Annotated in this window: 44 protein-coding genes, 1 tRNA gene and 2 pseudogenes; 32 read left to right on the top strand and 15 right to left on the bottom strand. The window is 71.6% G+C overall.

Annotated features, from left to right (window positions below; genetic code table 11):
* Positions 1–41: 41 nt before the first annotated feature.
* A complete protein-coding gene (locus tag P3T37_RS32265) occupies positions 42–704 on the top strand; it encodes a DUF1963 domain-containing protein (protein ID WP_280727464.1) in 663 nt (220 codons plus the stop codon).
* A gap of 251 nt (positions 705–955) precedes the next feature.
* On the opposite strand, the gene P3T37_RS32260 is transcribed toward P3T37_RS32265, so the two are convergent.
* Positions 956–2,095 carry a tetratricopeptide repeat protein gene (locus tag P3T37_RS32260; protein ID WP_280727463.1) on the bottom strand — a complete coding sequence of 380 codons (1,140 nt, stop codon included), beginning with the start codon at positions 2,093–2,095 and terminating at the stop codon, positions 956–958.
* 96 nt (positions 2,096–2,191) lie between these two features.
* Here P3T37_RS32260 and nth point away from each other — a divergent pair, with 96 nt between their 5' ends.
* From nth to P3T37_RS32240, 4 genes are all read left to right on the top strand, one after another.
* Positions 2,192–3,034 (top strand): endonuclease III, encoded by an 843-nt coding sequence (nth, locus tag P3T37_RS32255; RefSeq protein ID WP_280727462.1) that lies wholly within the window; start codon positions 2,192–2,194, stop codon positions 3,032–3,034.
* Between the two features lie 41 nt (positions 3,035–3,075).
* Positions 3,076–3,804: a CoA pyrophosphatase gene (locus tag P3T37_RS32250; protein WP_280727461.1), complete on the top strand. Its 729-nt coding sequence runs from the start codon at positions 3,076–3,078 to the stop codon at positions 3,802–3,804.
* 93 nt (positions 3,805–3,897) lie between these two features.
* On the top strand, positions 3,898–5,082 hold the full coding sequence (locus P3T37_RS32245) for a MarP family serine protease (protein ID WP_280727460.1): 1,185 nt from the start codon (positions 3,898–3,900) through the stop codon (positions 5,080–5,082).
* Between the two features lie 161 nt (positions 5,083–5,243).
* Positions 5,244–5,945 (top strand): metal-dependent hydrolase, encoded by a 702-nt coding sequence (locus tag P3T37_RS32240; RefSeq protein WP_280727459.1) that lies wholly within the window; start codon positions 5,244–5,246, stop codon positions 5,943–5,945.
* 45 nt (positions 5,946–5,990) lie between these two features.
* Here the strand turns inward: P3T37_RS32240 and P3T37_RS32235 are convergent, their stop codons facing one another.
* The 4 genes from P3T37_RS32235 to nhaA form a co-directional block, all read right to left on the bottom strand.
* Positions 5,991–6,185: a hypothetical protein gene (locus tag P3T37_RS32235; protein WP_280727458.1), complete on the bottom strand. Its 195-nt coding sequence runs from the start codon at positions 6,183–6,185 to the stop codon at positions 5,991–5,993.
* A gap of 145 nt (positions 6,186–6,330) precedes the next feature.
* Positions 6,331–7,215: an alpha/beta hydrolase gene (locus tag P3T37_RS32230; protein ID WP_280727488.1), complete on the bottom strand. Its 885-nt coding sequence runs from the start codon at positions 7,213–7,215 to the stop codon at positions 6,331–6,333.
* Positions 7,216–7,484: 269 nt separating this feature from the next.
* Positions 7,485–7,955 carry a phage holin family protein gene (locus P3T37_RS32225; RefSeq protein ID WP_280727457.1) on the bottom strand — a complete coding sequence of 157 codons (471 nt, stop codon included), beginning with the start codon at positions 7,953–7,955 and terminating at the stop codon, positions 7,485–7,487.
* A gap of 96 nt (positions 7,956–8,051) precedes the next feature.
* A complete protein-coding gene (gene nhaA, locus P3T37_RS32220; RefSeq protein ID WP_280727456.1) occupies positions 8,052–9,377 on the bottom strand; it encodes a Na+/H+ antiporter NhaA in 1,326 nt (441 codons plus the stop codon).
* A 246-nt stretch (positions 9,378–9,623) separates the two neighbouring features.
* Between nhaA and P3T37_RS32215 the strand changes: the two genes are divergently transcribed.
* Positions 9,624–11,033, top strand: coding sequence for a serine hydrolase domain-containing protein (locus P3T37_RS32215; protein ID WP_280727455.1), 1,410 nt, complete (start codon positions 9,624–9,626; stop codon positions 11,031–11,033).
* 63 nt (positions 11,034–11,096) lie between these two features.
* On the opposite strand, the gene acs is transcribed toward P3T37_RS32215, so the two are convergent.
* Entirely contained in the window at positions 11,097–13,052 is a 1,956-nt protein-coding gene (acs, locus tag P3T37_RS32210) for an acetate--CoA ligase (RefSeq protein ID WP_280727487.1), read from the bottom strand.
* Between the two features lie 506 nt (positions 13,053–13,558).
* On the opposite strand from acs, the gene P3T37_RS32205 reads away from it, so the two are divergent.
* Both P3T37_RS32205 and P3T37_RS32200 read left to right on the top strand, forming a co-directional pair.
* Positions 13,559–14,008, top strand: coding sequence for a hypothetical protein (locus P3T37_RS32205; protein ID WP_348533303.1), 450 nt, complete (start codon positions 13,559–13,561; stop codon positions 14,006–14,008).
* Positions 14,009–14,266: 258 nt separating this feature from the next.
* A complete protein-coding gene (locus P3T37_RS32200; protein WP_280727453.1) occupies positions 14,267–15,205 on the top strand; it encodes a chitinase in 939 nt (312 codons plus the stop codon).
* A gap of 71 nt (positions 15,206–15,276) precedes the next feature.
* Here P3T37_RS32200 and P3T37_RS32195 read toward each other — a convergent pair whose 3' ends face one another.
* Positions 15,277–17,616, bottom strand: coding sequence for a bifunctional SulP family inorganic anion transporter/carbonic anhydrase (locus P3T37_RS32195; protein ID WP_280727452.1), 2,340 nt, complete (start codon positions 17,614–17,616; stop codon positions 15,277–15,279).
* Between the two features lie 353 nt (positions 17,617–17,969).
* Entirely contained in the window at positions 17,970–18,977 is a 1,008-nt protein-coding gene (locus P3T37_RS32190; RefSeq protein ID WP_280727451.1) for an ATP-binding protein, read from the bottom strand.
* A gap of 196 nt (positions 18,978–19,173) precedes the next feature.
* Here P3T37_RS32190 and P3T37_RS32185 point away from each other — a divergent pair, with 196 nt between their 5' ends.
* Positions 19,174–20,085 (top strand): oxidoreductase, encoded by a 912-nt coding sequence (locus P3T37_RS32185; protein ID WP_280727450.1) that lies wholly within the window; start codon positions 19,174–19,176, stop codon positions 20,083–20,085.
* Positions 20,086–20,479: 394 nt separating this feature from the next.
* Here P3T37_RS32185 and P3T37_RS32180 read toward each other — a convergent pair whose 3' ends face one another.
* The gene (locus tag P3T37_RS32180) at positions 20,480–21,307 is read right to left on the bottom strand and encodes an HAD family hydrolase (RefSeq protein ID WP_280727486.1); all 828 of its coding nucleotides are present in this window, start codon (positions 21,305–21,307) and stop codon (positions 20,480–20,482) included.
* An 867-nt stretch (positions 21,308–22,174) separates the two neighbouring features.
* Here P3T37_RS32180 and ssd point away from each other — a divergent pair.
* From ssd to P3T37_RS32145, 7 genes and pseudogenes are all read left to right on the top strand, one after another.
* Positions 22,175–23,293 (top strand): septum site-determining protein Ssd, encoded by a 1,119-nt coding sequence (gene ssd, locus P3T37_RS32175; RefSeq protein ID WP_280727449.1) that lies wholly within the window; start codon positions 22,175–22,177, stop codon positions 23,291–23,293.
* Positions 23,290–24,627, top strand: coding sequence for a TadA family conjugal transfer-associated ATPase (locus tag P3T37_RS32170; protein ID WP_280727448.1), 1,338 nt, complete (start codon positions 23,290–23,292; stop codon positions 24,625–24,627). The genes ssd and P3T37_RS32170 overlap by 4 nt, the downstream gene beginning before the upstream one ends.
* A 365-nt stretch (positions 24,628–24,992) precedes the next feature.
* The gene (locus P3T37_RS32165; protein WP_280727447.1) at positions 24,993–25,763 is read left to right on the top strand and encodes a type II secretion system F family protein; all 771 of its coding nucleotides are present in this window, start codon (positions 24,993–24,995) and stop codon (positions 25,761–25,763) included.
* The gene (locus P3T37_RS32160) at positions 25,760–26,626 is read left to right on the top strand and encodes a type II secretion system F family protein (RefSeq protein WP_280727446.1); all 867 of its coding nucleotides are present in this window, start codon (positions 25,760–25,762) and stop codon (positions 26,624–26,626) included. The genes P3T37_RS32165 and P3T37_RS32160 overlap by 4 nt, the downstream gene beginning before the upstream one ends.
* A 268-nt stretch (positions 26,627–26,894) precedes the next feature.
* Entirely contained in the window at positions 26,895–27,029 is a 135-nt protein-coding gene (locus P3T37_RS32155; protein WP_280727445.1) for a DUF4244 domain-containing protein, read from the top strand.
* Between the two features lie 25 nt (positions 27,030–27,054).
* Positions 27,055–27,393, top strand: a complete 339-nt coding sequence (locus tag P3T37_RS32150) for a TadE family type IV pilus minor pilin (protein WP_280727444.1) — start codon at positions 27,055–27,057, stop codon at positions 27,391–27,393.
* A pseudogene (locus tag P3T37_RS32145) lies at positions 27,390–27,788 on the top strand (Rv3654c family TadE-like protein); the annotation flags it as partial. The gene P3T37_RS32150 and the pseudogene P3T37_RS32145, both read left to right, overlap by 4 nt.
* 90 nt (positions 27,789–27,878) lie before the next feature.
* Here P3T37_RS32145 and P3T37_RS32140 read toward each other — a convergent pair.
* On the bottom strand, positions 27,879–30,260 hold the full coding sequence (locus tag P3T37_RS32140; RefSeq protein ID WP_280727443.1) for a DEAD/DEAH box helicase: 2,382 nt from the start codon (positions 30,258–30,260) through the stop codon (positions 27,879–27,881).
* Positions 30,261–30,500: 240 nt separating this feature from the next.
* Between P3T37_RS32140 and bldG the strand changes: the two genes are divergently transcribed.
* The 6 genes from bldG (at position 30,501) to P3T37_RS32110 (ending at position 37,268) form a co-directional block, all read left to right on the top strand.
* The gene (gene bldG / locus P3T37_RS32135; protein WP_280727442.1) at positions 30,501–30,842 is read left to right on the top strand and encodes an anti-sigma factor antagonist BldG; all 342 of its coding nucleotides are present in this window, start codon (positions 30,501–30,503) and stop codon (positions 30,840–30,842) included.
* 325 nt (positions 30,843–31,167) lie between these two features.
* Positions 31,168–31,578 carry an ATP-binding protein gene (locus P3T37_RS32130; RefSeq protein ID WP_280727441.1) on the top strand — a complete coding sequence of 137 codons (411 nt, stop codon included), beginning with the start codon at positions 31,168–31,170 and terminating at the stop codon, positions 31,576–31,578.
* 354 nt (positions 31,579–31,932) lie between these two features.
* A complete protein-coding gene (locus tag P3T37_RS32125; protein ID WP_280727485.1) occupies positions 31,933–34,314 on the top strand; it encodes a sodium-translocating pyrophosphatase in 2,382 nt (793 codons plus the stop codon).
* Between the two features lie 95 nt (positions 34,315–34,409).
* A complete protein-coding gene (locus tag P3T37_RS32120) occupies positions 34,410–34,799 on the top strand; it encodes a cyclophilin-like fold protein (protein ID WP_280727440.1) in 390 nt (129 codons plus the stop codon).
* 96 nt (positions 34,800–34,895) lie between these two features.
* A complete protein-coding gene (locus P3T37_RS32115) occupies positions 34,896–35,660 on the top strand; it encodes a hypothetical protein (RefSeq protein ID WP_280727439.1) in 765 nt (254 codons plus the stop codon).
* Positions 35,661–35,732: 72 nt separating this feature from the next.
* Positions 35,733–37,268, top strand: coding sequence for a methyltransferase (locus P3T37_RS32110; RefSeq protein WP_280727438.1), 1,536 nt, complete (start codon positions 35,733–35,735; stop codon positions 37,266–37,268).
* 33 nt (positions 37,269–37,301) lie between these two features.
* On the opposite strand, the gene P3T37_RS32105 is transcribed toward P3T37_RS32110, so the two are convergent.
* Positions 37,302–37,901, bottom strand: a complete 600-nt coding sequence (locus P3T37_RS32105) for a hypothetical protein (protein WP_280727437.1) — start codon at positions 37,899–37,901, stop codon at positions 37,302–37,304.
* Between the two features lie 231 nt (positions 37,902–38,132).
* On the opposite strand from P3T37_RS32105, the gene P3T37_RS32100 reads away from it, so the two are divergent.
* From P3T37_RS32100 to P3T37_RS32075, 6 genes are all read left to right on the top strand, one after another.
* Positions 38,133–38,606 (top strand): DUF3592 domain-containing protein, encoded by a 474-nt coding sequence (locus P3T37_RS32100; RefSeq protein ID WP_280727436.1) that lies wholly within the window; start codon positions 38,133–38,135, stop codon positions 38,604–38,606.
* Positions 38,607–38,954: 348 nt separating this feature from the next.
* Positions 38,955–41,828: a type I DNA topoisomerase gene (gene topA, locus P3T37_RS32095; RefSeq protein WP_280727435.1), complete on the top strand. Its 2,874-nt coding sequence runs from the start codon at positions 38,955–38,957 to the stop codon at positions 41,826–41,828.
* 202 nt (positions 41,829–42,030) lie between these two features.
* A complete protein-coding gene (gene tmk, locus P3T37_RS32090) occupies positions 42,031–45,348 on the top strand; it encodes a dTMP kinase (protein WP_280727434.1) in 3,318 nt (1,105 codons plus the stop codon).
* Positions 45,349–45,434: 86 nt separating this feature from the next.
* A complete protein-coding gene (locus tag P3T37_RS32085; RefSeq protein WP_280727484.1) occupies positions 45,435–46,661 on the top strand; it encodes a DNA polymerase III subunit delta' in 1,227 nt (408 codons plus the stop codon).
* Between the two features lie 176 nt (positions 46,662–46,837).
* Positions 46,838–48,010: a hypothetical protein gene (locus P3T37_RS32080; protein ID WP_280727433.1), complete on the top strand. Its 1,173-nt coding sequence runs from the start codon at positions 46,838–46,840 to the stop codon at positions 48,008–48,010.
* 110 nt (positions 48,011–48,120) lie between these two features.
* A complete protein-coding gene (locus P3T37_RS32075) occupies positions 48,121–49,761 on the top strand; it encodes an alpha/beta hydrolase (RefSeq protein WP_280727432.1) in 1,641 nt (546 codons plus the stop codon).
* Here P3T37_RS32075 and P3T37_RS32070 read toward each other — a convergent pair.
* Complete coding sequence (locus P3T37_RS32070) at positions 49,703–50,335, bottom strand: TetR/AcrR family transcriptional regulator (RefSeq protein ID WP_280727431.1); 633 nt, start codon at positions 50,333–50,335, stop codon at positions 49,703–49,705. The two genes, P3T37_RS32075 and P3T37_RS32070, sit on opposite strands and share 59 nt — an antisense overlap.
* A 49-nt stretch (positions 50,336–50,384) precedes the next feature.
* Here P3T37_RS32070 and P3T37_RS32065 point away from each other — a divergent pair, with 49 nt between their 5' ends.
* The 3 genes from P3T37_RS32065 (at position 50,385) to P3T37_RS32055 (ending at position 51,811) form a co-directional block, all read left to right on the top strand.
* The gene (locus P3T37_RS32065) at positions 50,385–50,939 is read left to right on the top strand and encodes a GNAT family protein (protein WP_280727483.1); all 555 of its coding nucleotides are present in this window, start codon (positions 50,385–50,387) and stop codon (positions 50,937–50,939) included.
* Between the two features lie 29 nt (positions 50,940–50,968).
* Positions 50,969–51,619, top strand: a complete 651-nt coding sequence (gene leuE / locus P3T37_RS32060; RefSeq protein WP_280727430.1) for a leucine efflux protein LeuE — start codon at positions 50,969–50,971, stop codon at positions 51,617–51,619.
* 115 nt (positions 51,620–51,734) lie between these two features.
* Positions 51,735–51,811, top strand: a tRNA-Thr gene (locus tag P3T37_RS32055).
* A 127-nt stretch (positions 51,812–51,938) separates the two neighbouring features.
* On the opposite strand, the gene P3T37_RS32050 is transcribed toward P3T37_RS32055, so the two are convergent.
* Both P3T37_RS32050 and P3T37_RS32045 read right to left on the bottom strand, forming a co-directional pair.
* A complete protein-coding gene (locus tag P3T37_RS32050) occupies positions 51,939–52,490 on the bottom strand; it encodes a flavoprotein (RefSeq protein ID WP_280727429.1) in 552 nt (183 codons plus the stop codon).
* Positions 52,487–52,882: pseudogene (locus tag P3T37_RS32045) on the bottom strand (transcriptional regulator); the annotation flags it as partial. The pseudogene P3T37_RS32045 and the gene P3T37_RS32050, both read right to left, overlap by 4 nt.
* A 138-nt stretch (positions 52,883–53,020) precedes the next feature.
* Between P3T37_RS32045 and P3T37_RS32040 the strand changes: the two are divergent.
* Complete coding sequence (locus tag P3T37_RS32040; RefSeq protein WP_280727428.1) at positions 53,021–53,410, top strand: hypothetical protein; 390 nt, start codon at positions 53,021–53,023, stop codon at positions 53,408–53,410.
* Between the two features lie 7 nt (positions 53,411–53,417).
* Here the strand turns inward: P3T37_RS32040 and P3T37_RS32035 are convergent, their stop codons facing one another.
* Positions 53,418–56,723: a type ISP restriction/modification enzyme gene (locus P3T37_RS32035; protein ID WP_280727427.1), complete on the bottom strand. Its 3,306-nt coding sequence runs from the start codon at positions 56,721–56,723 to the stop codon at positions 53,418–53,420.
* Between the last annotated feature and the right edge of the window lie 948 nt (positions 56,724–57,671).

The raw sequence follows: 57,671 nt of genomic DNA, 5'->3' as shown, positions 1-57,671 counted from the left end.
GCTGCAGGCCGTGTCGCAGGTCCGTCCTAGGGTGCTCCTCCGTGACCATATTGATGATCGACGCAGGGCCTGCTGCTGAGGATGCCCTACTCACCCGCACCGGAGGGGTGCCGCTGGCTCCGGCCGGGACGGCCTGGCCGCGTTGCGCGACCTGCTCGGGACCGATGCAGTTCCTGGCGCAGATCCTGCTGGACGACCTGAGCCGTGGAGTTGGCGAAGGCGCCGAGCAGGGCGGTGGTGTGCTCGTGCTGTTCATGTGCCAGAACGACCCGGGCATGTGCGACGAGTGGAGCCCGAGCGAGGGCGGCAATCGCGCGCTGCTCTTCCCGGCGGACGGGCTCGTGCCCATGCCGCTGCCCGAACTCGGTGAGGACGACGACGAGGAGGCGATCCTGCTCGGCGCGGTCCACACTCCCGCCTTCGAGTTCGTTGCCGATACGGACTACGACCGGGCCCACCAGGCGTGGGCCGAGCAGACCGGCCGGTCGAGCATGGATGTTCTCGGTCAACTCGGCGGATCGCCCTCCTGGATCCAGAACGACGAGACACCGTCCTGCCCGTCCTGTGCCCGTACGATGCCGCTGATCGCCCAACTGGAGGAAGGCCCCGACCACGCCACCGCGATGAACTTCGGTGGCTGCGGCAGCGCCTACGCCTTCGCGTGCGAGCCCTGCGAGCAGGCCGCCTTCCTGTGGCAGTGCTGACCGCCGTCGGACAGTCTGTCGGAAACTCTCCAGATGCCGCCTGAACAGGATCAGCGGGATGTGTCGCCCGCCCCTCCCGCGGTGCACGCCGATGACCTCCAGTCTCGCGGGCCACATTGGCAACGACGCAATAGTTCTTCGAGCCGTTCGGCTCCACACTGTCTTCCGTGGCCATGACGCCCACTGTTCAACGTGCCGAGCCCGGCCTGCTAACCGGTTTCCTGGGACTCCTGCCGCACGGGCCGAAGTAGCTAGGGAAGTGCGGCGAGTTCGGCGGTGGCGGCCACGGTCCTGGGGTGCGCGGGCCCGAAGTGGGTTGTCCAGGCGGCGACGCAGTCGGTGAGCTGCTGTTCCGCCTCGACCCGTCGGCCCTGGGCGGCGAGGACGGTACCGAGGAGAGTGGCGGCCTCCAATGTCCGGTGATGAGTCGGGCTGAGCGTGGAGTCGGAAACGGCGACAGCTTCGCGGACTTCGACCTCCGCCTCTTCGAGTCGCCCGAGCCCGAGCAGCGCGCGGGCGGTGACGACCCCGACCGCGCCGGGAAGGCTGCTGCGGCCGCCGCGAGTGCGTAGGGATTTGGCCTTGGCATCGTGAACGACCTTGAGGGCGTCGTTGTCGCGCCCCTGAGCGGTGAGGCTTCGGGCCAACCCGAGTGACAGGGTGAGACGCATGTCGCCGACGGGCTGGGCCAGTCGGCGCTCCTGCAGGAGCGCGGCCCGGGCGGTAGCCTCCGCCTCCTCGTACTTGTCCAGGCCGATGAGCGCGAGTACCAGGGCGTTGTTGACCGCCAACCAGAGCATTCCCTGACCGGCACGTGCCGTGATGATCGCCCGGCACTCGTACTCAGCCCGGTCGAACTTGCCCAGGAAGATAAGGTTTTGCACCCGATCGGATCCGACCTTCAGCGTGCGCAGATGACCCTCGCCGTAGATCCTGGCGGATGCGGTCAGAACAGCTAGTGCCTCTTGGGCCGCCTCGTCGTGTCGGCCCAAGGCACTGAGCGCCCTCAGCTTGGCATCACAGGCCTGCAGGCCGATTTCGTCAGCGGACGGGCGAGACGTCAGCACTGCCAAGGCCTGCTCCTCGGCTTCCTGCGGGCGCCCGACGGAGATCAGATGGTTGGCCAGGCGTACTCGGGCCAAGGCAGTGGTCTCGTGGCCGTTCCCCAGCCCTTCGATACGAAGCCGCACCACCTCCCGCAGGGCGTTCACGGCGTCCTCAGCGCGTCCTTGCTTCAGAAGTCGAGAGGCTTTGTTCGACAGGTCGGTTGCATGTCGCAGATCACGCTGCTCGGCTCGTCGCTTTCGCCATTCCGCAAGCATGTTCCGCTCCTCCAAGTCAGGAGGGATGATCATAGTGATGCTCTTCGCGGCCGACGCGACGATCGGCACTTGAGGGCGCTGGGCCGTTGATGAGCCGACGTGCTCACAGGAGGCGTCGCGCTGAATCGGCTCCGATCGGTCGAGCCCCCGGCGTAGCCTTCGTGCATGGCAGAGAGCAAGGTCAAGAAGGCCGCGCCAGCGGCGAAGGTGGCGGCCGTGAAGCCGCGGAAGCCGGAGTCGCGGGTGGCGATGGTGCGGCGGGCGCGGAAGATCAACCGGGCCTTGGCGGAGGTGTATCCGTACGCGCATCCCGAGTTGGACTTCGAGAACCCGTTCGAGTTGCTGGTGGCCACCGTGCTGTCGGCGCAGACCACCGACCTGCGGGTGAACCAGACGACCCCGGCCCTGTTCGCGAAGTACCCCACCCCCGAGGACCTGGCGGCCGCCGTCCCCGAGGAGCTGGAGGAGGTGATCCGGCCCACCGGGTTCTTCCGGATGAAGGCGAAGTCGCTGATCGGGCTCTCGATCGGCCTGCGCGACAACTTCGGCGGCCAGGTGCCGGGCCGCCTGGAGGACCTGGTCACCCTCCCCGGCGTCGGCCGCAAGACGGCCAACGTGGTGCTCGGCAACGCCTTCGGCGTCCCTGGCATCACGGTGGACACCCACTTCGGGCGGCTGGCCCGGCGGTTCGGGTGGACGACCGAGGAGGACCCGGTGGTGGTCGAGGCCGCCGTCGCGGAGATCTTCCCCAAGTCGGAGTGGACGATGCTGTCGCACCGGGTGGTCTTCCACGGGCGCCGGATCTGCCACTCCCGCAAGCCCGCCTGCGGGGCCTGCCCGATCGCGCCGCTCTGCCCCTCGTACGGGGAGGGCGAAACCGATCCCGAGAAGGCCCGCAAGCTGCTGAAGTACGAGATGGGCGGTCAGCCCGGGCAGCGGCTCAAGCCGCCCGCGGACTATCCGGGACAGGCCGCCGCTCCCGCCGCGGCCGCGGCACCGGAGGCGTAGTGCGCGCAGTGAGCGGATCGGAATCGGAAGGGGACGGCCGAGTGAAGAGAAGCAGCGAGTCGAATCTGCTGGTCCGTGACGGCCTTCCCGACTGGCTGGTGCCGGTGCGGGCGGCAGCCGAGACGGTCCTGCCGGAGCAGCTCAGCCGGTTCCTGCCGCCGGCCGAGGGCGGGCGGCACTCCGCCGTCCTGCTGCTCTTCGGCGAGGGCGCCGACGGGCCGGACCTGCTGCTGATCGAGCGGTCCAGTTCGCTGCGCTCGCACGCCGGCCAGGTCTCGTTCCCCGGCGGCGCGCTTGACGCCGTGGACGGCGACCCGCAGGGCGCGGGCCCGGTGGCCGCCGCGCTGCGTGAGGCGGCGGAGGAGACCGGGCTGGACCCGGCGGGCGTGCAGGTCTTCGCGACGCTGCCGGCCCTCTACATTCCCGTCAGTGACTTCGTGGTCACCCCGGTGCTCGGCTGGTGGCGGCGGGAGACGCCGGTCGCGCCGGTGGACCCGGGCGAGACCGGCGCGGTCTTCCGCGTCCCGCTGGCGCAGCTGACGGACCCGGCCCGCCGGGGCCGCTACCGGCATCCGTCGGGCTTCGCCGGGCCCGCCTTCGAGGTGGCGGACCGGGTGGTCTGGGGGTTCACGGCCGGGGTGATCGACCGGGTGCTGCACCACAGCGGCCTGGAGCTCCCCTGGGACGGCTCCCGCATCGTCGCCCTGGGGAGCGACTCCGCACCCCACTCCGCGGGCGGCCGCAGCCCCAGCAGCGCAGATCTCAGCTAGCTGCCCTACCCTGGGCTGCCCCACACCTGGGTCGCAGGACGGGGTTGGCAGGTCCGGTGCCGAGCGGGTCCGGGTCCATGGGAGGGTGGCAGCGTGAACGTGCTGGATCTGCTTCTGCTCGCCGCCGCGATCGGCTTCGCCGTGTCGGGCTACCGGCAGGGCTTCGTGGTGGGCATTCTCTCCGTCCTGGGGTTCCTCGGCGGGGGGCTCATCGCTGTCGAACTGCTGCCGCTGGTGCTCAGCCACCTCAGCCCCGGCACCACCGCCTCGGTGGTGGCGGTGGTCGTGGTGATCGTCTTCGCGGCGATCGGGCAGGCGGCCACCACCCAGCTCGGCTGGAAGCTGCGCGGGCGGATCGGCGGCAGTCCGGCCAAGGCACTGGACGCGTTCGGCGGCTCGGTGGTGAACGTCCTGTCGATGCTGCTGGTCGCCTGGCTGATCGGCTCGGCCCTCGCGGGGACGTCGATGCCGACGGTCTCCAAGCAGGTCCGGACGTCCAGGGTGCTCAGCGGGGTGCAGGACGCCCTGCCCGGGGACGCGCCCAACTGGTTCGCCGACTTCAGCAAGGTGCTGTCGAGCAACGGCTTCCCGCAGGTCTTCAACCCCTTCGAGCACGAGCCGATCACCGAGGTGGAGGCTCCGGACCCGGCGCTGGCCGGCAGTCCGGCGCTGGCCAAGGCCCGGCTGAGCCTGGTGAAGGTGGTCGGGACGGCCACCTCCTGCGGCAAGACGCTGGAGGGCAGCGGCTTCGTCTTCGCCCCGCACCGGGTGATGACCAACGCCCACGTGGTCGGCGGGGTGGACGAGCCGACGGTCCAGATCGGCGGCACCGGCCCGCTCTACGACGCCACCGTGGTGCGCTACGACTGGCAGCGCGACATCGCGATCCTGGACGTCCCGAAGCTGAACGCGCCCCCGCTGGCCTTCGCGGGGACGGCCCGCACGAACGACAGCGCGATCGTGGCCGGCTTCCCCGAGAACGGCCCGTTCAACGTGCAGCCCGCCCGGATCCGCGGCGAGATCCAGGCCAACGGCCCGGACATCTACCACCGCGGCCAGGTGGTCCGGGACGTGTACTCGGTCCGTTCCGAGGTCCGCCAGGGCAACAGCGGCGGTCCGCTGCTGACCCCCGAGGGCGAGGTGTACGGCGTGGTCTTCGCCAAGTCGCTGGACAGCGTGGACACCGGTTACGCGCTGACCGCCGCCGAGGTGAAGCCGGACGCGACGGCCGGCGCCACGGCCAGTGGACAGGTGGACACCCAGGGCTGCGCGCTGTAGTCCCCTGCTCTCCCGCCCGAGGCCTCCCGATTCCTGCTGGTGACGGTGTGTCGGGCCGTCATCCGGCGATCCGTCAGCTCCTCCTGATAGCGTCGGCGGCGCTCACCCGTTCGGCTCAATCCGACCGCAGCGGGAGCCCGAATCGGAGGTCACCAAACGTCATGATGGGTCACTCGCACGCGGTCAGCGGCGCCTTGCTCTACGCGGGTTCCGCGCCCTTTCTGCCGCCGCTGCTGCTGCACACCCACCTGAAGCCGGCCGACATCCTGCTGGGGACGGTGCTCTGCGCCGGCGCGGCGCTGCTGCCCGACCTGGACCACCACGACGGCACCATCGCCAACTTCCTCGGCCCGGTCTCCAAGGCCCTCTGCCGCTTCGTCGCCTGGGCCTCCGGCGGTCACCGGCACGCCACCCACTCGTTCCTGTTCGTGGCGCTGATGGGTGGCGGCACCTGGGCCGGCGTGACGTACGGCGGCCGGTACTTCACCCTGGGCATGACGTTCTTCCTGCTGGCCATGGCGGTCAAGGCGCTGCGCCTGCACGTCCCGGGCCACGGGCACCACACCTGGCTGACCGTCCTCGGCCTCTCGGCGCTGGGCACGGCGGTGATGGACCGGTGGATGCCGAACGCGCCGGGCTGGCTGCCGTACGCGGTGGCGCTGGGCACGCTCGCCCACCTGATCGGCGACTGCCTGACGAAGATGGGTGCGCCGCTGCTCTGGCCGCACAAGCAGCGCTACGAGATCGTGCTGATCAAGAAGACCGGCAACAAGGTGGAGACCAAGATCCTGGTGCCGATCATGTCGGTGGCGACCGTCGCCCTGCTGTGCCTCACGACGTTCCAGCCGGGGATCCTCGGCTGAAGCGCCGTCCACACCGGTGGACACGTACGACGGGCGGCGCGGGGCTCAGGCCTCGCGCCGCAGTCGTGCGCCGACCCAGCGGGCCCTTCGGCCGAGGATGCGGGGGATGCCCAGCGGATGCGGTTCGACGAGCGACTGCGGTGCGCTCTGCGGTCGTTCGGGCTGGTGCGAGGGAAGTTGCGGGGTGCGGGTGAGGCGCCGTCCGCGGGGCGCGGCGGTGCGATCGGGCGTCCAGGTCATGGAGGATGGATGCCCCTGAGCCCGCGGAGGTAACCACCCTGTTCCGGGCGAAATGGCCCATGCCTGAGTCATGGGAACATCTGCTCATATGAGCCAAATGGGTGGAGCCAGCCCGACGTTGGAGACCCGACGCCCGAAACCACCCCTACCGCTTGTGCTCGCGCACCCAGTTGACCAGCTCGGTGCTGAGCTCCTCCGGCGCCTCCTCGTGCGGGAAGTGCCCGACCCCCGGCAGCAGCCGCCAGCGGTACGGGGCCTCCACGTACCCGCCCGCGCCGAGCGCGGTGTGCGAGAGCAGCACCGGGTCGGCGGCGCCCTGGATGTGCAGGGTGGGTGCGGTGACCGGCTTCTTCATCCGGCGGACGAACTGCAGGCCGTCCGGACGGGCCATCGAGCGGACCAGCCAGCGGTACGGCTCGATCGAGCAGTGCGCCGTGCTGGGGATCCGCATCGCGTTGCGGTAGTTCTCGATCGCCTCGTCGTCCAGCCCGTTCGGACCCGTCCAGGTGCTGAGGTAGCCGCCGATCTGCGCGGCGTCGTCGGCGACCAGGCGGCGTTCGGGTATCCACGGGCGCTGGAACCCCAGCACGTGGTCGAAGGCCGCCATCTGCCGGCGGTCCTGCAGCAGCCCGCGGCGCAGCCGCCGGGGGTGCGCGGCGGAGACCACGGTCAGGCTCTGGATCACCGAGGGGCGCATGACCGCGGCCACCCAGGCCAGCGAGCCGCCGGTGTCGTGTCCCACCAGGTGGGCGCTGTGCTCGCCCAGCGAGCGGATCACGCCGGTGATGTCCAGGGCCAGGTTGGTGGGGTCGTAGCCGCGCGGCGTGCGGTCGCTGCCGCCCATGCCCCGCAGGTCCAGGGCGACCGCGCGGTAGCCGGCCGCGGCCAGCGCGGCCATCTGGTGCCGCCAGGCCCACCAGTACTGCGGCCATCCGTGCACCAGCAGGACCAGCGGCCCGCTGCCCTGCTCGGCGATGTGGAAGCGGGCGCCGTTGGCCGCCAGGTCGCGGTGGGTCCACGGCCCGGGCATCCGGACGTTCCAGCCGGTCGAACGCAGCGCCCGCGGCGCCACCCCGGTCCCCGTACCCGCGGATGTGCCAGTGCTCCCGCCGACCCGCTGTGTGGAGTCCGGGTCGGTGCTCGGGGTGCCCGGCGCGGGCGGATCGGCGTTCTGGTCAAGCGGCATAGCCAGAGCGTTTCACATTCGGGCCGGGAACACGGCCCCGGCACTCGTTCGGACTACAGCGGATGCGACCCCTGTGGGCAGGATCACGGCGCCCCAGGCGTGCAGACGGTCGGTCAGCGCTCCATCGCGGCGAGCTCGGCCGCGGTGGCCGGCCGCGGACGGGCGTTCTTCAGGACGTCGGCGGTCGCGTGAGCGCCCTCGATGGTGCGGCGCGGCGGCTCGATCTTCTTGAGCGTACGGACCGCCAGGAACGCCAGGAGCAGCCCGATCACCACAAAGCCGACCGCCACCGCGATGAACGCACCCCAGAGCGGCAGCCAGCCGGCCCGCTGCAGCACGTAGACCAGCGCGAAGCTGAACATCGGCAGCGAGGCCAGCAGGAAGACGCCGGCCACGATGCCCTTGACGCTTCCGAAGATCCCGCGCTTGACGTCCTGTCGGATCTCGGCCTTCGCGAGCGCGATCTCGTCGTGCACCAGGGCCGAGAGGTCGGCGGTGGCCGCGGCGAACAGCTGTCCGACCGACCGCTCGCCTTCGTAGGGCAGGCGGGAGCTTCCGGTCGGGCCTGCGGTTCCTGCGGACATCTGGTCTTCTCCTCTGCTGAGATTTCGGACAGCTCAGATCATGCCCTTACCGGCCAGTCGGGCACCACTTAGGGCCCGCCTGCAACCGACGGCGTGTCACCCGGCGGCACCCGCCGGTCCGAGGACGTCCGGCTGGTAGATGTCGGGGATCCCGTCGCCGTCGCTGTCGCGGTCCTCCTCCTCGCACAGCTGACGGTAGTGCCGGTTGCGCAGTTTCAACAGCACGGTCGCCACCAGCGCACAGAGCAGCGAGCCGATCAGCACGGCGGCCTTGGCGCGGTCGGCCAGCGCCTGGTCGTGCGGGAAGGCGAGCTCGCTGATCAGCAGGGACACGGTGAATCCGATGCCCGCCAGGGTGGAGACCGCGAACAGGTCGGCCCACTTCAGCTGCGGGTTGAGCTCCGCGCGGGTGAACCGTGCGGCCAGCCAGGTCCCGCCGAAGATGCCGATGCTCTTCCCGAGCAGCAGCCCGAGCACCACGCCCAGCGGCATGGCCTGGGTGAACACCGCCCGGACCGCCGAGGGCGAGATGGTCACCCCGGCCGCGAAGAGGGCGAAGAGCGGCACGGCCACCCCGGCCGAGAGCGGTCGGACCAGATGCTCGATGTGCTTGCCGGGGGAGTGCTCCTCGCCCTCCTCCCGGTGGCAGCGCAGCATCAGCCCCATCGCCACACCGGCGACCGTGGCGTGCACGCCGCTCTCGTGCATCAGCGCCCAGATGACGAACGCCAGCGGGACGAACAGGTACCAGCCGTGCACCCCGCGCCGGTGCAGGAACCAGAAGAGCACCAGCCCGGCCACTGCCAGGCCCAGGGCCCAGAACTTGATCCCCGAGCTGTAGAAGACGGCGATGATCAGGATCGCGATCAGGTCGTCCACGACCGCGAGGGTCAGCAGGAAGGCCCGCAGGGCGGAGGGCAGGTGGCTGCCGACCACGGCCAGCACGCCCAGGGCGAAGGCGATGTCCGTGGCGGTCGGGATCGCCCAGCCGCCCGGATGACCCCCGCCGCCGCTGTTGACCACGGCGAAGACGATCGCGGGAAGCGCGACTCCGCTGACGGCGGCGACCACCGGCAGCGCGGCGGCGCTGGGCGTGCGCAGCTCCCCCGCCACGAACTCGCGCTTCAGCTCGATGCCCGCGACGAAGAAGAAGACGGTGAGCAGGCCGTCCTTGGCCCAGACCTCCAGGGGGAGGTCCAGATTGAGTGCGGACGGTCCCACCGTGTGGTCGAGGACGCTCTCGTAGGCGTGCGGCCAGGCGTTGGCCCAGATGAGTGCGGCCACCGCGGCGATCAGGAGCAGGATGCCGCCGACCGTCTCGGTGCGCAGAGCGTCCGTCAGGTAGCGGCGCTCGGGCAGCGAGAGCCGGCCGAGGAACTGGCGGCGCGGGGTCGACGGTTCGGTGGGCGGCGGGCTGACCACGCGGAAGGCCTCCTGGGCACGGGGACGATAGGCGGATACACGGTTTGTCGCATTTTATGTCCACTGGTCCCAAACTGCCCGGCAGCTCGACCGGGATCCAACTGCCGCATCCGAACCGACTTTTGGGGCCGACTGCCTTGTCCCCGAACGGCGTTGAGCGCATGCGGCTCCGATCGGCCGAACATATCGTCGTCTCAGCGTGCCGCTCGTTCAGGGCGGCCTCTCCCTGTGACACGGAGGAACCCCATGCCCGTTCAGGAACCGGCCGATTCGGCCGGGCCCGCAGCGGCGGAACCGGCCGACCGGTCCGCAGCGCCCTTCCCGGTAGCGGGAGGTGGTGACGGTGCGCAGGGCGCACCGCCCCTGTTACCTCCTCGGAGAACCGCGCTGCCCACCGTCGCCGGCGCGCTCGCGACGCGTGCCGCAGTCGGCTACCCGGCCGTCACCCGCGCCGCTCTCACCCACTCCGCAGGCGCCGTCGCCCCCCGCTCCCGGGCCGCCCTCAGCAGAGGCCAGAGCCCCCCGGACCCGCTCCGCCTCGAACGCCGCCTGCGCCCGCTCTTCCAGGGCCTTCCGCCGGACAGCGGCGTCGCCGTCGCCGTGATCCAGGGCGCGGAGCGGACCGTGGCCTGTCGTGGCTTCACCGACCCGGCCACCGAGCGCCCGGTCCGGGCGGACACCCGATTCGAACTCGGATCGGTCACCAAGACGTTCACCGCACTCCTGCTGGCCGAGATGGTGGCCAGAGGTGAGGTGCGGTACGACGATCCGATCGACAAGTACCTGCCGGCCGGCTCTGTCCCCGGCTATCCGAGGGAACGCCCGATCACCCTGCTGCACCTCGCCACCCACACCTCGGGCCTGCCGCGGCTGCCGGTCGGCCTGCTGCCGAACGCCATGCCGCAGTGGTTCACCCGCCCCTGCGCCACCTTCAACGTGGCTCACCTGCTGCGCTCCCTGGCCCGCACTCCCGTACGCGGCACGCCGGGCGCCCAGGTCCGCTACTCCAGTCTCGGCTGCGGGCTGCTCGGGCTGCTGCTGGCGAACGCGGCGGGCAGCCGGTACCAGGACCTGCTCGCCGACCGGGTCTGCGAGCCGCTCGGGCTGGTCGACACGTCGTGCGGGCCGGGCCAGGAGTTCGGCGGCGGCTACCGTCGGGGTCGGCGGGTGCCGTCCTTCCGGATCCCCGCGCTCCCGGGCGCGGCGGCACTGCGCTCCAGCGCGGACGACATGCTGCGCTACCTCCAGGCGCACCTGGCGCTGGACGCCGCGCCGGGTGTCCGGTCCGGCCAGTACGGCGGCGAGCAGAGCCCGTTCGTCGCCGGTCCGGCGCTGCGGACGGCGCTCGGGGACGTGCGGCGCCCCCGGGTGGCCTGGCGACTGGCCGGGACGCGGGTCTGCCTGAGCTGGAAGCAGCGCTCGATCCTCCCCGCCGAGGACCACCCCTCAGCAGGCGACGGCGTGCTGGAGCAGGTGGTCTTCCACGAGGGCAGCACCCGCGGCTTCGCCGCGTTCGCGGGATTCGACCCCGTGGCCAGGACGGGCCTGGTCGCGTTGATCAGCTCCCCGCCCACGCGCCGCAGGCGGTTCCTGCAGACCGCGTACGACACCCTGCGAGGCCTGGCATCGGACCAGCTGGACCAGGACCTGCTCTGACCCGCACGTCAGAGGCCGCCCCCGCACGGTGCGGAGGCGGCCTCTGACGTGTTCCCGCAGGGATCAGTCCTCGCTGCCGGCGCTCGGCAGCTGGGCCTGGATGAGGCTCATCACGGAGGTGTCGGCGAGGGTGGTGACGTCGCCGACCTCGCGGTTCTCGGCGACGTCGCGCAGCAGGCGCCGCATGATCTTGCCGGAGCGCGTCTTGGGGAGTTCGTTGACCACCAGGATCCGCTTGGGCTTGGCGATCGGGCCCAGCGTCTTGGCGACGTGGTTGCGCAGCTCGTCGACGAGGCCGGCGTCGTCGGTGGCGGTGCCGCGCAGGATGACGAAGGCGACGATGGCCTGGCCGGTGGTGGCGTCGGTGGCGCCGACGACGGCGGATTCGGCGACCTTGGGGTGGGAGACGAGGGCGGACTCGACCTCGGTGGTGGAGATGTTGTGGCCGGAGACGAGCATGACGTCGTCCACCCGGCCGAGCAGCCAGATGTCGCCGTCCTGGTCCTTCTTGGCACCGTCGCCGGCGAAGTAGCGGCCGGGGAAGCGCGACCAGTAGGTGTCGATGTAGCGCTGGTCGTCGCCCCAGATGGTGCGCAGCATGGAGGGCCACGGCTCGGTGAGGACGAGGTAGCCGCCGGAGCCGTCGGGGACCTCGTTGGCGTCGTCGTCGACGACGGTCGCGGCGATGCCGGGCAGGGCGCGCTGGGCGGAGCCGGGCTTGGTGTGGGTGACGCCGGGCAGCGGGCTGATCATCATGGCGCCGGTCTCGGTCTGCCACCAGGTGTCGACGATCGGGGTCTTCCCGGCGCCGATGTGCTCGCGGTACCAGATCCACGCCTCGGGGTTGATCGGCTCGCCGACCGAGCCCAGGATCCGCAGCGAGGACAGGTCGAACTTCGCGGGGATGTCGTCGCCCCACTTCATGAACGTGCGGATCGCGGTGGGCGCGGTGTAGAGGATCGTGACGCCGTACTTCTGGATGATCTCCCAGAACCGTCCCTGGTGGGGGGTGTCGGGGGTGCCCTCGTAGATCACCTGGGTGGCGCCGTTGGCCAGCGGCCCGTAGACGATGTAGGAGTGCCCGGTCACCCAGCCGATGTCGGCGGTGCACCAGTACACGTCGCTCTCGGGCTTCAGATCGAACACCGCGTGGTGGGTGTAGGAGGCCTGGGTGAGGTAGCCGCCCGAGGTGTGCAGGATCCCCTTGGGCTTACCCGTGGTGCCCGAGGTGTAGAGGATGAACAGCGGGTGCTCGGCCTCGTGCGCCTCGGGGGTGTGCTCGGCGGACTGGCGCTCGGTGATCTCGTGCCACCACACGTCGCGGCCCTCGGTCCAGGAGACCTCCTGGCCGGTGCGCCGCACCACCAGGACGTGCTCCACCTGCGGACACTTCGTCAGCGCCTCGTCGATGGCCGGCTTGAGCGCGGAGGGCTTGCCGCGGCGGTAGCCGCCGTCGGCGGTGATGACGATCTTCGCGTCGGCGTCCTGGATGCGGGAGGCCACCGCGTCGGCGGAGAACCCGCCGAAGACGACGGAGTGCGCTGCGCCGATGCGGGCGCAGGCGAGCATCGCGATGACGGCTTCGGCGATCATCGGGAGGTAGATCGCGACGCGGTCGCCCTTGGCCACACCCAGCTCGTGCAGGGCGTTGGCGGCGCGGGAGACCTCGTCCTTGAGCTGGGCGTAGGTGATGGAGCGGCTGTCGCCGGGCTCGCCCTCGAAGTGGATGGCGACGCGGTCGCCGTTGCCGGCCTCGACGTGGCGGTCGACGCAGTTGTAGGCCACGTTGAGGCTGCCGTCGGCGAACCACTTGGCGAACGGGGGGTTCGACCAGTCCAGGGTCTGGGTGGGTTCGACGGCCCAGTCCAGCCGGCGGGCCTGCTCGGCCCAGAAGCCGAGGCGGTCTTCGGAGGCCTGCGCGTAGGCGGCCGCCGTGACGTTGGCGGCGGCGGCCAGCTCCGCGGGCGGAGCGAAGCGCCGTTCCTCCTTGAGCAGGTTGGCCAGGCTCTCGTTGCTCAACGCGAACTCCTCATCGAGTCTCTTCATGGTGCTTTCCCCCCCAAGGAGAGAAGCGCCAGTGTTGCGGGTTTTTTCCCTCTGGTGGGATTGTCCCGTGTGTCCCAGCGAACAGCTCACCAGGCGAAGGGGCGGTTGACAAGAGCCACCCCGAAATTGGTTTAGACCTGTTGTCGATGACGGGCCGTATTCCGGGATGGGGCGTGTGCCGCCGTGATTGTCTCCCGATCGTCCCCGCGCCGAGACTTGACGCTCGGGGAACCCGGTACTCCACTGGAGTAACCAGCCCGCTGAAGCCCTCGCGGGTCCACCGCACCACGTTTCTGTTCGTCAGTCTTCTGTTCGTCAGTCTGTCATTCTGTCAGCTTGCCGTACTCGCATCGCGGCGGTGGACGCGCGGCGGTGCGGCGTTTCTGGGAAGGCCAGCCATGCCGGAATCGCCTGCCAGTCCTCCTCCCGCCCCTCTTCCAAGACCGGGCGACTTCGCGGTCGTTCGTATGCACGGCACCGTGGGTGCCCTCATCCACGTCGGGCAGTGGCTCAACGGGGACGGCTTCGCCGACGTCGAGCATGCCTTCGTTCTGGTCGGCGACGACGAGGTGGTGGAGGCCGAGCCGCGCGGTGCGCGGCTGACACCGGTCTCGGCCTACGCCGCGAGCCAGCTGCGTTGGTCCACGGGCCACATCGAGCTGACCAGTGATCAGCGGGCCGCGATAGTGACGGCGGCGCGCGGCTACCTCGGCGTGCCGTACAGCTTCCTCGACTACGCCGCCCTGGCGGCCCACCGCTTCCGGCTTCCGGGTACCGGTTTCCTCAAGGGCTACGTCGCCGACACCAGGCACCAGATCTGCTCCCAACTGGTCGACCAGTGCTACCAGGACGCCGGAGTCCACCTGTTCCGCGACGGCCGGTGGCCCGGCTATGTGACCCCGGCCGATCTCAACGGGCTGCTGGGGTAAGCGGGATCGACCGGACCAACGACACGCCGGCTGCCGCCATGACGCGGCAGTCGGCGTTTGCGTGACCTCTCGACTGCGTGACCTCTTGCCTGCGTGACCTCTTGACGTGGCCAGGGCGGGACGCCACCATCCATTTGTGGTTAGGAAACTTTACTAACTGCATGTCGTGCGGTCCTGCTGCGTGGTCCTGCCGCGCGGTCCCGCATGTCCCGGCCCCCACGGCATCAGCCCGGCCGCCCGTGGATCTGAAAGGTTGTCATGAACAAGCACTTTCGACTCGGAGCCCTCGCCCTCGCCGCGACCGCCCTCCCGCTCGGACTGACCGCGGTCACCGCCGCCCCCGCCCAGGCGGCCACCGCGTTCCCCGCACACTACGCCGCGCCGTACCTGCAGATCGGCGGGTCGGACACCGGTGACCTGGCGGCCGACCGCAAGGCCAGTGGCCTCAAGTACTACACACTGGCCTTCCTGACGCCGAAGTCCGGCTGCACCCCGATGTGGGAGAACGGCAACGACTCGCTCGGTGCCTTCACCTCCCAGGTCAACGCCTTCAGGTCGGCGGGCGGCAACGTCATCATCTCCTTCGGTGGAGAGTCCGGCGGCGAGCTCGCCCAGACCTGCACCTCGGTCGCCGGCCTGACCGCCGCGTATGCCAACGTCGTCAAGACCTACGGGGTGACCAGGCTCGACTTCGACATCGAGGGCAGCGTCCTGGACGACACCGCGGCCAATGCCCGGCGGGACCAGGCGCTCGCGGCGCTGCAGAAGTCCAACCCCTCGGTGCAGGTGGACTTCACGGTGCCGGTCGACCCGACCGGCCTGGAGTCGAACGCCCTCAACCTGCTCAAGGACGCCAAGAGCAAGGGCGTCGCGGTGAACCTGGTCAACATCATGACCATGGACTTCGGCAACGGGCAGAACGCCCTGAACGACGCCGAGTCCGCGGCCAACGCCACCCACGGGCAGCTCGCCGGTATCTACGGCGGGAGTTCGGCCCAGATCTGGGCCAAGATCGGGCTGACTCCGATCGCCGGTCGCAACGACGACAACGAGAACTTCACCCAGTCCAACGCCGGCACGCTGGAGAGCTTCGCGGCCTCGAAGGGTGTGCAGGAACTGTCGTTCTGGGAGGTCGACGGCTACGACAAGGCCGCCGGGTACGCCTACTCCAAGATCTTCAACAAGATCACCGGCTGATCGCGGCAGCTGCCTCGGCCCGTCCCGGCTCGCGCTGACCTTCGCGGAGCCGGGACGGAACCGGTCAACCGTCAGGCCGCGCTGGCGATCTCGCGAGCACCCGCGACGGCGGCGAAGCGCCCGGTGGCGGGGTCCAGGACGTAGGCCTGCGCGGTGGCGAAGTCGAAGTACATCCCGACCAGCCGCAGCGTGCCGGCCAGCACGCCGCGCTCCACTGCCGGATTGGCCATCAACTGGTCCAGCTGCTGGACCACGTTGGTGATGCAGAGCTGCTCGACCTCATCGGCGACCGGGCGGCCCTCGAACTCCGCGGGAACACGGGCGAGCCTGGCCAGCGCACCCCGCCCGTTGCGCAGCCAGCGGGCCAGCGGGGTCGGTTTGCCGGGCCGCTCGTGGACGCCGTCGAGCAGGGCCTTCATCGCTCCGCAGCCGGAGTGCCCGCACACGGTGATGCTGCGCACCTCCAGCACCTCGACGGCGTACTGCACCGCGGCCGCCACGGAGTCGTCGGCGGCACCGGGTTCGTACGGTGCGGGGACCAGGTTGCCGACATTGCGCACGGTGAAGAGGTCGCCGGGGCCGCTACTGGTGATCATGCTGGTGACCATGCGCGAATCGGCGCAGGTCAGGAAGAGCTGTGAGGGCGTCTGCCCCTCCCGGGCCAGTCGCGCCAACTCGGGGCGGATCAGCGGAGCGGTGTGCGTCTGGAAGCCGCGCACTCCGTCGAGCAGTCGGCCGTGCGGGTCCTCCTGCTGGTCGATGCAGTGATGGCCCATCCACGGAGTCCAGGCGCGGCAGCGGTGCGGCCCCGGCGAGCTTCCGGAGCGTACGGTGCCGTCGGGGTCGAGGGTCTCGTCCTCCTGGCGTTTGGTCAGCATCGCCACCTGGCCGCCGTGGGCGATGTGCCCGGCCCGCCAGGCGTGCAGGGCCTCGTACGCGGCGTGGTCGAGGAAGGAGCCGTCATGGCGGACCGTGACGCGTGATCCGACCGGGATCGCGCCGAGCGTCCTGGTCAGCCGCGGCACCGTGACGAAGGTCAGCGGACCGTGCAGCTCCACCTCGTACGAGCCGTCCGGCCGGGCGATGACGTCCACATGGGCCCTGGTCAGGCGGTGGAGGGCGAGCAGTATCGCGGTCGCGCCGCCGAGCGCCACACCGAGCGGGACGTCGAGCAGCACCACGCCCAGCACGGTCGCCAGATAGACCGGGAACTCCCGATGGCGGTGCACCTTGCGGATGTGCGCGAAGCTCACCATCTGGATGCCGACCACCATCACCAGCGCCGCCAGCGCGGCCAACGGGATCCGGCGAAGCCCACCGGTCAGCGCGAGCGCGGCGAGCAGCACCCAGACTCCGTGCAGCACCGCCGACCACTGACTACGGGCGCCGGCCCGGACGTTGGCCGAACTGCGGACCGCGCCCCCGGCCACCGGCAGGCCGCCGAGCAGGCCGGTGAGCATGTTGGCGACGCCCTGCCCGCGCAGCTCCCGGTCGAGATCCCCGGCGCCGCCGCTGAGCCGGTCCACCGCGACCGCGCAGAGCAGGGACTCCACGCCGGCCACCGCGGTCACGGTCAGCACGGCGCCGAGGATGCCGAGCGGCGAGCCGTGCGGCACGGCGGCGAAGTCGTGCTCGTGCCAGCTGGGCAGTTCGACGCGGGCCAGCTGGAAGTTGCAGGTGACGGCCAGGGCCGTGCCACCGGCGACGGCGACCAGCGCCGCGGGCGCGCGGTTCACCCAGGCGCCGATCTGTCCGGCCCGCCCTGGCAGGAGGTGCAGCCGCGGCCACCCGTACAGCAGCGTGATCGCCAGCAGACCCACGGCCAGCGCGGGCGGGTGGGGACGGGCGAGCTGGCTGGGCAGCGCGATCAGGTTGGCCAGCGCCGAGCTCTGCGGCGAACCGCCGAGCACCACGTGGAGCTGGGCGACCGCGATGGTGATCCCGACCCCGGCCAGCATGCCGTGCACCACGGCAGGGGAGACCGCGAGCGCTGACCGGGCCACCCGCAGTGTCCCGAGCAGCAGTTGGAGGAGCCCGGCCGCCATCGTGATGGCACAGGTGGCCCGCCAGCCGTACTGCGAGATCAACCCGGCGGTGATCACGGTCAACGCGGCGGAGGGCCCGCTGACCTGGAGCGGTGTGCCGCCCAGGACTCCCGCAGTGATGCCGCCGACCGCGGCGGCCACCAGGCCGGCGGTCAACGGTGCGCCCGTCGCCAGCGCGATCCCGAGCGAGAACGGAACGGCGATCAGGAAGACCACCAGGGAGGCCGGCAGGTCCTGCGCCATGGGCAGCTTCGACCGCAGGCCGCCCGGTCGGGCTCTCGGCGGGGCTTGCGGGTGACCGGGGTCGGGCGGGGAGTGGCTGTCGTGGGCGGTGTCGGCGGGGGGAGGGGTGCTGTCGTGGGTCATGGCTTCCCGTCTTTCCGGGGGAACGAACGCAGTCAAGTCCGGTGCGGTATCAGGGATCGGATCGGCTGTCGTGGGTCGCGACGGTGGGGCGGGATGGCGCGGGCACTGTGCCGACGGGTGGAGGCGGCCCGTGCGCCATCGAGTCTCTGGTTGATCAAGAGTTGGTAAACTGCGAGTAATGGAAGCTTCGCATAGCGTAAGAATGTGCGGGAGTCCTCGGGCCCAGATTCACCCCTCCGGGTGATTGCCCAGCTGAGGTGACGGCTCCGACGGCGGGTGCATGCCGAACGGCCGGCGTCGCACCCGGGTGGGGGTGGGACGCCGGCCGTTCAGGACCGAGTGGGCTGCGGGACTCAGGCGTGCGCCGCCTCGGCCGCGTCGCGCTCCTGTGCGCCGCACTCCTCGCCGAGGACGAACTCCGGGTCCACCTGGGTCGCCAGGTCGACGCCGACCTTCGCGTTGCCCCAACTCTCCGCGTTGCGCAGGTGGAAGTGGACGGCCTGCCGGGTGTACCGGTGGGCGTCCCGATCGGCGTACGCGGCGTCGGCCTGGCTCTTCAACTCGGCCAGCACCGCACGGTTGCCCGGCTCCAGCGCGCTCAGCGGCGGCTCGGCGCCCTGCTCCAGGCGACGGACCCACTCCGAGTGGCCGAAAGTGGCCAGCAGGTCCTCACCCACCTCGGCGCGCAGGAACGCCAGGTCGTCCGGCCCCTGCACCTTGTTGCCGATGACCCGCAGCGCGACGCCGAAGTCCCGGGCGTACTCCTTGTACTGGCGGTAGACGGAGACGCCCTTCCGGGTCGGCTCGGCGACCAGGAAGGTCAGGTCGAACCGGGTGAAGAGGCCGGAGGCGAAGGAGTCCGAGCCGGCGGTCATGTCGGTCACCACGTACTCGTCCTGACCGTCGATCAGGTGGTTGAGCAGCAGCTCCACCGCGCCGACCTTGGAGTGGTAGCAGGCGACTCCGAGATCCTCCTCGGTGAAGGCGCCGGTGGCCAGGAGCCGTACGGAGCCCTCGTCGAGGGCGACCGGTCGCGCGCAGGAGGCGTAGACCGGGTTCTCCTCGACGATCCGCAGCAGGCGCGAACCCCGGCCGGGCGGCGTGGTCTTGATCATCGCCTCGTGCGACTCGATCCGCGGATTGCTCCCGCGCAGGTACTCCTTGATCTCGGGCAGCCGGGCGCCGAGCGAGGGGAGGTTGGCGGCCTGATCATCGGTCAGCCCAAGCGCCGGGCCGAGGTGTTGGTTGATGTCGGCGTCCACCGCGATGACCGGGCGGCCCTCGGCGGCGAGGTGGCGGATGAACAGTGCCGACAGCGTCGTCTTACCGCTGCCGCCCTTGCCGACGAAGGCGATCTTCATCTGATTCCCGGCTTTCGCTCTGCCGATCGCCTCAACGGGCGTCGACCGGCTTGTTGGTAATCGTTATCGTCACCGATAGTGGTCATGGTAGCTGTGGTTTAGGGCGCCACGCCCGGGGGAAACGTCGATTGGCTCAAATGAGTGACGGCGGGGTTGCTGTGCAGGGCGGGGCGGAGGAGTCGTTACTCTCGGGTAGGTGAGCACTGGAACAGATCCGCTTGCCCCGCTGGCTGAGCTCCCCGGGGTGCCCGAGTCCGTCGCCGAGGTCCGCAAGGCCATCGATCGGCTGTACGGCCACCGGGTGATGCGCCGTCGCGCCCCCGAGGTCACCTCCGAGGCCGCCCTGCGCGGCGCAAGGGCGTCGGCCGCCCTGGACGGGGCGGACTGGCCGTTGGAGGAGGTCCGCCGGCGCAGCGACTTCAGCGCGGGCTCGGAGGACCGGTCGGTCGGCGGCGCTCTGCGGATCTCCGCCGAGGCCGGCCAGCTGCTGAGCGTCTGGCGGACGTCACCGCTCCAGGTGCTGGCGCGGCTGCACCTCCTCGCGGCCGGCGACGGGAGCGATGCGGCAGGGCGGCCGCGGCAGGCCGGCGAGCCCGTCGAGGAGCTGTTCCCGCTGGAGCTGCAGGCAGTCGAGGGGGTCGCGGCGGCGCCGTCCGCACCGGCCTCGATCATCTCCGGCGCGCCGGACGCCGTGCTGCCCGCCGCTCCCTCGTCCGACGAGGCGGCGGCCCGGCTCGACCAGCTCGCGCAGCTGCTCGCGGCGCGGACCTCGTCCGCGGTCGGTGGCGCCCCGGCGCTGGTGGTGGCCGCGGTGGTGCACGGGGAGTTGCTGGCCCTTCGTCCGTTCGCCACGCACAACGGTCTCGTCGCACGGGCCGCGCAGCGGATCGTGCTGATCGCCGAGGGTTTGGACCCGAAGGCGATCTGCCCGGCCGAGGTCGGGCTCGTCGAGCTCGGGACGGCCGCGTACCGGCAGGCACTGGCGGGCTATCTGACCGGCACTCCGGAGGGTCTGGCCCGCTGGATCGCCCACTGCGGGCTGGCGCTGCGGCTCGGAGTGCGGGAGAGCACGGCGGTCTGCGAGGCGATGCAGCGCGGCATGGTCTGAGCCGCCGGGCCCGGGCGCCCCACCGCGGGCGTCCGGGTGCGGAGTTGCGGTCCGGACCCGTCCGGAGCCGTCCGGGCACAGAGTTGCGGCGACACCCTGACTGCTGGTGTCGCCGCTGGTACAGCGTTCCGGGTGACCATGCGTGCACCGGAAGTGCCCATCAGGCGGGGATCCTGCCCGTTCGCCTGGTGCGGCGGCCCGATTTGCGGGTCGGCTGCACGTGGGTGCTCAGAAGCTGTACGCGGTCCGTGGGCCTGAACTGCGGTGTCGGTCTGACCTCTTCGGGTCCTTCCGGGTCTCGCGGGCCGTGAGTCCTTTGTATCTCGGATTGGGGTGAAAAGGAACTCGAAGGGCGAATTCTTTACCTTTTGTCCGATTCCTGGTCGGCCGCCGCTCAGACCACGGGCTGCTTGCGCTTGGCCAGCTGCCAGACCAAACCGGCTGTCATGACCGCTGTTCCGATCGCGACCGCTGCGACCACTGTTCGACTGGGCGCCCTGAACTCGGGAAGCCTGCGGTGAAGTTCGATCGGCCGGTCGAAGACCAGGATCGGCCACTCGCGGGCCGCCGCCTCCTTGCGCAGGCTCCGGTCGGGGTTGACCGCCGAGGGCCTGCCGACGGCTTCGAGCAGCGGCAGGTCGGTGATGGAGTCGCTGTACGCGTAGCACTCGGCCAGGTCGTAGCCCACGCGCTCGGCCAGCTCGCGGATCGCGGCCGCCTTGTTCTCCGCGTAGGCGTAGTACTCGATCTCGCCGGTGTAGCGACCGTCCTCGACCTTCAGCCGGGTGGCGATCACCCGATCGGCGCCGAGCATTGCACCGATCGGCTCGACCACCTCGGATCCGGAGCTGCTGACGATCACCACGTCGCGTCCCGCCGCGTGGTGCTGCTCGATCAGCGAGGCGGCCTCCTCGTAGATGAGCGGATCGATCAGACCGTGCAGGGTCTCGGCGACGATCTCGCGCACCTGCTGGACGTTCCAGCCGCGGGTCAGCGTGGAGAGGTACTGCCGCATCTTCTCCATCTGGTCGTGGTCCGCACCGCCGACCAGGAAGACGAACTGGGCGTAGGCGCTCTTGAGTACGGCCCGACGGTTGATCAGGCCGCCCTGGTAGAACGGGCGACTGAAGGCGAGGGCGCTCGACTTCGCGATGATCGTCTTGTCGAGGTCGAAGAAGGCCGCCGTCCGGGCCGGCGCCGCGAACGGGCGCACGCCGATCAGCCGGTCGACGGTGTCGAGGTCGGTGGGTGCGGGTGCGGTGGTGGCGGGTGCGGTGGTGCTCCGCTCGGGAGGGTGCGGGGCGTCCCGGTCGAGGGTCGCTGCGCCCTGCTGTGCGGCGTCCGGTCCGGAGCTGTCGCCATCGTCGGCGATGTCGGCGTTCTCGCTGGTGTCCACAGGAACCGAGGATAGATGGCCGCCTCTGCGGGGCCGCCATTCGGTGGACTGGGGGGTGTGTGGGTTTGTGTTTCTGGCCGCTCGGGTACACCATGGAAGTCACGGATCGTTCGCGACCGTGCTAACCCGGTCCGGCTCCTCCCCCCCGAGTCGGACCGTGGATAGACGACCCCCGCTCTCCCCCCCGGCGGGGGTCGTCGCATGTCCAGGCCCATTTTCCAAGGGTCTGCGGTGTCGGCCGGTGATGGTCAGGGGCTCGCGGGGCGAGATTTCGAGCGAAGGCGCCGGGCAGGACTGCCCCCTTCGTTGATTACTCCGAGTAGTCGAATGCGTAGTGTTGCCGACATGCGTCGAGGGCTGTCAAAGCGATGCTCGCAGGCCTCCCGCAGGAGTGAAACGGGTGCCTTCGGGTGACGGCGGTTGTCCACACCCCCGTGGTTATCCACAGGTTTTAGAAGGGGGGCTGACGGGTCCCGGGTGGGGCGGCACTGTGAGGGCCAAGCCGAGGCCGTGGCCCGGTCCGACGGGGAGTGGTTCGCCCGCCGGCGCCGGGGCGCATGGCCGAGGTCGCGTCCTCGTCGATCCCCTTGTGCCGCCGTCTGCGCCGACCCGCCCCCCGCCACGCCGTCTTCGGCGAGGCGGCGGTGCGCGGATCGCAGCAGCTCGGTGGCCATCCCGTCCCGGGAGGCAGCCGTGCCCACATCGATCGCCAGCCAGTACGGTCCCGCGCCGGACGACTTCGAGCCCGGCGGGCCGCTCATCGTCACCCGGGACGAAGCGCTGGCCGAACATCTGCTCCGCCTCTGCGCGGCAGCCGGAACGGAGCCGCAGCTCTCCGGCGCGCCGCCGCCACGCCGCCTGTGGGAGAGCGCTCCGCTCGTCCTCGTCGGCGACGACCTGTCCGAGCGCTGCAGCGGACTCGCCCGGCGCGCGGGGGTCCTGCTGCTCGGCCTGGATCTCGACGACTGCGAGATCTGGGTCCGGGGGATCCAACTCGGCGCCGAGCAGGTGCTGTTCCTGCCCGATGCGCAGGCCTGGCTGCTCGACCGGATCGCCGACGCGATGGAGGGCGTCGGCCCTCCGGCGATGACGGTGGCCGTCCTGGGTGGTCGGGGCGGCGCCGGAGCCTCGACGCTCGCCTGCGCGCTGGCCGTCACCGGGGCCCGGGCCGGCCACCGGACCATGCTGATCGACGCCGACCCGTTGGGCGGCGGGCTGGACGTGATGCTGGGCGGCGAGCAGGTGGCGGGCCTGCGCTGGCCGGATCTCGCCGGCTCCCGCGGCCGGGTGAGTGGGAGCGAGCTGGCCAAGGCTCTCCCGGTGCTGCACAGCCTCACCGCACTCTCCTGGGACAGGAGCGACTCGCTGGTGATCCCGGCCGAAGCCATGCGCAGCGTGCTGGCGGCCGCCCGCCGCCGTGGTGGGCTCGTGGTGCTCGACCTGCCCAGACATCTCGATGCCGCCGCCTCACAGGCGCTGGAGCAGGCCGATACCGGGCTGCTGGTGATCCCGGCGGAGCTGCGGGCGATGGCCGCGGCCGGCCGCGTCACGGCGGCGGCCAGGATGCGACTGACCGACCTGCGCGCGGTGGTCCGTCTGCCGGGCCCGGTGGGGCTCCGCAGCGAGGAGGTCGCCCGGGGCGTCGGGCTGCGGTTGGCCGGCGAACTCGTCCACGAGCCGGGCCTGACGGTCGACGTCGAGCGCGGTATGCCGCCCGGCCTGCGCTCGCGAGGCCCGCTCGCCCGGTTCTGCGCCGCCTATCTCGACGAAGTCATGCCGCCCGCCGTCATCGAAGGAGGAACCACCTCATGAGGAACCGCATGCACTTCACCCGGCATCCTTCGGAGCGTCACATCCCCTGGCAGGCCAGGCCCAACCACGCCCGGCCGGGGCCCACCCCGCCGCCGCGGCGTCGGTCCGGACTCGGCGCCGGCGTGGGCCCCGGCCGGGGACAGGACTCGGAGCGGACCGCTGACCTGATCGACGCGGTGCGGCTGCGGCTGGCCGAGGCCGGTGTGGCGCCGACGAGCGGTTCCGTCGCCGCCGCGCTGCGGGCCGCGCAGCCCCCGTTGGGCGACGACGATGTGCTGAACACCGTGCGCACCCTGCGCTCCGAGCTGGTCGGGGCCGGCCCGCTCGACCACCTGCTCTCCGCACCGGACGTGACGGATGTGCTGGTCAACGGCCCGGACGAGGTCTGGGTGGACCGCGGCGGCGGGTTGAGTCGAGAGCCTGGAATCAGCTTTCCGGACGCCGAGGCCGTCCGCCACCTCGCCCACCGGCTGGCCACCGCCGCAGGCCGGCGGCTCGACGACGCCAGGCCGTGGGTCGATGCCCGGCTCCCCGACGGGACGCGCCTGCACGCCGTCCTGCCGCCGATCGCCACCGGCTGCACCCACATCTCGCTGCGCATCTGCCGGCCGCGGCCGTTCACCCTGGACGAGTTGGTGGCCGCCGAGGCCCTGTCCGAGGCGGGCGCGGAGCTCCTGCACGGCATCCTGCGAGCCCGGCTCTCGCTGCTGATCAGCGGCGGCACCGGGAGTGGCAAGACCACGTTGCTGTCCGCGCTGCTGGGGCTGGTCGGCCCGGGGGAGCGGATCGTCATCGCCGAGGACTCAGCGGAGCTGCAACCCGCGCACCCGCATGTGGTCCGGCTGCAGAGTCGGCCGCCCAACCAGGAGGGCCTGGGTGAGCTGACCCTGCGGGACTTGGTCCGACAGGCCCTGCGGATGCGGCCCGACCGGCTGGTCGTCGGCGAGGTCAGGGGCATCGAGGTGCTCGATCTTCTCGCTGCGCTCAACACCGGCCACGAAGGCGGCTGCGGCACGGTGCACGCCAACACGGCGGCCGATGTGCCGGCCCGGCTGGAGGCGTTGGGGTCGATGGCGGGTCTGGAGCGGCTCGCCCTGCACAGCCAGGTGCGAGCGGCGCTCGATCTGGTGATCCATCTGGTCCGTGAGCCGAGAACCGGCCTGCGCCGGGTCGCAGAGGTGCACACGCTGGTGGGCGACGAGTCCGGGTTGGCGGTCACCGTGCCCGCCGTGCTCTTCACCCCGGACGGCACGGTCTCCCGTGGGCCCGGTTGGAAGCGCCTGGAGCGGCTCTGCGCCGCCCGCGGGGTTCCGGTGGGTTGGGGGATCGGATGAGCGGCCGCGCCGTGCAGGTGGCACTGATCCTGCTGCTCTGCTCGGCGGCCTTGTCGGCCTGGGCCTGCCTGAACGGCCGTGCGCGCGGACGGCGGCGCTCGCGGGCCGTCCTGGTGGGCGCCGGCGCTGCGCACAGTGACACCGAAGGGCGCGGGAGGGTCCATGGGCTGGGCCGTCCGGTCCACCCGCCGGGGGCTCGGCGCCCCCGCTGGGTGGTGGTGGAACTCGCTTGGATTCCCGTGGGGTTGGCCCTGTGGCAGTTGTGGGGTTCGCCGGTTCCGGCGCTCGCCGCGGTGCTTCTGGTGTTCCCCCTGCACGGGTACCGGGCGCGGCGGCGAGTCGCTCGCGAAGCCCGGAGCAGAGCAGTGGCGATCACCGAGCTCTGTGCGGCACTGGCAGGGGAGTTGCGCAGCGGTGCCACCCCGGACCAGGCCCTGGATTCGATCGCGGGCCGCGGCCGGTCGTCCGGGGGCCTGGACAGCCGCCTCGGCGAGGAGGCCGTCGTCCGCCTGGCGGCCGGTCGCTACGGAGCTGACGTGCCGGCGGCCTTCCGCTGGCTGGCCCAACTCCCCGGCGGTGGCGGTGCGGCCGCGATCGCAGCCTGCTGGCAGGTCACCGCGGACAGCGGTACCGGCCTGGCGACCGGACTCGATCGGGTGGCGGAGGCACTGCGTGCCGAGCGTGCGCTGGAGGACGAGATCCGGGGCGAGTTGGCGGGCCCCCGGACGACCGCAGGTCTCCTGGCAGCCCTTCCGGTCTTCGGGCTGCTGCTCGGTGGTGCCCTCGGCGCGCATCCGGTGACGATCCTGCTGCACACCCCGCTGGGGCTCGGATGTCTGAGCGCCGGAGCGGTGCTGGAGGCGGTCGGCCTCGTCTGGACGGCGAGGATCGTTCGAGGAGCCCAGTACCTCGCGGGTGCGGGTGCGGGTGCGGGTGAGGGCGAGGGTGGGGAGCTGGGCGCGTCCCGCGAGCCCGCCTGTGGAGCTGGACGTGGTGGTGGAGTCGGCGACGGTGCGGCGCGGTCCGCGCACAGTTCGCACGCCAGACATGCCCGCCCCTCGCGTTGTACGGCTCGCACCTGGTGGACGGGGAGAGCCGGGCGGGTCGCTGCGGCAAGGGCGGAGGTGGCGTGGTGAGCGGGGTGAGCATGGTGACTCTCGGGTCGTGCGCGGTGCCGCTGTCAACGCTCGTGGGCCTCCTCGAACTTGCGGGGGCGATCGGGGCGAGCGGGAGTGTGTTCTCGCTGGTCGGCTGGTGGCTGCGCAGGCGTCGGGCGCGACGGCGTGCGGCGCACCTGGAGGCCTCCTGGCAGGGCGCCTCGCCGATGTCCGCCGGGCATCGGTCCGGTACGGCGCAGAAAGCCGAGGTGCCGTCGGTGCAGCCGCGGCTGCGGAGGGAGTTGGCCCTCTCAGCGCTGGCAGGTCTGCTGGCAGCAGTGGTGATCGGCGGTCCGGTCGGCCTGCTGGTCGGCCTGCTGACGGCGGTGGGAGTGCGGCGGTGGTTGCCCGCTGTGCCATCGGCAGCGCTTCGGCAGCGGGAGCGTGAGGATGCTCGACTGATCACCCAACTCCCTTTGGCCTCCGAGCTTCTGGCTGCCTGCCTGAGCTCGTCCGCCTCACCGGCCCAGGCTGCTGCGGTGGTTGCACAGACAGTCGGTGGCCCGCTGGGTGCGCGCCTGTCGGCTGTGTCGGCCGAACTCTCGCTCGGTGCGCCGCCGGTGCTCTGCTGGGGGCGACTCGGGGACGACTGCCCGGATCTCGCGCCGCTGGCCCGCTGCCTCGTCCGGACGAGCGTGAGTGGCGCTCCTCCGGCGGTGCCACTCGCCGGGCTGGCTGTCGCTCAGCGAGCGGCGGCAGGCCGTGCGGCCCGTGAGCGGGTGCGCAGGGCGGGGGTGTTGGCCACGGCACCGCTGGGGCTGTGCTTCCTCCCGGCATTTGTTCTGATCGGGATCGTGCCGGTGGTCATGGGTTTGGCAGCCTCTTTCGCGCATCGAATCTGACCGAAGGGCCTCCCGCCGGCGGGAATCGATCATCTTGCCGGAAAGCAGGAAGACAGAAAGAAAGGAAGGTTCGTCCATGAACGGTCCCTCTATCGAATCCTCCTCCAGTATGACCTTCAATACCGGGGAGTCGCCCGGTAACGGTGCCGATCCGACGCCGGGCGAAGGAGCGAGCGGTCAGCGCCGTTCGTACGGGCGCCCGCGGAAGCGCGCGCGGCGGCTCGGCACCTGGGTCAGGCGGAGGTCCGCGACAGGACCGGACAGCGGTATGTCCACGGCGGAGTACGCGGTCGGGACGCTGGCAGCGTGCGGGTTCGCTGCGCTGCTCTACAAGGTGCTGACGAGTAGTGCGGTCACGGATGTGCTGACCGAGCTGCTCAACCGGGCTCTTCATGCGGTCTGAGCATGGCGGGCCTGACAGTGGCTACGTGACCGCTGAGACAGCCGTGCTCTTTCCCTCGCTGATGCTGCTGATGGCCCTGCTGGCCTGGGGTGTGCTGACCACCGCAGCGCAGCTGCGCTGCATCGACGCCGCTCGGGTCGGGGCCCGCGCGGCCGCCAGGGGCGACGGCGACGCCGTGGCCGTCGCCCGAGCCGTCGCGCCGATCGGCGCGACGGTCCGGCTGACGACGGAGGGGGAGACGGTCCACGTGGCGGTGGCGGCGGACTGCCTCGGACCGGGCAGGTTGGCGGCCGCGCTCTCCGTGCGGCTGACGGCGGACGCGGTGGCGGCGCGGGAGGACGTGACGAAGGAGGAACTGGAATGACCGAGATCCAGAGCGTGGCCGGTGGGTCGGCCGCTGATCGGTCGGTGGCACGACCGGGCCTCCCGGTGGCGCGGGACCAGGGCTCGGCGACGCTCTGGGTGACGGCACTGGCGCTGATCGGCTGCGCTGTCTTCGGCTTCGCTCTCGCCCTGGGTTCCGTCCTCGCAGCCAGGCACCGCGCCGAATCCGCCGCCGACCTGGCCGCCCTCGCGGCAGCCGACCACCTGCTCCTCGACGTGGACGGAGGCTGCGCGCGGGCGGCGGCCGTCGCCGCAGCTCAGGGGGCTGTACTGGTCTCCTGCACGGTGGATCCGGTCGCGGACAGCGTCGACGTGCGGGTCCAGGTCCCTGTGCGCGGCGTTCGGGTGCCGGTCGGCCCGGCCACCGCGCGGGCGAGAGCCGGGCCACTTCGATCCTTCGGCGGCGCGCGCGAGGCCGAGGAGAGCGTCGCGGCCCCCGGCACCGAGACCGGCAGCGGCTCCGCGCTATCCGTTGGAGCCGGGGTCGGCGTGGTCGGCGGGGCTGCTGGGCGGCTCGGGATCCGGCGGCGGGGTCGGGGCGCCGGCCAGCAGCACGGTCAGCAGCCGCACGGCGCCGGCCTTGTCCAGCGGGTCGTTCCCGTTGCCGCACTTGGGCGACTGGACGCACGAAGGGCAGCCGCGGTCGCATTCGCAGGCGGAGATGGCGTCGCGGGTCGCGGTGAGCCACTCGACCGCGCGGCGGAATCCGTGCTCGGCGAAGCCGGCTCCGCCCGGGTGGCCGTCGTAGACGAAGACGGTCGGCAGCTGGGTGTCCGGGTGCAGCGGTACCGAGACACCCCCGATGTCCCAGCGGTCACAGGTCGCGAAGAGCGGCAGCAGGCCGATCGAGGCGTGCTCGGCGGCGTGCGCGGCGCCCGGCAGCAGGTCGAAGGGGATGGTCGCGTCGAGCAGTTGGTCCTCGGTGACGGACCACCAGACGGCCCGGGTGCGCAGCGTCCTCGGCGGCAGGTCGAGCTTGCTCTCACCGAGGATCTCGCCGGTGGAGATCCGCTTCCGGAGGAAGCCGACGACCTGGTTGACCACCTCGACCGAGCCGAAGCTCAGCCGGCCCTCGCCCCATGCGACGGTCCGGTCGGTCGACAGCACCGAGATGGCGGTGGTGTCGCGTGCGGCCGTGGTGTACGAGGGGTTGGCGGCCTCGACCAGGGCCACCGAGGTCTCCAGGTCCAGGTCCTGGACGAGGTACGTCCGGCCCTGGTGGAGGTGGACGGCGCCGGTGTGCACGGTGGTGTGGGAGGCGGCCGCGTCCACGGTGCCCAGCAGGCGCCCGGTGGAGGCCTCGACGATCTGGACCGGGTTTCCGCCACTGCCGCGCAGGTCCACCGCGTCGGCGGCCCGTTCCCGCCGGGTCCAGTACCAGGCGCCGTCGGACCGGCGCCGCAGCAGTCCACGCCGCTCCAGGACCGGCAGCAGGGGTGCGGCCGACGGTCCGAAGAGCTTCAGGTCCGCCTCGCCGAGGGGCAGCTCGGCAGCCGCCGCGCACAGGTGCGGAGCGAGGACGTGCGGGTTGTCCGGGTCCAGCACGGTGGCCTCCACCGGCCGGGCGAACAGCGCCTCGGGGTGGTGCACCAGATAGGTGTCCAGCGGGTCGTCGCGGGCGATCAGGATGGCGAGTGCCCCCTGCGCCTCCCGTCCGGCCCGGCCGGCCTGCTGCCACAGGGACGCCCGGGTGCCCGGGTATCCGGCGAGCAGCACGGCATCCAGCCCGGAGACGTCGACGCCGAGCTCCAACGCGGAGGTGGAGGCCAGGCCGAGCAGGCGGCCGGAGTGCAGATCACGCTCCAGGGCCCGGCGCTCCTCCGGCAGGTAGCCGCCTCGGTAGGCCGCGACCCGGCCGGCGAGCGAGTCGTCGAGGTTGTCCTGAGCCTGCAGGGCGACCAGCTCGGCGGCCCGCCGGGAGCGGACGAAGGCCACCGTGCGGGTGTTGCTCGCCACCAGGTCGGTGAGCAGATAGGCGGCTTCGCTGGTGGCGGTCCGGCGCACCGGCGCGCCGTGCTCCCCGACGTACTCGGTCAACGGCGGTTCCCACAGCGCGAAGACCATCGGCCCGCGTGGCGAGCCGTCGTCGGTGACGGCGACGGTGGGCAGTCCGGTCAGGCGTTCGGCCGCCGAGGCGGGCTCGGAGGTGGTGGCGGAGGCCAGCAGGAAGGTGGGGTCGGCGCCGTACCGGTGGCACAGCCGCCGTAGCCGGCGCAGCACCTGGGCGACGTGTGACCCGAAGACGCCCCGGTAGCTGTGGCACTCGTCGATCACCACATAGCGCAGCGCCTTGAGGAAGGAGGACCAGCGCGGGTGGGCGGGCAGGATGCCGCCGTGCAGCATGTCCGGGTTGGTCAGCACGTAGGAGGCGTACTGGCGGACCCATTCGCGCTCCTGCACTGGCGTGTCGCCGTCGTACAGGGCCGCGCGCACCCGGGGTGGGGCCAGTTCGGTGGCCCGGCGGCGCTGGTCGGCTGCCAGCGCCTTGGTCGGCGCGAGATAGAGGGCGGTCGCACCGCGGCCGTTCGGGGCCTCGGTGCCGTCCAGCAGGGCGCTGAGCACGGGAGCGAGGTATCCGAGTGACTTGCCGGAGGCGGTCCCTGTGGCGAGCACCACAGTTTGGCCCGATGCGGCCAGCACCATCGCCTCGGCCTGGTGCGACCAGGGTCGGTCGATCCCGAGTTCCAGGGCGGCGGTGCGGATCTCCGGCCGGATCGTGTCCGGCCACGGGGCATGGCGGGCCGGGCGCGCGGGCAGATGCTCCGTATGGGTGAGCCGCTCCGAACGTCCCCGACTGGCGACCAGGGTCGCGAGCAGGGCCTCGGGCGGGCGATGGCGGGGCGGCATGAGGACCCAGTGTGTCACTGGAGTGACGGACAATCGCGGCAAGCCATCGTGCGGGCATGGTGCCAGGTGGTTGAATGATGCGGTGGCGGGCCAGTTGGCCGGGGCCGGCGGCACCTGGGCCGGTCGCTCGACCATGCGGTGGAGACCGCGTGGTCGGGATCGGCAGCCGAGAGCGGCCGAGGCCGCCCGACTCGCAGTACAACGCAATGTGACGTAGCAAGGCAAGGTGCTGGAGGTTCCGTGGACCTGTCCCTGTCGACCCGTACAGTCGGCGACCGCACGGTCGTCGAAGTTGGCGGCGAGATTGATGTGTACACCGCCCCTAAGCTGCGGGAGCAGCTGGTCGAGCTCGTCAACGACGGCAGCTATCACCTGGTCGTCGACATGGAGGGCGTGGACTTCCTCGACTCGACCGGTCTGGGCGTCCTCGTGGGCGGCCTGAAGCGGGTGCGCGCACACGAGGGCTCGCTTCGCCTCGTCTGCACCCAGGAGCGGATCCTGAAGATCTTCCGGATCACCGGTCTCACCAAGGTGTTCCCGATCCACTCCTCGGTGGACGACGCCGTCCAGGCGACCGACTGAACGGCTTGATCGACTGAACGGCTCGACCGACTGATGCGCTCGGGCCCGATCGACTCGGGCTCGACGAGCCGTCGGGTTCCGCCGGCCACCTGTGGTCGGCGGAACCCGACGGCCCGTCCGGGTCCGGTCGCGGCTTTGCCGTGCCCTGGCAGGCAGCTCCCGAGCCGGGCGGCCGCGCCACGCGGCGTGCCCTCGGGCTGCGAGCCGACCGCTCGACCGACCCGCTGACGGCTGTCGTGGCGTGCGTGGTGTGAGCCGTAGGGTCGGTGGCAAGCGTCGGCGGTATCTGCCGGGCGCTCACTGGAAGTAACCCCGAGGGGGAGAGATGGCAACCGTCGAACTGCGATTCAGCGCCCTTCCCGAGCACGTGCGGACAGCCCGGCTGGTGGCCGCGGCGGTGGCCAGACGCGCTGGCGTGGATGAGTCGGTGCTCGACGAGGTCAGGCTGGCAGTGGGCGAGGCCTGCTCACGGGCGGTCGGCCTGCACCAGCGCGGCGACCTCAGCGGCGCGGTCCGGGTGGCGCTGATCGATCAGGAGAAGCGTTTCCTCATCGAGGTCGGCGACGGCGCGGGCGCGCTGAGCGACCTCGCGGAGCCCGGGGCGGAGGGAGACTCCGGCGAGGGTGTCGACGACACCCTGGGGCTCGCGGTGATCACCGGCCTGGTGGAGGATGTCGAGGTGGGCCGGGACGACGACGGCGGGCTGATCAGGATGAGCTGGCCGGTCACCACCTGAGAAGGCCTTCATACGGCCGTAGGTCCAGGTCCAAGTCCAAGTCCAGGTTTAAGTTTGGGTTTTGCTGAAAAGAATCATGGGCTGTCGCCGGAAACCTCGAATTTCCGGCGACAGCCCATGATTCTTTTCGCGTTCTGCTGCGCGCAGTCTATTTCGATCGTTGGTTGATTCCTACACTCCTGAATATCCGGTCGGGCCGGTGGGATCGTGCCCGGTCGCCTGTGCCACCAGATCCACTCGTGCGCCGTTCGGACAGGTCGGCGCGCCGGTCGTCAGGGAGGACGCATGGCGGGAGTCACTCTCAACACAGCTGATTCGGCAGACGCATTCGTACACTCACATACCTGGACCGTACTGGCCGACGGATCGTCAGGCGCGGCCGTGCTCACCGGCGGGAATCGGCTCGTGGTGCTGATCGTCGGACTGGTCGCCATCGCCGCCCTCGGGGTCGCGGTGGTGATGGTGCGTCAAGTACTCGCGTACGAGGCGGGGACGCCGGCCATGCGGCGGATCGCCGAGGCCATCCAGGAGGGCGCGAACGCCTATCTGGCCCGGCAGTTCAGGACGCTCGGGGCCTTCGCCGCCGGCGTGTTCTTCCTGCTCATGCTGCTGCCCGCGGACAGTTGGTCGCAGCGGCTCGGCCGCTCGGCCTTCTTCCTGGTGGGCGCGGCCTTCTCGGCGGCCACCGGCTATCTGGGCATGTGGCTCGCGGTGCGGGCCAACGTCCGGGTGGCGGCGGTCGCCCGCGACGTGGAGGTCGGCCAGGAGCAGCCCGCGCAGCACCGCGCGATGCGGATCGCCTTCCGCACCGGCGGCGTGGTCGGGATGTGCACGGTGGGCCTCGGGCTGCTCGGCGCGGCGGTCGTCGTGCTGGTCTACCAGGCGGACGCACCAAGGGTGTTGGAGGGATTCGGGTTTGGCGCCGCGCTGCTCGCGATGTTCATGCGGGTCGGCGGCGGCATCTTCACCAAGGCGGCGGACGTCGGCGCCGACCTGGTCGGCAAGGTCGAGCAGGGCATCCCGGAGGACGACCCGCGCAACGCCGCCACCATCGCGGACAACGTCGGCGACAACGTGGGGGACTGCGCCGGGATGGCGGCCGACCTCTTCGAGTCCTACGCGGTGACCCTGGTGGCCGCACTGATCCTGGGACGGGCGGTGTTCGGTGACATCGGGCTGGTGTTCCCGCTGATCGTCCCGGCGGTCGGAGTGGCCACTGCGGTGCTGGGCATCGTCGCGGTGGCGCCGCGGGCGACGGACCGCAGCGGGATGACCGCGATCAACCGCGGGTTCTTCCTCTCGGCGGCGGTCTCGCTGCTGCTCGTCCTCGGCGCGGTCTTCGCCTTCCTGCCGGGGAGTTTCAGCGGGCTGCGGCACGTTCCGGACGCGATCAGCGGCCACCACGGCGACCCGCGGCTCTTCGCACTGGCGGCGGTGGCGATCGGGATCGTGCTGGCGGTGCTCATCCAGCAGCTGACCGGCTACTTCACCGAGACCAGCCGCCGACCGGTGCAGGACGTCGGCAGGAGCTCGCTGACCGGCCCGGCGACGGTGGTGCTCTCCGGCATCTCGCTGGGCCTGGAGTCGGCCGTCTACTCGGCCGCGCTGATCGGGGCCGCGGTCTACGGGGCGTACCTGCTGGGCGGCGGGTCGATCGTGCTCGCGCTCTTCGCGGTCGCGCTGGCCGGGACCGGGCTGCTGACCACGGTCGGGGTGATCGTGGCCATGGACACCTTCGGTCCGGTCTCCGACAACGCGCAGGGCATCGCCGAGATGTCCGGTGAGGTGCACGGCGCCGGCGCGCGGGTGCTCACCGAGCTGGACGCGGTGGGCAACACCACCAAAGCGATCACCAAGGGCATCGCGATCGCGACGGCGGTGCTGGCGGCGACGGCACTGTTCGGCTCGTTCAACGACGCGATCGGCGAGGCGGTCGCCAGTGCCGGCGGTAGCACCGCGGGGGCGGCGAGTCTGAGCCTGGACATCGCGCAGCCCAACAACCTGGTGGGCCTGTTGCTGGGTGCCGCGGTGGTCTTCCTGTTCTCCGGGCTCGCCATCAACGCGGTCTCCCGGTCGGCCGGTTCGGTGGTCTTCGAGGTTCGCAGGCAGTTCCGCGACCACCCGGGGATCATGGACGGCAGCGAGACTCCCGAGTACGGCAAGGTGGTGGACATCTGCACCCGCGACGCGCTGCGGGAGCTGGTCACGCCGGGTCTGCTCGCGGTGCTGGCGCCGATCGCGGTGGGGTTCGCGCTCGGGGTCGGCGCGCTGGGGGCGTACCTGGCCGGTGCGATCGGTACGGGCACGCTGATGGCGGTCTTCCTGGCCAACTCGGGCGGTGCGTGGGACAACGCGAAGAAGCTGGTCGAGGACGGCTCGCACGGCGGGAAGGGCAGTGCCGCGCACGCGGCCACGGTGATCGGCGACACGGTCGGCGACCCGTTCAAGGACACCGCGGGGCCGGCCATCAACCCGCTGCTCAAGGTGATGAACCTGGTGTCGCTGCTGATCGCCCCGGCCGTGGTGCGGTTCAGCTTCGGGGTGCACGCCAGTGCCGGCGTCCGGGGGCTGGTGGCGGGTCTGGCCGCGCTGCTGGTGGTGGGCGCGGTCTACCTCTCCAAGCGCCGCCCGATCACCGTGGCGGACGCGGACGCGGACGCGGACGCAGACGCGGACGCGGACGCCGGGACGCAGCTGGCACCCGGGACGGGAGGGGTGGTCCCGGCGGAGGGCTGAAGCGGCGGGACCGCGGGTGGGCGCATGGTGAGACAGGATTGACAAACTGTTGAAGCGAGGGCTTCCCTGCTGCTCGGATAACTCCGATCAGCGACATGTCCACGAGAGGGAAGCCCATGCGGATCCGCATCCTCTGGCCGGCCGGCCAGGCCACCGCGACCCTGCGGTCCACCCCGACCAGCGAAGCACTCTGGGAGGCGCTGCCGATCAGCGCCTCCGCCAACACCTGGGGCGAGGAGGTCTACTTCGGCACGCCCGTCAGCGTCCCGCGCGAGGACGACGCGCAGCAGGTGGTGGAGCCGGGGACGGTCGCGTTCTGGACGGACGGCGACAGCCTGGCGCTGCCGTACGGGCCGACGCCCGTCTCGCATGGCGACGAGTGCCGGCTGGCCAGCCCGTGCAACCTGCTCGGGGCGCTCGACGGCGACCCGCAGGTGCTTCGCACGGTCCGCAGCGGCGACCCGATCCGGGTCGAGCGCGCCTGAGCGGGGCTGAGCGGGGCTGAGCGGGGCTGAGCGGGGCTCTCCTGTCCGGTAGTTTCACCCGGGACGGTTCGGGACAGGACGGAAAGGGCACCCCTGGTGGACGATCGAAAGCGGGCAGGCCGACGGCTGCTGGCGGTGCCGATGCTGGGCGCGTTGCTGGCGTCGGGCGCGGTCGCGTGCAGCAGCGACAACAGCGGTCAGTTGAACGCCTGGGCCGGCAGCGTCTGCGGCTCGATGCGCGACCCGGTTGGCCAGGCGCAGACCTCACTGAACGACACCGGCCGGGTGGTGGCGGGCGAGGCGCCCGCCGATCTGCAGAAGCGGCTCGGCACCGACCTGGGGACGCTGAGCACCGCCAACCAGCAGATCGCGGACGCGATCAGCAAGGCCGGCGTGCCCAAGACCACCAATGGTGCGGGGCTGCAGAAGGACGCCGTCAGCGAGCTCGGCCAGGCCGCCCAGGGTTACCAGAGCATCCAGACCAAGCTGCAGGCGCTGTCGACGAGCGACCAGGCGAAGTTCGCCGACGGCCTCAAGGGCATAGGCGACCAGGTGCAGCAGCTGGCCAGGCTCTCCACCGGGGCGCTGGCGAAGCTCCAGAGCGGGGACCTGGGTACGGCGATCGCCAAGCAGCCGGGGTGCAAGAGCCCCGCGACGACCAGCGCGAGCGGTGCGTCGGGCTCGCCCGCGCCCGCAGCCTCGGGCTCGCCGGCCGCGTCCGGTTCCCCGGCGGCGTCGGGTTCGCCCGGCTCGTCCTCGGCGCCGGGCTCGCCGTCAGCGCCCGCGCCGTCCGGTTCGGGCTCGCCTGCTGCCAACTCCTCGCCCTCCGGGAGCCCGGCCCCCTCGGCCTCGCCGAGCTGACCCGGCGCGACCCGGCGCGCCCCGCCGCGAGGTGCGCGCCGCGCCGGGTGCGGCAGGCGGGACAATGGCGGGGTGACCAAGCTCCCCGTTCCCGACCCCGCCCGCCTCGCCCGACTGCGTGAGGCGCTGCTCGCCGCCTCCTACACCGCCGACGGCTGCCTCGACCTGCTCGGCCCCACCGCCTACGCCGCCCTGGCCCGCAGCGAGGCGGTGCCCGCGCTGCGCGCGACCAGTGGCGGCACGCAGCTGGAGACGCTGGTCCGGCTCTTCCTGCTCCAGCAGCCGGTGCCGTACGCCGCGGCCGCCGCCGCGCTACCGGTCGACGAGGCGCTGGCGGACGGCTGGCTGCTGCGCGACGGCGCGGACGTCCGGGCCACCGTGGACGTCCGCCCGTACGCCAACGAGGTCGCGGGCCTGCCGAGCGCCGACGCCTGGGTGGTCTCCGACCTGGGCTGTTCGGTCGGCGGCGCCGGCGGCATCGGTGCCGGCGCGACCGGCGACGCCGGCGTGGCCCGCCGGGAGTTGGTGCTGGGCGTGGGCGGCGCGTCCACCACGCTGGCGAACCTCGCCGTGCGCCGTCCGGTCCGCGCCGCGCTCGATCTGGGTACGGGCTCGGGGGTGCAGGCGCTGCACGCCGCGCGGCACGCCCAGCACGTCACCGCGACCGACCTCAACCCGCGCGCCCTGGCGTTCGCCCGGCTCACCCTGGCGCTCTCCGGCTTCGGCAACACCGAGACCGTCGAGGGCAGTCTCTTCGAACCGGTGGGGGAGCGGAAGTTCGACCTGATCGTCTCCAACCCGCCGTTCGTGATCTCCCCCGGCAGCCGGTTCGTCTACCGGGACGGCGGCATGGCGGGCGACGACCTGTGCCGGAGCCTGGTCCGGGGTGCCGCCCAGCACCTGGAGCCGGGCGGCTACTGCCAGTTGCTGGCCAACTGGCAGCACGTCAAGGGCGAGGACTGGCACGACCGGCTGGCCGGCTGGGTGGCCGGCACCGGCCTGGACGCCTGGGTGGTCCAGCGCGAGGTGCAGGACGTCGCCCAGTACGCCGAGCTCTGGCTGCGCGACGGCGGCGACCACCTCACCACTCCCGTCGACTACCAGGCCCGCTACAACGCGTGGTTGGACGCCTTCGAGGCGGCGCAGGTGGAGGGCATCGGCTTCGGCTGGATCACCCTGCGCGCCGCCGGGGCGGACCGTCCGACGGTCCGGATCGAGGAGTGGCCGCACCCGATCGAGCAGCCACTGGGCCCGCACATCGAGCAGTGGTTCGCCCGGCAGGACTTCCTGCGCACGCACGACGACGCGGCGCTGCTCGCCGCCCGCTACACGCTGGCCGACGAGGTCGTCCAGGAGCAGGTCGGCGCCCCGGGCGCCGAGGACCCGGAGCACGTGGTCCTGCGGCACAACCGGGGCATGCGCCGGGCGACCAAGGTGGACACCGTCGGCGCCGGGTTCGCGGGCGTCTGCGACGGGACCCTGGCGGCCGGCGAGATCGTCGACGCGATCGCCCAGTTGCTCGGCGAGGACCGGGTGCTGCTGCGCGACCGGGTCCCGGAGTCGCTGCGGATGCTGGTCGAGCAGGGCTTCATCGAGGCTGTCGGCTGACGTTGCGTCAGAACCACCCCTGGGCCGTCCGGTTCAGGGGTGGTAGAGCTCGGTGATGCCGGTGATCACATTGCTGGAGTTGACCGTGACGTCGTAGGTGTTGCCGTAGCAGGAGTACGGCTGCGGCAGGCTGTTCGGGCTGCTGATGCACTCGTCGGCGAGCTTCATGAAGTCGTTCAGCGCCAGCGACTTGGGCTTCATGTCGGCCAGCATGGTGGTCTTCACCTCGTTGCTGAAGGTGTAGAGCTTGGGGGCGCCGTAGCCCTGGAAGTAGCCGTCGTCCGGGACGCCGGCGCCGCAGACGAACTTGGTGTCCAGGGCCTTCATCCAGACCGAGGTGGAGTAGCCGACCGAGGTCGCCACGATGATCCGGTGGCCGGGCTGCACGGCGCCCGCCGAGCAGTTGGCCGCGCCCGGGGAGGCCGTCGTGCTCGGCTTGGCGCCGGACGGCTTGGTGGAGGCGGTGGGCTTGGCACTGTGGGTGCCACCAGCGGTCGGCGTGGCCGGCTCGGAGGCCTTCGTCGAGCCGCTCGGTGCCGCACCGGCCGCAGTCGGGTCGTCCGGTCCGCAGGCGGTCAGGGTGAGTGCGGCGCAGGCGAGAACGGCGGCGGCGAGCAGGCGGCGAGCTGTCATGGTGGACCCCCCAAGGTCTGATCGGGAACCGGTCTGAGGACCGGTCATCTGGCAGACGCGGCCTGAAGATCACCGGTTGCCGCTGTTGCCCCGCTGTGACAGTCGACGGCGTCCGGCCGGCGTTCACCAATCCGTTTCCACGGGTTCGCCCGTTGTATGCCGTCCGGCGGGCCCAGGTTGTCCCCGGGCTGCCAGGCTCCCGCGGCAGGAGATCTTGAGGGGGCTGGGGACGTGGAGACGCCGACGGCGGTGTTGGCCGGAAGTGTGCTCGCGCTCTTCGGCGGCGCCTTGTTGCTCTGGTGCGCCGCGGAGTTCCTGCTGCGCCACCAGCTGCGTCGGCACGGCATTCCGGCCACCGCGCTGGTGGTGGCCGACGAGCAGCCCGGTCAGGCGCTGGACCCCGCTCCGCTGCTGGCCTACGCCACGCTCCCGTCGGTGTTCCCCGCCTCGGACGGCTCGGGCGGCCGCGGCGAGTCCGTCGACGTGCTGGCCCGGCCGCGCGGCGGGACGCCGCTGCGCCGTCCCGCCGGACTCGTCCCGGGTAGTGCGGTCCGCGTCTCCTACGACCCCCGGCGCCCTGCCCGGGTGGTCCTCACCGGTGCCGGGACGATGGCCTCGCTGCCGGTCGACGTGTTCTGGACGATCCTCGGCACCAGCAGTCTGGCCGGCGGCCTGAGCCTGCTCGCCTCGGTGCTCGTCCACTGACACAGCCGACGCGGCTGCTGCCCACTACCGCCCGCTAGCGGCCGAAATGCGGCCCCGCCGACACCCCGCTCGGGAGAACTGCGCGACACGAACGTCCATCATCGGGTTACCGTTCGAGTGGCGTCGGACGGGCTTGCCGGTGAAAAAGCGGGATCCGTCCGTTTGACAAGGGTGGCCGGGGTACGGTCACACTCCGCTGGTGGGGTCGTCGCGATGCGGCACCGCACGACGGTGTGTGTCGGGCGGCGGACAGCCCGAGCTGCCCGCGGTGACCGGTCCCATGACCGGTCGGTGTCCCGTGGGTCACGCCGGCCAGCACAGGTAAACGACCGGGAGAGAAGAGCGAAGGTGTCCCCGAGCAGCGAGACCGCGCGCAACGGCAAGCGACTCGTCATTGTCGAGTCGCCCGCCAAGGCGAAGACGATCAAGGGCTATCTCGGCCCCGGCTACATCGTCGAGGCGAGCGTCGGGCACATCCGTGACCTTCCGGGGACCGCGGCCGAGGTGCCGGACCAGTACACCGGCGAGGTGCGCCGCCTGGGCGTCGACGTCGACCACGACTTCGCCCCCATCTATGTGGTGAACGCGGACAAGAAGTCGCAGGTCTCCAAGCTCAAGGCGCTCCTCAAGGAGTCCGACGAACTCTTCCTCGCCACCGATGAGGACCGCGAGGGCGAGGCCATCGCCTGGCACCTGCAGGAAGTGCTCAAGCCCAAGGTCCCGGTCAAGCGGATGGTCTTCCACGAGATCACCAAGGACGCCATCCAGGCGGCCGTGGCCAACCCGCGCGAGCTGAACCAGCGCCTGGTCGACGCCCAGGAGACCCGCCGCATCCTCGACCGGCTGTACGGCTACGAGGTCTCGCCGGTGCTCTGGAAGAAGGTCATGCCGAAGCTCTCGGCCGGCCGCGTCCAGTCGGTGGCGACCCGCCTGGTGGTCGAGCGCGAGCGCGAGCGGATCGCCTTCACCTCCGCCTCGTACTGGGACCTGACCGCCTCCTTCGCGACCGGCCGCACCCCGGCCGACGCCGCGAACCCGGAGACCTTCGGCGCCCGGCTGTCCTCGGTGGACGGCAAGCGAATCGCCAGCGGCCGCGACTTCGGCTCGGACGGCCAGATCAAGAGCGCCAACACCCTGCACCTCGACGAGCAGACCGCGCGTGCGCTGGTCGCCGCGCTGGAGCAGACCGCGTTCAGCGTCCGCAGCGTCGAGTCCAAGCCCTACCGCCGCTCGCCGTACGCGCCGTTCCGCACCACCACGCTCCAGCAGGAGGCCAGCCGCAAGCTGGGCTTCGGCGCGAAGCGGACCATGCAGGTGGCCCAGAAGCTGTACGAGAACGGCTTCATCACCTATATGCGTACCGACTCCACCACGCTCTCCGAGACCGCGATCAACGCGGCCCGGGCGCAGGTCACCCAGCTGTACGGTGCCTCCTACCTGCCGGACGCCCCGCGCACCTACGCCAGCAAGGTCAAGAACGCGCAGGAGGCGCACGAGGCGATCCGCCCGTCCGGCGACCGCTTCCGCACGCCGGCCGAGACGGCGCTGGGCGGCGACGAGTTCCGGCTCTACGAGCTGATCTGGATGCGCACGGTCGCCTCGCAGATGAAGGACGCGGTCGGCCAGTCCGTCACCGTCAAGGTCGGCGGCGTCTCGACCGACCGCCGGGACGTCGAGTTCTCCGCGTCCGGCAAGATCATCACCTTCCACGGCTTCCTCAAGGCCTACGTCGAGGGCGCGGACGACCCGAACGCCGAGCTGGACGACCGCGAGCGCCGCCTGCCGCAGGTGGCCGAGGGCGACCCGCTCTCCGCCGAGCAGCTGACGCCCGAGGGCCACGCCACCAAGCCGCCGGCCCGGTTCACCGAGGCCTCGCTGGTCAAGGAGCTGGAGGACCGCGAGATCGGTCGGCCCTCGACCTACGCGTCGATCATCGACACGATCATCGCCCGCAAGTACGTCTTCAAGAAGGGGACGGCCCTGGTGCCGTCCTTCCTCTCCTTCGCCGTGGTCAACCTGCTGGAGAAGCACTTCGGCCGGCTGGTCGACTACGACTTCACCGCGCGGATGGAGGACGACCTCGACCGGATCGCCAACGGTGAGGCGCAGTCCGTGCCGTGGCTCAAGCGCTTCTACTTCGGCGAGGGCGAGGGCCACGCGGCCGGCGGCGCCGCCGAGGCCGGCAACGGTGACGGCGACCACCTGGGCGGCCTGAAGGAGCTGGTGACCGACCTCGGCGCGATCGACGCCCGGGAGATCAGCTCGTTCCCGCTCAACGCCGAGATCACCCTGCGGGTCGGCCGCTACGGCCCGTACGTGGAGAAGGCCTCGCAGGTCGAGGGCGAGCCCGGCCAGCGCGCCGACGTCCCCGACGAGATGCCGCCGGACGAGCTGACGGTCGAGCTGGCCGAGGAGCTGCTGGCCAAGCCGAGCGGCGACTTCGAGCTGGGCACCGACCCGGTCAGCGGCAACCCGCTGGTGGCCAAGGACGGCCGCTACGGCCCGTACGTCACCGAGATCCTGCCCGAGGGCACGCCCAAGACCGGCAAGAACGCGGTCAAGCCGCGCACCGCCTCGCTGCTGAAGACGATGACGCTGGACACCGTCACGTTGGAGGACGCGCTGCGGCTGCTCTCGCTGCCCCGGGTGGTCGGCGCGGACGCCGACGGTGTGGAGATCACCGCGCAGAACGGCCGGTACGGCCCGTACCTCAAGCGCGGCACCGACTCGCGGTCGCTGACCGACGAGGAGCAGATGTTCACGGTCACGCTGGAGGAGGCGCTGGCCATCTACGCGCAGCCCAAGCAGCGCGGCCGGGCCGCCGCCGCGCCGCCGCTCAAGGAGCTGGGCACCGACCCGGTGAGCGAGCGCCCGGTGGTCGTCAAGGACGGCCGCTTCGGTGCGTACGTGACGGACGGCGAGACCAACGCGACGCTCCGCAAGGACGACGACGTGGAGACCATCACGCCCGAGCGCGGCTACGAGCTGCTGGCCGAGAAGCGGGCGCGCGGGCCGGTGAAGAAGGTGGCCAAGAAGGCTCCGGCCAAGAAGGCGACCGCGAAGAAGACCGCGACCAAGGCGGCCGCCACGAAGACCGCGGCCACCAAGACTGCGGCGACGAAGACGGCGGCGAAGAAGACCGCCGCCAAGAAGGCCCCGGCGAAGAAGGCGACCGCGGCGAAGAAGACCGCGGCCACCAAGGCCGCCGCCGACCAGGGCTGACGCGCCCACCGCCGGGCCCCGCACCCTCGTGGTGCGGGGCCCGCGGCATGTCCGGCGACCGGCGCGGCGCCCGCGTTCGGCGACGCGCCCGGGAGTCCGCTGCGGGGTGCGTCACACTCCGGTCCGTCACAACCCTGCTGTAGGTGGGATCCGGAAAGCCGTGAACCCATTTTGGCCAAGCGCTGCCCGCTACGCTGACCGTATGACGAGCGAGGAGCAGCCCACCCCCACTGCAGCGGCCGCGGCACGAGCCGGGGCACCCGACCTCCCCGAGGTCGCGCCGGCCGGTACTCCCGGCGAGCGGGCACGGGCGATGCTGCGGCTGCGCCCCTATCGCCGACTGTGGGTCACCCAGCTGATCGGGGGTACCGCCGACCGGCTGGCATTCCTGGTCCTGCTGCTGCTCACGGTGTTCTCCGCGGCCGCGGCCGGGCAGTTCGGCGGCGGCTACCGGGGGGTCGCCCTCGCGGTGGCCCTGGTCTTCGCCGTCCGGCTGGCCGCGACGCTGCTCTTCGGCGCGGCCCTGCTCGGACCGCTGTACGCGCTGCTCAGCAACAGGCTGGACCGCCGCTGGACGCTGATCGGCGCCGACGGCCTGCGCGCCGTGCTGGTCGGCATCTCGCCCTGGTGGTTCGACTGGGTGAGCGGTTCGGCGGCCACCTGGACGCTGCTGGCGACGGTCTTCACGGCCGGCGCGGCCGAGCGGGTCTGGGCGGTGGCCAAGGACGCCACCACGCCGAGCCTGCTGCCGCCCTCCGACCCGTACGCGCCGCAGGCGGAGCAGCGGCCGTCGGCCGCCAACCTGGAGACCGTCCGCACCCTCGACCTGCGCACCGGCTGGGCCACTGTCCCGCTCGCCGCGGTCGGCCTGATCGCCTTCACGCTGCTCAACAACCTCTTCGCCGCGCTCGGCTCGCAGTGGTTGAGGGACCATCAGGTGACGATGGCCGCGCTCGGCGCGGCCGGCCTGCTGGCCGCGTCCGGGGTGCTCCTCTACCTCCAGGAACTGCCGCGCGGCAAGGTGACGAGCGGTCCGCGCTCGCCGCTGCAGGGCCTGCGCGCGCCGACCGACGCCACGCCGGGCCCGGCGCTCAGCAAGGGCCGCACCGGCTCGGCGCCGTACTTCACCTTCTCGGTCGCCGCCGCCTACGCCGCGATGGCCGGTACCGCCGCGCTCGCGCTGCTGACCGCCGCCGAGCACGGCGCCGGGCCGATCGGCTACGGCCTGCTGGTGCTCGCCGCGACCGGCGCGCCCTGGCTCGGCCTGCGGCTGACCAAGGTCACGCTGCCCGCGCTGTCCCGCCGCCGGCTGCTGGCGGTCTCGCTGCTCGCCATGGGCACCACGCTGATCCTGGCCGGGCTGGTCTTCGACTACGTGCTGATCCTGCTGCTCACCACGCTGGCCGGGACGGCCGCGGGGATAGTGATCGGGGTCGGCCGGGCGCTGCTGGAGCAGGAGGTCGAGGAGGCCAGGCTGGCGCGGGTCACCGACCACCTGTACGCCGTGCTGCGGGCAGTGGTGGCGGCCGCGCTGATCGCCGTGCCGCTGATCGCCGCCGCCTACGGGCAGGTCGACTACGGCACCCGCGCCCCCGGTGACTTCACCTTCGTGCACGCCGGCGCCGCACTGGCGGTGGCCACCGCCGGGGTGCTGACGCTGGTGCTGGCCGCGGTCGTACTGCTGAAGACGGACGACCAGCGCGGGACGGTGCCGTTCGGCCGCGAGCTGCTGGAGGCGCTGGGCGCCGGGCGTTCGGACGCCCCGCACCGGACCACCGGCAGCGGCTTCTTCATCGCCCTGGAGGGCGGCGACGGCGCCGGCAAGTCCACCCAGGCGCAGGCGCTGGCCGAGTGGATCCGCAGCAAGGGCCACGAGGTGGTGCTGACCCGCGAGCCCGGCGGCAGCCCGGTCGGGCAGCGGCTGCGCGGCCTGGTGCTGGACGTCGGCAACACCGGCCTGTCGCACCGCGCCGAGGCGCTGATCTACGCGGCCGACCGGGCCGAGCACGTGGAGAACGTGATCCGCCCGGCGCTCGCGCGCGGCGCCGTGGTGATCACGGACCGCTACATGGACTCCTCGATCGCCTACCAGGGCGCCGGGCGCGACCTGGCCGCCACCGAGGTGGCCCGGATCTCGCGCTGGGCCACCGGCGGCCTGGTGCCGGACCTGACCGTGGTGCTGGACGTCGACCCGACGAAGGCGCGGGAGCGGTTCACCGAGGCGCTGGACCGGCTGGAGTCCGAGCCGACCGAGTTCCACGCCCGGGTCCGGGCCGGGTTCCTCGCGCTGGCGGCGGCCGATCCGGTCCGCTACCTGGTCGTCGACGGCAGCCAGGCGCCCGCGTTCGTGACCACCGCGGTCCGCCACCGGCTCGACCGCGAGCTGCCGCTCTCCGAGCAGGAGAAGACCGCGCGGATCGAGCAGGAGCGCCGCGCCAAGGAGGAGGCCGACCGGCGGGCGGCCGAGGAGGCGCGGGTGCTGGCCGAGGCCGAGGCGGCCGAGCGCAAGCGGCTCGAACTGCTGGAGGAGCTGCGCGCCGAGCAGGCCGAGAAGGACCGGCTGGCGAAGGAGGAGGCCGAGCGGGTGGCCGCCGAGGCCGCTCGCCAGGCGGCCGAGGAGGTCCGGCTCAAGGCCGAGGAGGCGGCGAAGCTGCGGGCGGCCCAGGAGGCCGAGCGGCAGGCTGCCGAGCAGGTCCGGCTGAAGGCCGAGGCCGCCGAGCAGGAGCGGATCGCGGCGGAGGCCGCGCAGCAGGCCGAGCTTCAGCGCCGCCGGGACGTGCAGCGCGAGGAGCAGCGCCGGCGCGCCGAGGAGGCCTTGCAGCGGGCGGAGGAGACGCGCCTGGCGGAGGCGGCTGCTGCTGCCGCCGCTGCCGCGTCGGCTACCGTCACGGCGGAGCTGCCGCAGGTGGGGCCGGACGATCTGACGCAGGAGATCTCGGAGCGGGACCGGCGGGCCGCGGTCGCCGCTGCGGACGCCGTCGCGCGCGGCAAGCGGGCCCCGGCCGCGGCGGCCGACGAGACCGCCGTACTGCCGACCGTCCCGGCGGCCGACGCGACCGCGGTGCTGCCGCGGATCGGGTCCGTCGACGGCGGCAAGGCCGCCCCGGGCGGTACGGTCCCGCCGGTGCTGCCGGTCGAGGAGCGGGTGCCGCCGGGGCTCTGGCGCCCCGAGCCGGCGGCTGAGCGGCCGGTGGAGCAGACCAGGGAGTTCCCGCCGGTACCGGCCGAGGACGCGGCGCCGCCGCTGCGGCCGGCCCGGCCGTCCTGGGCCGCGCCGACCGAAGCGTCGGACACGTCAGAGGCCGCGGACGTCTCGGATGCCGCGGACGCCTCGACGGAGGAGCCGGAGCGCCCGGCCCGGCCGGCCTGGGCCGAGGAGACGCCGATGGACGACCTGCCCAGCCTGACCGACACGCTGCTCGGCTCGCGCGAGGACTGGGCCCGCTGGCAGCAGGCCGAGCCCGAGGGCGAGCACCCCGAGGACGGGACGGACGGCAAGGGGCGCAAGCGCCGCAAGTAGCGGCGTGGGCGGTCGCCGGTCCGTGGCTGTCGGAGCGGGCCCGTATGCTCGGAGCTTGAGCAGCGGGTGACACGGTGGGAGCAGCAGTGGCCGTCTGGGACGACCTGGTGGGCCAGGAGCGGGTGGTCGAGCAGCTGACCGCCGCCGCCCGCGCGGCTCGCGCGACGGTGCTCGCCGGGCGCGGCGGTGCCTCGGCCGTCGCCGAGGCGGGCGGCAACGCCTCGCTGATGACGCACGCCTGGCTGCTCACCGGCCCGCCGGGGGCCGGCCAGGTCACCGCCGCCCGCGCCTTCGCCGCCGCCCTGCAGTGCACCAGCCCTGACCTCGACCTCGGCGGCACGCCCGGCTGCGGGTTCTGCGACGGTTGCCACACGGTGATGGCGGAGAGCCATGCCGACGTGAAGTTCGTCCGCAGCGACGGCCTGTCGATCGGCGTCGGCGACATGCGCAGCCTGGTGCTGCGCGCCAGCAGCTATCCGACCGGCGGCCGCTGGTCGGTGATCCTGATCGACGCCGCCCACCGGCTCACCGAGTCGGCCGCCAACGCGCTGCTCAAGGGCGTCGAGGAGCCGTCGCCGCGGACCGTCTGGCTGCTCTGCGCGCCGTCGGTCCAGGACACCCTGCCGACCATCCGCTCGCGCTGCCGCCACCTGGTGCTGCGCACGCCGTCCGCCGACGCGGTCGCCGACATGCTGGTGCGCCGGGACGGTGTCGAGCCGGGCGTGGCGCGGATCGCGGCGCTGGCCGGGCAGGGCGACGTCGAGCGCTCGCGCCGCCTCGCGGTGGACGAGCAGGCCCGCTCCCGGCGCCTGGAGGTGCTGCGGATCCCCTTGGTGGTCGGCGACGTGGGCGGTTGCCTGGCCGCCGCGCAGCAGCTGGTGGACACCGCCAAGACCGACGCCGAGGCGCTGGCCGAGACCCGCGACGCCAAGGAGACCGGCGACCTCAAGGCCGCCTACGGCGCTGCCGAGGGGCTGGGCGGCAAGGCCCCGCGCGGGATGGCCGGCGCGGTCAAGGAGCTGGAGAAGCGGCAGAAGAGCCGCGCCACCCGGACCCGCCGGGAGTCGCTGGGCGTCGCGCTGCTCGACCTACTGGGCTTCTACCGGGACGTGCTGGCGCTCCAGCTGGGCGCCTCCGGGACGCTGGCGAACGAGGACCAGCGTGTCGCACTGGGCCGGATCGCCGCGGCCGGACCGCCCGAGGGCACCCTGCGGCGGATCGAGGCCGTGCTGGCCTGCCGCCGCGCGCTGGACCGCAACGTCGACCCGCTGCTCGCGGTCGAGGCGATGACGCTGGCGCTGCGGGCCGGCTGACGGGCGGTTCCTGCGGGGGGTTGCGTGGGTTGATCCCGCTGCGCTCGCTCGTTCGAGTGAACGTGGGCAATCGCCCACAACGGTCGCATGGATCCCCGGTGTCGTCTTGCACGCTGTGGCTGGGCCGATCCGGCCCCTCGTAGCCCGGTGTACTGGCCCTCCCGAGGTGGTGCCCCATGCCCCGCTCAACCCTCCTCCTGCTGCTTCTCCCGATCCTCCTGCTCGGCTACTGGCTGGCCCGCGGCGCGCTCAACCGCTGGCGGGACCAGCGCTCCGCCGTGACGTACGAAATCACCGCCGACCTGCGCCCGGCCATGCTGCGAGCCGGTGGGGCGGTGCTCTGCGGGATGTGCGCGACCGCGCTCGCGGTGGCCGCGGTGCTGGGCTCGCGCGGTGTGCTGGGTGGTGCGGGGGCCGCGGGTGCCGGTGGGGCGCAGTCCTTGCAGGACGGGACCGCCCAGCGTCCCGAGGCTCCGCCGACCCCTGCGGCCGGTGCCGCCAACGCCGTCGCGGCGGTCGCCTCCGGCTCCGCCAAGCCGTCCGCCCGCCCGTCGGCCTCCGCGTCCGGGTCGGCGGCGGCGGTGCCGGTGCGGTTCGAGACGGTCTCCCACCCCGCCGAGGGCGAGCTGCTGCAGGCGGCCGTCCCCACGTCCGGCGGCAAGTCGCGCAACGTCCGGGTCTGGCTCCCGGCGCACTACGGTGACGACCCGTCGGTGCGGTTCCCGGTGATCGTGCTGCAGGCCGGCACTCCCGGCCGGACCGCGGACAGCGAGATCCCGGACGTCTTCGACGGCATCGCCTCGGCGATCAAGCTGGGTAAGGCCCGGCCGTTCGTGGTGGTCGCGCCCGAGGGGCCCAAGGGGACCGGCCGCCCCTGCGACCTGGTGGCCGCCGCCCCGCAGGCGCTCGCCGACGACGCCGCGCTGCGCACCGCCGTCGCCGCCGCGTTCCGTACCCTGCCGCCCGGGCCGCAGGGCTGGGCCGCCCTCGGGGTGGACGGCGGCGCGCCGTGCGCCGCCGCGGCCGGGCTGACCCGCGGGGACCTGTACGGTGCGGCGGCCGCCGTGTCGGGCCGGTACGACGCCGGGGCGCTGGCGCAGGCCGGGGCCGACGCGCCCGCCGGCGCCGCTCCGCAGCTGCTGCTGGCCGCCGCCAAGGGCGACGCCGACGGTCTCGGCTCGGCGCGGCAGGTGAAGAACGCGCTGCACGCCGGGAAGGGGCAGGCGGCCCGCGCCCTCGTCAGCACCTCCGACATCGTCGAGGACTACGCGGCGGACCGGGAGCGCCTGCGGCTGGTCCGGATCGCGGCGCAGTACCTGGCAGAGACGCTCGCCCACCCGGGTGACTGATCCGGGCGGCGTCCGGCGGGTGCCGCCCTTCCCGCTACGCTCGGACCGCCGGTCGAGGACGGACCGCACCCGAGTGTCCCGAGATCCCGAGATCCTGAGGGGGAGCCCGCATGCGCCCTGCCCGGCGGCACCGAACCACCGCTGCGCTGCGGATGGCGTCAGCCCTGGTCGCGACGGGCCTGGCGCTCGCAGGCTGCACGGCCGGCCATTCCGGCGCCGCCAAGCCGTCCGCCCGGGACAACGGCGGCCCGATCTCCGCCGACGGCACGCCCGCCGCGACCGGCTCCGCCGCCGCCGGTGCGGGCGCCGCCACGCCGTTGCAGCCACTGCCCGCGGCGATCCCGGAGGCCCTCGCCTCCTACTACGCCCAGCAGTTGAGCTGGCAGCCGTGCGACCAGAAGTTCGAGTGCACCACCTTCAAGGTGCCGCTCGACTACGACCACCCCGGTGGCGGCGACCTGAGCCTCAGCGCGGTCCGCCAGAAGGCCTCGGGGGACGGCGCCGCCCAGCACCTGGGCTCGCTGCTGCTCAACCCGGGCGGTCCGGGCGGCTCGGCGATCGAGTACGTCGAGTCGGTCGCGGCGAGCTACAACCCGGCGGTCCGCGCGTCGTACGACCTGGTCGGCCTCGACCCGCGCGGGGTGGGCCGGAGCAGTCCGGTCAGCTGCCTGAGCGGTGACCGGATGGATGCCTACACTGCGGTCGACACCACCCCGGACACTCCGGCCGAGGTCGATCAACTGGTTGCTGCCGACAAGGAGTTCGCCGCCGCCTGCGAGCAGCACTCCGGCTCGCTGCTGGGCCACGTCAGCACCGTCGAGGCGGCCCGCGACATGGACGTGCTGCGCGCGCTGCTCGGAGACCCGAAGCTCGGCTACGTCGGCAAGTCGTACGGGACGCTGCTGGGCGCGACCTACGCCGGGCTCTTCCCGTCCCGGGTCGGCCGGATGGTGCTGGACGGCGCGGTCGATCCCTCGCTGGACGCGCTGACCGGCAACCGCACCCAGGCGGGCGGCTTCGAGACGGCCTGGAGCGCGTTCGCCCAGGACTGCGTCAAGCGCGACGACTGCCCGATCGGGCCGACCGTGCAGCAGGCCGGCCAGCAGCTCGACGCCCTCTTCGGCAAGCTCGACGCCACCCCGCTCAACGCCGACGGGGGACGGAAGTTGACCGAGGCGCAGGGGGTGACCGGCGTCATCGAGGCGATGTACGCGGAGTTCCTCTGGCCGCAGCTGCGGGCCGGGCTGAAGGCGGCGCAGGCCGGCGACGGCGGCCCGCTGCTCAAGCTCTCCGACGACTACTACGAGCGCGCGAGCGACGGCTCGTACCCCAACCTGATGTTCGCCAACATGGCCGTCAACTGCCTTGACTCGCCTGCCCCGTTCACCGGTCCGGACGACGTCGCGCGTGCGGTTCCCGACTTCGAGAAGGCCTCGCCGCACTTCGGGCGGGACATGGCCTGGATGGCGCTGTCCTGCACCTACTGGCCGGTCAGGCCGACCGGCGCCGCGCACACCGTCCGCGCCGCCGGTGCGGCCCCGATCGTGGTGGTCGGCACCACTCGCGACCCGGCCACCCCGTACGCCTGGGCGCAGGCGCTGGCAGGCCAGTTGGAGTCGGGTCGGCTGCTGACCTACGACGGCGACGGGCACACCGCCTACGGGCGGCACAACGACTGCGTGGACTCCGCGGTCAACCACTACCTGCTGCAGGGGGATCCGCCGGCCCAGGGGCTGCGTTGCGCCAAGTAGTCAACCAGTCATCCAGCAGGGCGATCTGACGCTCCGCCGGGAACTCGGCCGGGGCGAAGAGCGACTGGACCACCAGGCCGAGTGCGAACCCCTGGGCGGCGGCGGCCAGATCCGCGGTCGCGGCGGTGGCCGGCAGCTCGCCGCGGCGCTGCGCGGCGGCGACGTGACCGGACAGCCGCTCGCGCGAGCGGCGGTAGCGCTCGGCGTGTTCGGCCGCGAGCTCGGGGTCGGCGAGCGCGACGTCCCAGGAACTGACCCAGATCCGGTTGGCGGCCGCGCTCTCGGGGGTGAGCGGCAGGACGTCCAGCAGCGCCGTCCGCAGTGCGGCGAGCCCCTCGGCCGGCGCGGTGCGGCGCGGGCGGTCCTCGGAGCGCTGCGCCAGGATCTCCAGCGCGGTGCGGAGCAGGGCGCGCTTGTTCGGGAAGTAGTGCGTGAGCAGCCCGGTCGAGGCGTCCATCTCGGCCGCCACCGCGCGCAGCGTCAGCCCGCCGAAGCCGCGCGTGACGAGCACCCGCCAGACGGCTTCGGAAACATCGCGGCGGCGGGCGTCATGGTCTCCACGGGCGGGCGGCATAGCGCTATGGTACCTACCAAACGTTTGTTATGCACCCGTGGAGGTCCCTGTGTACGCCATACCGCTCTCCGCCACGCTCGACGCCGAACTCCGCCCGCTCGAGCCCTGGCAGGCACCCGAGTTCCTCGCCCACATCGACCGCGCCCGCCCCAACACCGACCCCTGGATCCCGTGGGCCTCGGGCAGCGCCGACCTCGAGTCGGCCCGCGAGACGCTCCAGCGCTACGCCGACCGGCAGGCGGCCGACACCGGGCGGCTCTACGGCATCTGGCTGGACGGGACGCTGGTCGGTGGCGTGATGTTCGTGAAGTTCGACACCCGCTTCGGCAACTGCGAGATCGGCGTCTGGACCGAGGCGGCCGGCGAGGGACACGGCCTGGTCAGCGCCGCCGTCCGCCACCTGCTCGACTACGCGCTGGTGGAGCGCGGGCTGCAGCGCGCCGAGTGGCTCTCCAGCACGCTCAACACGCGCAGCGGCGCGGTCGCCAAGCGGGTCGGGATGCGCCTGGACGGCGTCCTGCGCTCGTACTTCCCGCACAACGGGATCCGGCACGACAAGGAGGTCTGGTCGATCCTGGCCGACGAGTGGGCATCGATACGATGATGTGCCCACGACTTGCCTAGGAGCCCACGATGCTGGGAGTCAACCACCTCGCCACCTACACGCTCGGCGCGGTGATCATCGTCCTGCTACCCGGCCCGAACTCCCTGTACGTGCTCTCGGTGGCCGCCCGCAAGGGCATCCGCACCGCCTACCGGGCGGCCGCCGGCGTCTTCCTCGGCGACTTCACCCTGATCGCCCTCACCTCGCTGGGCGCCGCCTCGCTCCTCAAGGCCAACCCCGGCGTCTTCGCCGTCGTCCGGTTCGGCGGCGCGGCCTACCTGCTCTGGATCGGCTACGGCATGGTCCGCGCCGCCCGCCAGCTCTGGCGCGAGCACCGCGCCCCGGCGCCGGACGCCCCCGCGGACGCCGTGGTCGGGACGGAGAACCCGTTCCGCCGGGCGCTGGTGATCAGCCTGCTCAACCCGAAGGCGATCCTCTTCCTGCTCTCCTTCTTCACCCAGTTCGTCGACCCGTCCTACGGCCGGCCCGCCCTCTCCTTCGCCCTGCTCGGCGGCATCCTGCAGAGCTTCTCGGTGATCTACCTCTCCGTGCTGATCTTCGCCGGCACCGGCCTCGCCAACGCCTTCCACCGCCGCAAGCGCCTCTCCGCCGGCCTCACCGGAGGAGTGGCCGTCCTCTTCGCCGCCTTCGCCGCCAAACTCCTCGCCTCCTCCGCCTGAAACCACCCCGCAGGCACCCCCGCGGCAACCCGTTACGGATCACCCCGCCAACCTGTGTAGACTAGCCCGCGTTGCCGACAACAACCTGCCTCCGCAGGTCAGCCCCGGCAGCGGTGCCGCTTTAGCTCAGTTGGCCAGAGCAACGCACTCGTAATGCGTAGGTCTCGGGTTCGAATCCCGAAAGCGGCTCCATCGAAGGCCCGGTCAGACACTGTCTGACCGGGCCTTTTGTCGTCTACTGCATGCGCCGCCGACGTCGTGCACGAGCCGCCACGTGAGCTGTTGAAGCTGGCCGTCCGCCTGTAGCCGGGACCATCAGTTACTCTCCCTCCGTCGCTGAGGCCGCAACAGGGCGGAGCAGGTCGAGGACGTGGGTCCAGTTGTACTTGTCGCGGCCCCCGCCGGCCTTGGGCTTGTGGGGGACGTAGTCGCCGACCAGGACGCCCATCGACCGGAGCCGGGCCAGGCTCTCCGCGTACGCGGGGTGGGCGGCCTGGGCGGAGTTGACGTAGGGGTGGACGGCTACGGGGATACCGAGACCGTATGCCTCGCAAAGGACGCCGAGCGCGAGGGTGTCGGAGATGCCGGCGGCCCACTTGTTGATGGTGTTGAACGTGGCCGGGGCGACCGCGATGGCGTCGGCCGGAGGCAGCGGTTGGGGGATGCTGGGGGTGCGCCAGGCAGAACGGATCGGGAAGCCGGTCTGGGCTTCGATGGCTTTCTGGTCTATGAACCCGAGTCCGTTCGGGGTCGCGATCACGCCGACCCCCCAGCCCTCGGCGTGGGCAGCGGTGATCAGTTCGCCCACTCCGTCGGCGATACCCGAAGCGCAGACGACGACATAGAGGAACGGCTCGCGGTGCTCGGTCAAACCTGGACTCCCAACTCCTGGCAGAAACGACGAAGCTCCGGGACGGCGCCACGCCGGTCGCGAGCGGCCATGTCACCGGCCAGCTCGAGCAGACTGGGCCGTCGACGGATGTCCTCCGAGGCACAGCTCTCCGCGATCCTGAGCGCTTTGTATCCCTCGGCAAGTCTGCCCTGCTGGCTGTAGGCCCTTGCAGCCTCCACCCACAGTGCTGCCCGGCGCTCGGGGACCGGGATGCGCCTGCGCATCAGGGGCTGGGCGGCTTCCAGCGCCGCTCCGGCGTCGCCAAGGACGACCGAGGCACTCACCGAGTGGAGCGCGACGTTGGTCGGACTGAAGTTCGCCCAGGCGTCGGGACCGTCGCGGTCGACGTAGCGCGCGACGTCCTGGGCCTCGATCGGTTCCAGCGCGCCGACTACTCTCGGATTGAACGCCGTCTGGGAGCATCACTCCTCGACGCCCGACCAGGAGGGGACCGCCACGCGTAGCGCGTCTGCGGCAGGACGGTCCCCAGTACTGCTAGACATGCAACCGTGCACTCAGTTCTCTCCCCTTCACAGCTTCAGCTTCTGCACCATCTCGTGATCGCTGAGATTCCGTCCCCCGACGCGATAGCAGCTGCCGTCCGGGGGCTCGACCAGGAGAGCAGCGCGGACGACGTGCAAACTCTCAGTTGGATGGGCCTGCTCGAGGTCAAAGGTGAGGGTCTCGTCATCACGCCGCGCGGCAAGGCAGCGTACTTCGAAGCCGAGTGCACCACGCTGGGCGAACGCCTGATCGAGGTGAGCGCATTCGCCGACGAGTTGCAGCGACGTACACCCTCACTCAGTCCGGAGATGCACGCGCTCCGTCAGCTCGCCGAGGGTGCGTGGAGCGGGACGGAGGCGGTAGCGTACGTGGAGCGTTGGGCGAAGGAGCACTGAGCTGCCGCTACGGTTCCTCGTCGACATCCAGAAGCATCTCGACTTGGCGACGGGGTTTGCGCGCCTTGACGGGCACCGGCAGGATGCCGGCCTGTTCGAGGTCTGCCGCTGTGACTGTGGGCGCGGCGAGGATCCGGTCCAGCAGATCCTGTTGGGCGGGAGCGAGGTCGGTCAGCCGACGCAGCACGGACAGCAGTTCCATGAGCTCACGAGACCAGTCGGCCGGCCAGGAGTCGACGTGCAGGTCGTCCAGGGGGCTCGTCTTGCGGCTGTTGGGGCTCGCCTTGCGGTATCCGAACCACTTCTTGACGATCTGCATGCCGCCGACGTCATAGTTCCATACCTCTGCGGGCACCGGGCTGACGTATCCGGCACCCAAGTACAGGGACCGGTTCATCTCGGCGTAGTGGATTTCGCCGGGCACCTCCGTCCCGATGTGCTGGTCGTAGCGGAGCCGGCGCGGATCGCTTTGCGCAAAGAGGACGTCTCCTGCTGGCCGACCGTCTTCTGGATCGACGTAACGTTCCCCGTACGTCGAAGCCCACAACAGGCGCTCGCCCAGCTTCACCGCCTCGCGCCACAATGCGGGATCGCGAGTGAGTGGCAGCCGTACGCCGGGAGTGAGCAGTTCCGCTGTGAACCGCTCGGTGAATCCGCCGTGCCCTGCGACAGCCGTCGCGTATGCGGCCAGGTCGTGCACCGTGATGCGGTCGAGGCCGAGTTCGGTTGCCAGGTGGGCGAGCAGGCGCGGATGTACGTTGGGCGTGCCGTCCGGATGGAGGATCGGCATGATCTTGCCGCCGCGGCCGTTGAAGTGGTGGGTGTCGGGGAGCAGGGCGGTGGCGACGACCGCCGGTCCGGTTTCGATCTCGTGGGAGGACTGCTGGTTCAGGAAGAGCTGCCCCTGCTGTAGGGATTCCCACAACGTGGGTCGGGCGAAGTCGATGACACGACTGTCGGAGATCAGCCATTGCCGGTCGAAACTGCGCATGGCGATGCGGATCAGGTCTGGCGCCAGCTTTGTTTCGTCCACAAGCCCTTGGGCGTGCTCAGGTTGTCCGGGCAGCGGGGGCCGGCTGTCGTGCAGCGAACGATCTCGCGTCTCCTTGAACAACTCCGCCTTTGTGACCGGATTGGCCTCGTGGATCAGACGCGCCCAGCGTCGCTGGAGCAGTTGCTCGCTGGGGCCATTGACCCACGAGCGGTTGGCCTTGACTCCCGGACTTCCCCAGAGGAAGAGATCGTCGAGAGCAGGATAGTCTTCCCAACCCGTCTCGGTGGTCGGGCGGAACGGGCGGATGGCGGCGGAGTGCGTGTCCTGCCAGCCCTCGTCGTCCAGTTGGATCTCTTTGAGCTGGCCGTACTTGGCAACCCGCTTGCCGTGTACGGCTCGGTAGTGGATGCGGGCGGGCCGCTCGGGATCAGTGTCCTTGCTGCGCACGAAAATGCAGATGGCCAGCGGCTGGGCGACACCGGGGAAGATCCGGCTGGCCACATCCGGGCGGTGACCTTCCGGGGACAGGTCGATGATCCACCCCTCGTCGCAGGTGCGCCGCAGGTAGTTGCGCATGCCGCGCCCGCCAGGCCCCGTGGTGAAGCCCGAGGGGGTGATGAAGCAGACGACCCCCTGCTGGTCCTGCGGATGGGCGTCGAAGACCTTCCAGGTTGCCCAGCGCCAGAAGTAGATGTACAGGTTCTTGAGCACGTGCTCGTAGCGGCCGTTTCCGGGCCACTTGAACGCCTCGATGGGGGTGACACCCTGCGCTGGGCTTCCCTTCTCGACCCAGCCGCCGCGGCCCTTGGCCTTGTCGTCGTAGGGCGGGTTGCCGATCGCGACGGTGACCGGTGTGCTGGCCTTCACCTCGTTCGCCCGCCTACGTGACTCCGAGATCACGCCGTACGTCGAGGCGAGGGTTTCTTCGGCCAGGTAGGGGTTGTCCAACGTGTCGGTGACGAACAGCTTCATGCCGTCAGGCGGTGCGACCGCTTGATGCCGCTTGAGCAGGTCCGACGCCCGTAGCTCGGCCACGGCGAATGGGCCCATCTGCAGCTCGAAGCCGATCAGGCGCTTCGCTAGACTGCCTATCGCATCCGGCGTCGCCCCAGGGCCAACGTTCTCCGCCGTCCAAGCGGCGACGTGCTCGATGACCGCGTGAAGGTACGTGCCCGTCCCCATCGCTGGATCGACGATGCGCACGCTGTCGTCCGCGTATCCGGCCGGGCGGCCCAAGCGGGTACGCAGCACGTCCTCAGTGAGGCGCACCATCTCCTCGACCACTTCGCGCGGGGTGTAGTACGAGCCGCTCTTCTGGCGCAGCTTCTCGTCGTACACCTCCAGGAACGACTCGTACAGGTGTAGGTACGCATCCCGCCGGCCCTTGCGGATCGCCGCCCAGTCGACCGCGTCGATCACCTGGATAAGCAGATCGAGGCTGACCTCGAAGCTCACCGTGATGTTGTCGGTCAGGAGCTGAAGGGCCTTGCCCATCAAGGCGTGTCCGGCATCCAGGCGGCGGCCGATCTCGTGCAGCCCCACGCCCTTCAGGGAGATGTCTTCCGTGCGCGCCAACAGAAGCGCGAAGGTCACCGTCTGGGCGTACCCGTCGGCGAAGGTCGCGTCGTCGGCTGTCGGGAAGAGCAGCCTTCGCCAGTCGTTCTTCAGCCCGGTGAACCGCAGTTCCTCAGGGCGCGCGCCCTCAGCTGCGTGCTGTCCCTCCCACTCCAACTGCTCCAGGACCGCCGCACGCAGCAGGCGGCACAGCGGCGCGGCGCGCCGGACCAAGCTGGAGACGTGGCGGATCGGCTCAGGAACCCAGTGGAGGAAGGTCCGCAGAAGGGCATGGAACGCGGCGGGCTCGCGGGCGGACAACGAGCGTCCTGCGCTTCCTAGATCGCCGTCGAAGAGGACCGGGGAACCGATCAGCTCGCCGGTGCGGAATAGACGCCACTCAGTGCCGTTGGTGTAGAGCACGTTCGGCAAGTCGCGCAGCCGTTCCCACTGCTTCTTGTTCCGTCCCGTGAACTTCTCTGGATCAACCGGCTGACCAGGGCGCTTGACCTCGACATAGCCGACGATTTCGCCGTGCACCTCGACCGCGTAGTCAGGACGCACGCCCACATCACGCAGGGGCGTTTCGGAGTGCCACAGCACGCCGTCCATGGCGTCGTGGCTGCCCACAGCCTCCAGGAGGCTCTGCAGAGGCGGACGAATTGACGCCTCGGGGTCGCCTGGTCCGTTCACCATGACCTTGCATGACGCACCGAAGCTCGAGATGGCTTCCGCGAGCCAGTCGAACTCCTGTCCCTGCGTCACTTCCGCACCCCCGCGCTATCGATCATGACGTGAGGAGTATGCCAGAGCGGACGTGAAGGTACGTCAGTTTCGGGAACAGTCAGGCTCATCGAGTCCCGGTCCAGATCTGTGACTGTTCGTCCGATAGGGTGCACGTCGCGAAGGCGACCGGTACGACTGTGCCGAAGCGACGCCCTCTCCGCCCGGCACCCAGTCCGGGGCATCGCCGAAGTCGAGCCAGAGATCATCACGACTGTCTCGCTCATTCGAGAGCAACCTGGCCCGAACGATGGATCCGGCGCCGTGATCCTGACGGCGTGGTCGCCTGTGCGGCGCCGACGGGTGCCTGGCGGGCCGGGGGAGGCCGAAGGAGTCCCCGCCCGAAGACCGCCCGGCTGGAAGCCGGTCCGTCGGACGGCGAGGGAAGCGGCCCCATCCCCCTGCCGGGGTCGTCGACGTGATTGCAGCCCTGCCGAACATCGGCGGGTCGGGCGGGATCGTTGGGTGTGGCCGGCATGAATCTGCGAAGGCTGCTGGGTATGGACCGTATCCCGGCAGCCTCCCGGCCTCTGGATAGCCATCTGCATGGCTGATCTAGACGAACCGATCCATCTCGCTGTTGGTGCCCCGGCGTAGCTAGCAGCCCGCCATGTTGGAGTCGAGCAGGGCGCGAGCTGCGCGAGCGATGCGTGAGCGGACGGCGTAGCACGTGCCGGTTCGGACGGGATCGTGGATCGCAGTGCAGCGTCCTGACCTGCGGGTTCATCACCAAGTGGCCGATGCTGGCAGCGGCCGACATGATCACTCTCGGGCTCGTAATGCGTAGGTCTCGGGTTCGAATCCCGAAAGCGGCTCCATCGAAGGCCCAGGTCAGGTCTTGGGTTCCAGGGGTCGTCGCAACACCACTGGTTCTAGGTGGTGAGTAGATCACGTAGACGCTCGGCTGGGGTATCCCAGTCGAGCGTCTTG

It is taken from the genome of Kitasatospora sp. MAA4 (assembly GCF_029893355.1).
Classification (GTDB): Bacteria; Actinomycetota; Actinomycetes; order Streptomycetales; family Streptomycetaceae; genus Kitasatospora.
This window is presented reverse-complemented; position numbering and strand designations above follow the sequence as displayed.

Excerpts from the sequence above, each read along its gene's own strand:
- nth (WP_280727462.1), top strand. The coding sequence starts at position 2,192 with ATGGCAGAGAGCAAGGTCAAGAAGGCCGCGCCAGCGGCGAAGGTGGCG.
- P3T37_RS32240 (WP_280727459.1), top strand. The coding sequence starts at position 5,244 with ATGATGGGTCACTCGCACGCGGTCAGCGGCGCCTTGCTCTACGCGGGT.
- P3T37_RS32235 (WP_280727458.1), bottom strand. The coding sequence starts at position 6,185 with ATGACCTGGACGCCCGATCGCACCGCCGCGCCCCGCGGACGGCGCCTC.
- P3T37_RS32230 (WP_280727488.1), bottom strand. The coding sequence starts at position 7,215 with ATGCCCGGGCCGTGGACCCACCGCGACCTGGCGGCCAACGGCGCCCGC.
- P3T37_RS32225 (WP_280727457.1), bottom strand. The coding sequence starts at position 7,955 with ATGTCCGCAGGAACCGCAGGCCCGACCGGAAGCTCCCGCCTGCCCTAC.
- P3T37_RS32215 (WP_280727455.1), top strand. The coding sequence starts at position 9,624 with ATGCCCGTTCAGGAACCGGCCGATTCGGCCGGGCCCGCAGCGGCGGAA.
- P3T37_RS32200 (WP_280727453.1), top strand. The coding sequence starts at position 14,267 with ATGAACAAGCACTTTCGACTCGGAGCCCTCGCCCTCGCCGCGACCGCC.
- P3T37_RS32195 (WP_280727452.1), bottom strand. The coding sequence starts at position 17,616 with ATGACCCACGACAGCACCCCTCCCCCCGCCGACACCGCCCACGACAGC.
- P3T37_RS32190 (WP_280727451.1), bottom strand. The coding sequence starts at position 18,977 with ATGAAGATCGCCTTCGTCGGCAAGGGCGGCAGCGGTAAGACGACGCTG.
- P3T37_RS32170 (WP_280727448.1), top strand. The coding sequence starts at position 23,290 with ATGAGGAACCGCATGCACTTCACCCGGCATCCTTCGGAGCGTCACATC.
- P3T37_RS32155 (WP_280727445.1), top strand. The coding sequence starts at position 26,895 with ATGTCCACGGCGGAGTACGCGGTCGGGACGCTGGCAGCGTGCGGGTTC.
- P3T37_RS32140 (WP_280727443.1), bottom strand. The coding sequence starts at position 30,260 with ATGCCGCCCCGCCATCGCCCGCCCGAGGCCCTGCTCGCGACCCTGGTC.
- P3T37_RS32130 (WP_280727441.1), top strand. The coding sequence starts at position 31,168 with ATGGCAACCGTCGAACTGCGATTCAGCGCCCTTCCCGAGCACGTGCGG.
- P3T37_RS32120 (WP_280727440.1), top strand. The coding sequence starts at position 34,410 with ATGTCCACGAGAGGGAAGCCCATGCGGATCCGCATCCTCTGGCCGGCC.
- P3T37_RS32105 (WP_280727437.1), bottom strand. The coding sequence starts at position 37,901 with ATGACAGCTCGCCGCCTGCTCGCCGCCGCCGTTCTCGCCTGCGCCGCA.
- tmk (WP_280727434.1), top strand. The coding sequence starts at position 42,031 with ATGACGAGCGAGGAGCAGCCCACCCCCACTGCAGCGGCCGCGGCACGA.
- P3T37_RS32080 (WP_280727433.1), top strand. The coding sequence starts at position 46,838 with ATGCCCCGCTCAACCCTCCTCCTGCTGCTTCTCCCGATCCTCCTGCTC.
- P3T37_RS32075 (WP_280727432.1), top strand. The coding sequence starts at position 48,121 with ATGCGCCCTGCCCGGCGGCACCGAACCACCGCTGCGCTGCGGATGGCG.
- P3T37_RS32070 (WP_280727431.1), bottom strand. The coding sequence starts at position 50,335 with ATGCCGCCCGCCCGTGGAGACCATGACGCCCGCCGCCGCGATGTTTCC.
- leuE (WP_280727430.1), top strand. The coding sequence starts at position 50,969 with ATGCTGGGAGTCAACCACCTCGCCACCTACACGCTCGGCGCGGTGATC.